Origin of the sequence: Leclercia sp. LSNIH8, from assembly GCF_002920195.1 — a bacterium.
Taxonomy (GTDB): Bacteria; Pseudomonadota; Gammaproteobacteria; order Enterobacterales; family Enterobacteriaceae; genus Enterobacter.
Genome location: NZ_PQJY01000004.1, coordinates 344,152 through 400,400, shown reverse-complemented (window position 1 = coordinate 400,400; position 56,249 = coordinate 344,152). Strand labels below are relative to the sequence as shown.

The window sequence follows — 56,249 nt, the reverse complement described above, 5'->3', positions numbered from 1 at the left end:
CGTCATCATTTTTCGCTCTCCGTCATCAATTTTTTCCACTGCTGATAGGCCGCCCGCATCCCGGTTTCGGCGCTGACGTCGCTGCGCAGGCCGTCGTCGGTGCGATACTCCCCCGCCAGGCCGCGGTTGAGCATGATCCACAGCTCATCCCCCGCGGTGGCCCCGCGCTGCACGCGCTCCCAGGCCTCGGAGTCGTCCGGCGTGCCAAAGCCCATCGGCCCCTGGAAGTGCTCGTGCAGACGCAGGCGCGCCTGGTTCGCGATCTCCGGTCCGCCGTCCATGGTGATCACCGCATGATGAATCTCGGTCTCCATCACTGAGATGGGCTGCAGGACGCGGAAGAAGGCCATTGAACAGGCGATGTTCGGGAACAGGTTGAGGTTGAAGCCGGAGCCGCCCACCGCGCGCACGATGCGCCTGACCTGCTCTTCGTCGTGATCTTTTCGCAGTTCGTCCGCCAGCTCGACAAAGCGCTCCGGGATTGGCGCATCAAGGTTGGCTTCCAGATCCACCAGTTCAGGGATCATCACCATGACGCTGTGGCCGTTGCCGAGATCTTCGACATAGCCGCTGCCGTCCACGAAGTTGAGCATCTCTTCGGTCTGCTTATCGACCGAACTCAGGAAGGAGCGGTGCACCACCGGGAAGTGATAGCCGTCGGTGGTGTTCTCCAGCTGGATCTTCCAGTTGCCCGGGAAACGGAAGCGGTGCGCAGGCCCGGTTTTGATCGGGTAGCCCGCCCCCTGCTTCATAAAGAGATCCATCCACTTCTTCGCCGCGCCGAGGAAGTCCTCCAGCGGTTCGATCTGCTCGTTAAAGGTGGCGAAAACCATGCCCGCATACTGCTCGGTACGCAGCGACACCAGCCCCAGTTCGTTCTTCTCCAGTTGGTCTGCATAGCTTTCCGGGTGCGGCACGCCGCGCAGGCTGCCGTCCAGGGCGTAGCCCCAGCCGTGGTAGGGGCAGACGAAGCTGTTGGTTTTGCCGCTGCGGTGTTCGCAGACGGTAGCCGCGCGATGGCGGCAGCGGTTCAGCAGGGTGTGGATGGTGCCCTTGCGGTCGCGCACCACGATCACCGGCTGGGTGCCGATCTCGGTGGTTTTGAAGCTGCCGGTCTCCGGGATCTCGCTGACGTGCGCCACCCAGACCCAGGTTTTGCTGAAAATACGCTCCAGCTCCAGCTTGAACAGCTCGTCAGAGGTGTAGAGCGAGGTGTGGACGCGGTCATGTTTGACCAGGGCCGCAATCTCTTCCCGGCTCGGGGCCGTTGGCGTCGTGGTATCGATATTTTTGACATTGATGATGTGGTCACACTGCATAATCTTTCTCCTGCTCGTGGTCGGCGTTTTAGTTTTTGTCCGGTACAGGTAGCGCATCCGCCGCATGCCAGTGGCTTACCGGCCTGCTGAACAGGTTGCGGGTGGTAAAATGGTGCATGGTCATCTCCCCGGCTTCGCGACGGAAAATAATCTGGATCTCTGCCGCGTTCAGGTGCGCCCCTCCGGCGGTAAAGGCGGAGGTTTGCAGCATCTGCCAGCGGCCATGCAGTTCGCCTTCGGTATCGTGCCAGAGCGCCTCGGAGCATAAAAAATGGCCATTCAGGGCGAAGTGCGCGGGCGAGCGGACGTAGCCCGCCATCATCGCTTCAATCGCTTCGCGCCCCTGATATCTTCCCAGCCGGGTGGCGTAAGGCTCGCCCAGCCCTTCCCAGCAGGCGTCTGCGCTGAACAGCGCGCCAATGGCCTGTACCGTCTCCATGCTGTCGAGGCGATCGCACAGCCGCATGTAGGTGCTGATACAGACCCGGGCGGCCTGCTGATCCTCAAGCTGCTGTAAACGCAGCGCATCCTGTGGGCTCATGGTGTGCTCCGTTACTGAATGATCAGTTCGCGACCGACGCGGGCTTCGATCTTGCAGTACTTCCACAGCTTGTACTCGCCGTCGCCCACCGGGGTGGTACGGAACAGGTTGCAGGCGGCCACCACGCTGTCGAGGCTGTCGGCATCGGCCAGCACGTAGGTGGTCCAGGGCGAGGTGGTGGACGGCCCGACCATCAGGCGGTCATCGTCCATATTGCCGATCACCCGGATGCCCTGGGTTTCGTCGATGCCTTTCATCATCACGCCGAACGCGCCCCACACCTGTTTGGCTTCTGCCGGGGTGGCATCAAAAAAGTTCTGGTTCACGCCGATGCAAAACAGCACGCGTAAGGTTGTTGTCTGGCTCATCTGTTGCTCCTTTGGTGAAAATTACAAATAACCCGGCAGAGGCTGGCCACCGAAATAGACCGTACCGGCGTTGAGATAAGAGAGATCGCCCATAAAGGCGTGCTGGGTGATCACCAGGGTGTCGCGGACGTAACGTTGCAGCGGACTTTTCATAGTGATGCCGCCCATGCCGTTCAGCGCCAGCGCCTGGCGGGTAACTTCAGCGGCCACGCGGGTGGCGTGGGTGGAGGAGAGCCGCAGGGCGTTGATCTGCGCGCAGGCAGGATCATCCCCGGCAAGGATGCACTGCCACACCTCGTCGATGGCCTCGTAGAACCAGGCCCGGGCGGAGCGCAGTTCCGCTTCGCAGCGGGCTATCTGCATCTGCGCCTGCGGACGGTCGGCCAGGCGCGGCGCGCCGGTCACCGACTGCTGGCGATGGGCAATGGCATAGATTTCATTCAGGGCGGCGCGGGCGACGCCGAGCGCCACCACCGAGAGCACCTGGGTGGCAAGGGAGAGCACCGGATAGCGATAGAGCGCCCCCTCCAGGTTAAGGGCGCCGCCGCGCACAAAGGTCCACTCCTGCGGCACAAAGGCATCGTTGACCACCAGATCGTGGCTGCCGGTTCCGGCCAGGCCGACGGTGTTCCAGACCGGATCGATCTGCACGCTATCGCGGGGCAGCACCGCCATGCGCGGCAGCGCTTCGCCGCTCTCCGGCAGAATACCGACGCCAAATACCGAGGCCCCCATGCTGCCGCTAGCAAAGCCCCAGCGGCCGGAGACGCGGTAACCGCCATCCGCCAGCACCGCTTTCTGCGGCGGGAAGATGCCGCCCGCGAAGACCACGTCCGGGCCGTCACGGTAGAGTTCTTTTAAGGTATCCGGCGGCAGCGCCCCAAGATAGAAGGGGCTCATGCCGAAGCTAGCGACCCAGCCTGCGGAGCCATCGGCGGTGGCAATCTGCTCGATCAGCTCACAGAACTGCGCCGGGGAGCACTCTTCGCCGCCGTAGATTTTGGGGACTAACGCACGATAGACGCCAACCTGCTTAAACCGGGCGATGATGTCGTCTGAGATATGACGCTGTTGCTCAAAATCGGCGCTGCGGGTGGCGACTTCATTCAGCAGTGGAACGAGTTCCTCACGAACATGAACGGCAGACATAGCTTCCTCCCAAAAGAGTGTGCGGCCCGCAGAGAGACGCGTGCTGCCGCAATGAGTGGTACTCACTGAGTTAGTGTTGATACTGTCGGTAAAGCGGGATGGTTAGCGGCGTCGTCGCTCAGAGAGCCATTCAGCCGCCTGCACCAGCAGCCCTTCGTGACCTTTGGCGGCAACGAGTTGCAGCGCCACCGGACGGCCATCAAGCGTGCCCGCAGGCAGGGTCAGCGCCGGGTGGCCGCTGAGGTTGAACGGGCGCACCAGCCGGGTGAGATTGACGACGCTCAGCGGATCCTTCGCCTCTTCCAGCGTGGGCGGCAGTTCCGGCAGGGTTGCCAGCGCCAGCAAGGGGGTTTTCGCCAGCTGGTCATCCACCTGGGCGGTAAATGTGCGGCGGATAGCCTCTGCGGCCTCAAGGGCACGGGCATCGATCCCGGCTCCGGCACGGATGCGGGTGGCGACGTCGGCAGAAACCCTGTCGTCACTCAGTAGCGTTTTAAAAGCCTGCCAGTTTTCATGGCTGATGAGGGTCAACCCGGCGCGATGGGCATCCCCCAGCAGCGGCAATTCAGCCTGACGCGGTTGCAGGTCGGCCTGGGCGAGGAAGTTCAACAGCAGGGAGTCGATGCTGATGAGCGCCGACGGGATAAAGCCGATGGCGGGCATTCTGTGCAGCGGCGCGTCAACCGGCAGCGCCAGACGGGTCAGCACGTCACGCAGAACGCCCGGCTCGCGGGCGAAGATCCCCACACAGTCCAGGGAGCTTTGTGCGGGCATCACCCCTGCCCGGCTCAAGGCACCGTAAGTGGGTTTTAAGCCGAGGATGCCGCAGCAGGCGGCGGGCATACGCACCGACCCACCGGTATCGGTGCCGAGCGCAAAATCCACCTCACCAGCAGCCACCACTGCGGCAGAGCCGCTGGAGGAGCCGCCGGGGATCAGGTCAGGAAACAGCGGGTTAACCGGCGTGCCGCCCCAGGGGTTGATCCCGGTGACGCCAAACGCCAGCTCGTGCAGGGTGGTTTTTCCGGTCAGGATGCACTTCTGCCCGAGAAGGGTTGCGACCACGTGGGCATGCTGTTCCGCCGCCGGGTTTGCGGCCAGCGCCGGGCAGCCTGCACGGGTGGGAAAGCCTGCGATGTCGAGGGTGTCTTTTACCGCGAAGCGGAGATCGCCCTCGCCGAGGGTACATCGGGTGACAAAACCATTGCTCTCAGTAACAGGCTGCATAATTTGCACCTTAACCAGAAAAAACGAATCATATTAGGGTGACGCACTCTTCGCTGCGGTTCGACCCACGTTTGTTCTGGTCAATCATGGAAGATTTAGATGAATATTCAAGTAATATTTCACGTTAATTTTACGAAAAAATAACACTGAAACATTTTTCTAACAATGCATCGGGAGAGGCTTAGGATGATGATAAATAACAATAAACGCGGCGCAGAAATGAAAAAAGAGCCGCTCTGGTCATCAGAACGGCTCTTTTATAATGTTATATTTTACAGTGAGTTATTTTGAATTTTTAAGGCTGTCACAAATCCGCAATTCTCTGCGGGAACTGTTCAGAGCTCGTTGAGGTTGTCGAGTACTTTCGACAGCGAGAGGTTCATTTTTTCCCGCTGGGCTGCGGTCATGCCCTTAAAACCCTTCTCGAAAACCTTGCTGGTAAGACGGTGTGCCTCGGCCACTTTTTCGCGTCCGGCATCGGTGAGCATCACTTCGGTCACCCTGGCATCCTGCACGCTGCTGGCGGTGGTCACCAGGCCATCATCCCGCAGGCGACCAACGATTTTGGTAACGGTGGGCATTTTGGCCATGGCGTATTCGGCGATCTGCGAAATGCTGGCCTTACCGTACTGCTCGGTAATCATCAGCACCCGAAAGCGGGACACATCAAGCTGCACCTTTTTCAGTGTGATTTCCATCACTTGCGTATAACGCGCGTAGACGTTAACTATCCAGTAGAACGGGAACTCTTCGCGGTGAAAAGTGGGGCCGCTGTCTGACGATGTGTTCGTATGACTCATGAAATGACGTTCCAGAAGTAATGCATTGACCGCAATTATACCCGCTATTTATCCCCCGCTATAGCCCGATCGCACCCTGCCCCCTGCTGTTAACAATTCTCTTCGCCGCAAAAGCCGATCGACATCGCATTATGATTCGAAAACGCTACTAGATTAACAATTACGTATCATTTTTTAAACAGAACATTGACGTCCATGCCTGCGGTTTCCTATACGTTAGCGCACGTGTTTGCATCGCGTGCACCGGGTAATCCTCTTGCCCGCTGGTTCTCGGCTTTTTTTTAAAATTTACCTGCTTATCAATTAATTATAAAAACACCCCCGACTAAAACGGGGATTACATTACCTCTAACCGTTATGTGGAGCATTTCATGAACGACAGCCCATCGATGGAGCAAACACGTGCTAGCGTGCTGGCTCCGCCTGCGTCTGCTGACGACACGCTCGATCCGCGTCAACAGCGGGTAATCAAGAAACTATTCCGGCGATTGATCACTTTTTTGTTCATTTTGTTCGTCTTTTCGTATCTGGATCGCATCAACATCGGCTTTGCCGGCCTGACGATGGGCAAAGATCTGGGCCTCACCAGCACCATGTTCGGGCTGGCGACCACGCTGTTTTACGTGATGTATGTCATCTGCGGGATCCCCAGCAACGTGATGCTGAGCATCGTGGGTGCCCGTCGCTGGATCGCAATTCTGATGGTGGTGTGGGGGATCGCCTCCACCGCCACGATGTTCGCTACCGGCCCTAACAGCCTGTACGTGCTGCGAATGCTGGTGGGAATTGCCGAAGCGGGCTTCCTGCCAGGGCTGTTATTGTATTTAACGTTCTGGTTCCCGGCGCACTACCGCGCTCGCGCCAATGCGCTGTTTATGATTGCCATGCCGGTGACCATGGCGCTGGGTTCGCTGGCCTCCGGGTATATTCTCAACCTCGATGGGGTGATGAACCTGAAGGGCTGGCAGTGGCTCTTCCTGCTGGAAGGCTTCCCGTCGGTCATTCTGGGCTTTGTGGTTTGGTTCTGGCTGGACGACAGCCCGGATAAAGCGCGCTGGCTGACCCAGGATGACAAGGCCTGCCTGAAGGAGATGCTGGAAGCGGATCGTCTCAACGCCCAGAGTAACCAGCTGCGGGAGCAGGCCGCGCTGGCGCCACAGCAGCGTAGCCTGGTGCGCGAGCTGTTCACGCCCACCATTATGCTCTACACCCTCGCCTATTTCTGCCTGACCAACACCCTGAGCGCCCTGAGCGTCTGGACGCCGCTGATCCTGCGCAGCATCAGCGAGGAGAGCAGTAACGTAACCATCGGTATCCTGAGCGCCATTCCGCAGGTCTGTACCATTGTGGCAATGGTCTGGTGGAGTAAACGTTCCGACAAGCGCAACGAGCGTAAAGTCCACACCCTGCTGCCGTACCTGTTTGCCGCTGCAGGCTGGATCCTCACCGCCACCAGCACCGATCCGGTGCTGCAGTTCACCGGTATCGTGATGGCCTCGGCCGGTGCCTTTGCCGCCATGGTGATCTTCTGGACCACCCCGGATCGTTCCATCTCCCTGCGCGCCCGTGCGTTGGGTATTGCGGTGATCAACGCCACCGGGATGACCGGCGCCGCGCTGGGGCCGCTGCTGATGGGCTGGATGAAGGATGTCACCGGTAATTTCAACGCCGGGATCTTTATGGTGGCCGGTTTCCTGGTGCTGGGTGCGGTGGTGATTGCATTGATTCCGATGAAACAGGCTGAACCACAGCGATAGTTCTTCCCCTTACCAGCCCGGCGCAGCAGCCCTGTGCCGGGCTTTTTTGTCGATATCCTCGCCCTGCCTCGCATAAGCCCTGCCTGCAAAAGATCATTCTGAGTGATACATTGCCACTTTATTATTGATAAAAACTATTAAAAACATATTATTGATCACTTTTAATTATATAAAAGCCAGAATAATGATATTCATCACGTTTTCTTTCTTTAATTAAGTGCATATTTAGCAGCATAAGAATTTGCTTAAAAAAATATAATTCACTGCAAAAGTGAACGTTATTCGCGCGTATTGTTATTTTTGTAGATTTTATTAAGAGGGTTAGTTTATGAGCGCTGAACTGATTAAGGAATCGGTTCTGAATACAATGGTTGATGCGGGGAGAATGTTCTTAGAGCAATATGAATTTATCTCGCCTGAGCTGGAAGAAAAACATCAGGGCCTGATGGCGTTAGACAAGGCGGATGATACTGAAAAAGATGCGCTGTTCTGGATGAATCAAACAGGAAACATGTTCTATGTCTCGACATCTCCTGAATTGACCATACGAACCAAAAAATTATTTGCTAGCGTGGCGATGTTGTTCGCAGCGATGACCAGCGCAATGGATCAGGCGGGTAAATCACTTTTTGACTATGAGGCGTGGTTGTCACTGGTGGACAAGTCTGGTTTTTTTGTTGAAGTGGAGAAAACCAGCAGCATGCTGCTGATTAAAAAGAGTGACGTCGCCGTTAATATCCAAATCATTCAACAGCTCATCCCAGGCCTGAGTACTGACAGCGCAATGGCGATAGCCAAAGGGGTGTTAAGTACGATCCATGGCGAATTACAGGCAACTGAACGCGATGAAGAGGCTAATGTGGGTCACCTTCTTTTCATCTGTGAAGAGCTCTTCGGGGTACCGAGCATAACGATTCGTCTGTTCTATGCATCCCAAAAATCTCACCGCGCCGTCATTCAGGCACCTTGCCACACGTCGGCTACCTCTACGTTTGAGCAATTACAGAACGCGCATACTTTTCTGTTTGCTTCACCCGATACGATATCTGAATATGCGAATCTCTTTACAGATCAACCTGAGGAGTATAGGAATCTGATTGAGCATCTTAAAGAGTTAATTACAGCCAAAGACTAATCCCGTTCCCCTGCTGAATTAAGCCATCTTCATTTGGTCCATTATTATACGAGAGTACTGAAGCGGCACGGCTATCTTAAAACAGGTGTCCATTGACATTAATCTGGCTAACCCAGATACCCTCTGCGGTTAGCCATTTTGTTCTTCGGCTATGCCTCCGCGGCCACTGGCACCAGACCAAAGGCATAACCCCACAGCAGAGCCAGCGCGCTGGGCACCACGCCGGCAAACTCTCTGAGCGAACTGCGGATGCGGCTGGCGATAAAGTATATCGGGCAGGAAAAACAGGCGATTGAAACCGTGGCGTTGCGTCTCGGCTACAGTTCGCTGGCGGCGTTCAGCGTGTTGTCGGCCAGTCGCCGGGGCATTGCGTGAAGCCAGTCAGACCCCAGAGGAGATCTGACCGGTTCGCTTTACAGGAGAGATTAAAGCCAGCTCTGCTGAACAGGTGCGCCTTCTGTGCGCTCCGTGCGAGGCATTTCAATTGCCAGCGTTGACAGGTGTTTAGCCCACAGGTCAGCCACCCATTTCACGCCGCGGGCGGTAAAGCGTGCCTGAGACCAGGTGCGCTCGTTTTCGCCCACCCCGCTGTGCAGGGTAAAATAGCCCGCATCGATGTGGTGCTGCGGCGGAACCAGGTTACCGCCGACGCGCTGCATGATATTCCGCTCAAGCAGGAACTCCCGGAACTGGGGCTCTTTCGCTTTGAGGATCTTACAGAGCTGACGGAAGCCCAGCGACTCCTTGACCTGAACAAACTGATCAAAGAACGCCGCCTTTGGTGCCCAGAGGGCTAGCTGCTCCTCAGCACGCTGGCGTTTTTCATACTGCTCGGCCCAGGCGCGCGCCGCCGCCGCCGGGTTGGTGAAGTCCGGGATATTGACGTTTCTCTCCTGCTCCTGCCAGCGATCGAGCATAGCGGCAGTAAAGCCCGGGGAGATACGTGAAACCGTCAGCAGGGAGTCCCGTTTGTTCAGCAAAAACTCCTGCCGCATTTCACCTTCGCGCTCATACAGGCTGGCCGTTACCGGCTGCGAAAGACGCTGCGCCGTTTCCAGGCTTTTTACCATGCGCTTCACCTCGGTATGAGCAATACCGGTCAGCTTCGCGATTTCGCGGCTGCTGATGGTGGCAAGCTGGCCACTGGACTGGAAAGTTTCAACAGGAATTACCATAGGTTTCACCCCTCACTCATACATTACTCGGGTAATTTGCTCTAATAGTATACAAATACCTGTTCAAATATCCAGTATAATTTTTAAACGATCTTCTCCCAAAGCAGGCCACGCCTAAGTTGCGGTAATTAGAGCTGTTTTGACTCTGTCGCCAGGCTCTCCAGTTCCCGTGCGTCATGGCTACAGAAAAAAGTGATGTCGTGGGGGTGCGCGCAGGAGAGCTCCCGTAGCCGCTGTTGGTTGTGCCGCCGGGTACCGTTGTCCATCGCCATCATCCACTGGTAAAACCGCAGCCCCGGTGTGCAATGACGTTGCGGCTGGCGCATCTCATCCCGATAGAACCAGGCGTCGCCACCGTGCAGCAACCACCCCGACGGCTGGCTGATGGCGATCCCCGCATGCCCCGGCGTGTGCCCGGCCAGCGGCACCAGCAAAATTTCCGGCGGCAATCCGTTCAGCGCCGTCACCGCGTCGAAGCCAAACCAGCGCTCGCCCTGCACCTGATAGCCCTGCCAGCCAGAGGTGCCGCTCCACTGCCCGGGACGATAGCGCTCCCGCTGCAGCCAGCTATGGCGCCGTTGCGCCGTGTCGATCTCCTGCTGCATCAAATGGATGCGCGCGTGAGGGAAATCGCTCAACCCACCCGCGTGGTCGAAATCCAGGTGTGTAAGCACGATATGGCGGACATCCGCCGCGCTAAAGCCCAGCGCCTCGACGCGAGCGCGCGCCGTAAGCGACTCCCGACGCTGGATATTGTTCAGCGCCCGGAAAAAGCCCGACAGCCTTGAGGGTTCACGTATATCCCCTTGCCCAAAACCGGTATCCACCAGCACCAGTCCGTCGCGGTCGGTTTCAATAAGCAGGCAGTGGCAGACCAGATGCGCATGTAACCCCTTGCTGAAACCGTCGAACAACGCGCCGCCCAGCGGGCACATACAACCACAGTTAAGATGATGAATCTTCATATCGTCTCCTCATCAGGGCGTGTGTTTCTGCTGACTCTGCTCGGACGTGCCGAAATGGGTGGTGTCCCCATGCCCGTGTTCACCGCTGCCCTGCACACGTTTAAGCTGAATGACCTCGCCGCGCTGCCAGGCATTTGCCCCTTCCGCTACCGGATGGGCCACGATGTCGGCACGCTGGGCTTTGATCTGCTGCGTATCGATCCCCAGGCGACGATCGCGATCCGCCAGCAGCCGGGGATCGAGCTGTCCCTCGCCGGTAAAGCCCATCATCAGCGCAGGTATGCCGAGCGGCAGGGTCTTGTCCCTGTCCGTATGCCAGGTATGCCAGGTTTTGCCGTAGGTGTTGACGATTTTATTCATCAACGCTTTGTCAGCGACCGCAGGCAAGCCGGGCGCCACCAGGCTGCCCGATTTCACTTCATACTGGTGGCTGTGCCAGAGCTTTTTCTCCTCCGGCGGCAGGCTGTTAAACAGGCGTTCGCTGATGATGTACTCCACCCCCATCAGCCGGGCATCCTTTGTATTGCCGTCATAAATGACCGCCTGCATGACCTCTTCATTGAGTACCGTCACGTAGTGATGCGCCTCCATCTGCCCGTTTTTATCCCCACTATAAAAATGAAAACCGTCAAGATAGGCGCTGATGGCCTCTACCGGCGGACGGGACTGGATCACCTGGGCGCCCGTCTCCAGGGTGCTCAGGGTGGCGGAGGTACTTTTACCGGGAACAGGTGCCTGAGGCGGGGTGTTATTCGCCCCGCAGCCGACAAGCAGCACAATGGCTGGCAGGATCTGAGGTAATGATTTCATTGGCACTCCCTTTCATTATAACCCGTTATGAAGGTAGTGCAGATGTGGCAAGCCAGCCAGACCGTGCCGGAGGTCTGGCTGGCATGCGATCAGAAGTAATATTTAAAGCGGAGGCGGCCACCGTAGCGGGCGTCGGTATCGCTGTTACCCTCTTTCGGCTGGGCATCTATCCACGACGCATAGGCCCCGAGATAAACGTTGAAGTTTTTCATTTTCATTACGTTAGGGAACAGATACGACGCGTGAAGCGTATGGATGTCGTAATCGCCCGGATGGGTGATCCAGCAGTCACCGTCGCAGTCGTCATTCAGCCCGGCAGCGTTAAATCTGTCGATCTCGTTATGGGCGTAGATATAGCCCAGCTCAATATTCTTCCACAGACCATTCACCCCGGCGGTGAAATCAGTTTCGTCGCTGGCGTCCATGTAGGCGGTGTTGAGGTTGACCACAACGCCGTTATCCGGGTCGGTTTTTTGCCCGTTCCAGTTCATTGTCAGGCCATAGCCGGTGCGATCGGACTGATCGATCCAGTGGCCTTCTGCATCCCGATAACCGTAAGCGTTGTTCACCAGGTTGCTCTCCATGGCCAGCGCCGTGGTGAAGCGCCCCTCTGACCAGGCGATAACCGGGCGCACATAGGCCACGTTTTTATCGTTATCCAGATCCATGCCATGGTACTGCTTATCGACAAAGAGCGAGCTGCCGTTTTCCAGCAGGGTGTTGACCTCAAAATACCAATTACCGAGGTTTTTACTCAGCAGGAAGTTACCGCCGCTGTCGCTGCGCCCGCGCCCCTCTTTCATCATGTAGATGTAGCCATAACCGTCACTGTAGAGATCGTTCGCCGTGTTGCCGGAGTACTCGATAAAGGTGTCCTGGTTAAGAGGAAACATGTCGTAGGCTTCGAAGCGCCCGACTTTGATTTTCCAGTCGTTCTCCTGGCCGAAGAAGAAGACCGCGTCATCCAGATTCATCTTGCCGGTAAGATCCGCCAGCGGCTGCACCGAGAAACCGGCAAACTGGCCGTTGCCCATTCGCCGATAGCCGTCAAACCCCAGCAGGAGACGGCCATTGATATCCCAGCGCTCGTTATTTGACGGCGCCCAGTCCTTATTGGCGCTGGTGCGCATGGATGTAAGGCTGCCGCTGCGGCTGGCGGCGTCCATATTAAACTCCACATCGCCATAGAAGCGCAGATCGCCATAGCCTGACAGGGTTAACTTCGGCGCTGGCGACGTCTGGGGTTCAGCTGAGACCACATTTACCGCCGGAGCCTGTTGCGCCTGCTCTAAGCGCGCAATCTGGGCTTCGGCTTTTGCCAGACTGGCTTCCAGCCGGGCGATTTTCTCTTCCATGCTGTCCGTTTGGGTGGCCGCCAGCGTGGTCGCCGGAATACAGGCGCCGACCAGCAGCGCAATATAATGAATACGCATAGATTCCATCCTGTGAGTTTATTGTTGATTCCACTGTTACATTAGGGTCTTGCAAATTTTCCGTTATTTAGATCAGTCACCACGGTATTCATTACCTGTTCATCGAGGCGGTAGAATTTAATTGCCAGCGCGGTCAACAGATAAAAGAGCGAGGGGATAAGGGTAAATAACCAGACAACCCCCTGCACCGCCTGAGGGGATTGCACCGCTGCGCTGGCTTGATATTCAAACCCGGCCAGAACCCAGCCCAGAATAGCGCCGCCGACAGCCACGCCTAATTTAATGACAAAAATATTGGCCGCGACATTCATGCCGGTAATTCGCCGCTGGGTTTTCCACTCGCCGTAATTATTGGCGTCGGTGATCATGGACCACTGCAGCGCACCGTTTCCGCCCTGCACCGTCTGGGTAAGAAAATGGGCCACCAGCGGAATCAGCCAGTATTGCACCGGCAACCAGAAGCAGACGATGCCCAGCCCGGCGTTGAGCAGGTTTATCCAGAATGAGAGTTTGATTTTGCAGAACCGGGAACCCAGCGGCTGCGCCAGCGCCGAGCCCAGCATTGAGGCGATCATCCCGCCCAGCATAAACAGCGAGATAATAGTGGAGCCCTGACGCAGCACGGTATTGACGTAATAGACCACCGCGCCGCCGCGGATCACCACCGCCACCAGCATCATGAAGTTGTAAATGGACAGAATGCGCCACTGCTCATTGCGAAACAGAATTTTGACGTCACGGACGACATTCAGATTTTCTTCTTTGATGGGCTGGACGCGCTCTTTGGTGGTGGCGAAACAGATGATAAACATCAGGCAGCCAATCACCCCGAAAATGGCCATCGCCATCTGAATGCCGCTCGCGCGATCCTGAGGATAGAGATAATCCGCCAGCGGCAGAATGCAGGCGGTGCCCAGCGCGCCGCCCAAGGGGGTGATGGCAAAACGCCAGGATTGCAAAGAGAGGTTTTCCCGCGGATCGGAAGTAAGTGCCGCGCCCAGCGAGCAGTAAGGAATATTGATGGCGGTATACATCAGGGTCATAAAGATATAGGCCGCCACGGCATAGACCACTTTACCGCTGTCAGAAAAGGACGGGATGGTATAGACCAGTACGCAGCTGACCGCGAACGGGCCGCAGATCGCCAGCAGCCACGGACGAAAGCGTCCCCAGCGTGAGGAGGTAGCATCTGCAATCGCTCCCATTATCGGGTCGGTGATGGCATCCAGCAGCCTGACCAGTAAAAACATTGTCCCCATCACTGCGGGCGGCAGCCCGTAGATATCCGTATAGAAATAGGCGAGGATCGCCACTGAGGAGTCAAAGACGATATGGCTGGCCGCATCGCCGAGGCTGTAGCCTATTTTCTCTTTTACCGTTAATTTTTCCGTTGCCGACATTTCAGGTCTCTCCCTGTATTTTTCAGTCAGTTTGATGTTGCTGCCGACATAATTTCCATATCCCTTCCAAAGCAATCTATTATGTTTTCTCGCTAAGAAGTTATGATTTTCGCTTTATGTGATCCGCGTGTTTAATGGTTATTTACGCGATAAATAGATCGCACCGCTTATATATTTTTCGCGTGAATTCCGCCTCCTGAATACGCAACGGTAAATAGTCTGGTTTTGTGCAAAGTGTTACCTCCGACACGCGAAGTGACAAATATTCGTCTAAGGTTTTCAGGTGATTGATGGCAGCGGTCGCGCTGCCCAAAGAACCCAGGAGAACAACCATGATGAGACCTCAGCAGCAAACAGCATTGCGGCTGGCGATTGGCGGCATCCTGCTTGGGATAACTGCCTTTAGCTATGCGGAAGAACCGTCCGGCGCCCGGAAACAACCACCAGACATTCTGTTTGGCCCGCTGTTTAACGATGTGCAAACCGCCAAACTCTTCCCGGATCAAAAGACCTTCGCCGATGCGGTACCGAAAAACGATCCCCAGACGATCCTTGCCGACTACCATATGCAGCGCAAACAGTCCGGCTTTGATCTGCGCCACTTTGTAGAGGTGAACTTCACCCTGCCGACCGAGAAAGAAAAATATGTGCCACCTGCCGGGCAGAGCCTGCGGGCGCACATTGACGGTCTGTGGCCGGTGCTGACGCGCACTACCTCCAGCGCCGGAAAGTGGGATTCCCTGCTGCCGCTGCCGAAGCCTTACGTTGTGCCGGGCGGACGTTTTCGCGAGATCTACTACTGGGACAGCTACTTCACCATGCTGGGGCTGGCCGAGAGCGGCCACTGGGACAAAGTCTCCAGTATGGTGGACAACTTCGCCTACGAACTGGACAGCTGGGGTCATATCCCCAACGGTAACCGCAGCTACTACCTGAGCCGCTCCCAGCCGCCGTTCTTTGCCCTGATGGTGGAACTGCTGGCGACGCACGATAAAGAGGCGCTGAAAAAATACCGTCCGCAGATGGAAAAAGAGTACGCCTACTGGATGGAAGGGGTAGATGCCCTTCAGCCGGGCCAGGCCAGCCAGCGGGTGGTGAAGCTCGACGATGGCGCCGTGCTCAACCGCTACTGGGACGATCGCGATACGCCGCGCCCGGAATCATGGCTGGATGACATCAACACTGCGAAAAAATACCCCAGCCGTCCGGCAACCGAGATCTACCGGGATCTGCGCTCCGCCGCCGCCTCCGGCTGGGACTTCAGCTCACGCTGGATGGACGATCCGCAGCAGCTGGGAACGATCCGCACCACCAGTATCGTGCCGGTGGATCTGAACGCCCTGATGTTCAAGATGGAGAAACTGCTGGCGAAGGCCAGCCAGGACGGCGGTGACAGCGCCGCAGCCAGCCGTTACGAGGGCCTGGCCTCCGATCGTCAGAAAGCGATGGAGCGCTATCTGTGGAACGACAAAGAGGGCTGGTACGCCGATTACGATCTGAAAACCAAACAGGTACGTAATCAGCTGACCGCCGCGGCGCTGTTCCCTCTCTACGTCAAGGCCGCCTCGCAGGAACGCGCGGACAAAACCGCCTCTGCTGCTGAAGCCCAGTTGCTGAAAGCAGGGGGCATTTCGACCACCACCGTTAACAGCGGCCAACAGTGGGATGCCCCTAACGGCTGGGCGCCGTTGCAGTGGGTCGCCACTGAAGGATTGCAGAACTACGGGCAGGATAAAGTGGCGATGGACGTGACGTGGCGCTTCCTCACCAACGTACAGCACACCTACGATCGCGAGCAGAAGCTGGTGGAGAAATATGATGTCTCCACCACCGGCACTGGCGGCGGCGGCGGTGAATATCCGTTGCAGGACGGCTTCGGCTGGACCAACGGCGTGACGCTGAAAATGTTGGATCTGGTCTGTCCGCAGGCGAACCCATGCGACAAAGTGCCCGCCACGCGACCCGCGGCTAATGAGGGTTCGGTAACCACCACCCCATCGACTACCGGCGCACAACCTGCGGCGAATGGCACATCCACCACCAGCGACCAGCCAGCGGCGACAAGCACCCCGTCGACAACTAACCCGTCAACGACCACAACGCCACCGGCTTCTAATGACACGTCGACAACCACGACGCCTCCGGCCTCCAATGACACGTCGACAACCACGACGCCACCGGCCTCCAATGGCACGTCGACAACCACGACGCCACCGGCCTCAAATAACTCGTCGACCACCACCACGCCACCGGCCTCAAATAACTCGTCGACCACCACCACGCCACCGGCAACCACCGACCAGCCAGCGGCTAACGATGATCCGACAGAAACGCAGAAAAGTGTCGGCCAGCAGTAACCTCCAGGCCGGGTTAGGCGAATCCGCCACCCGGCATACTGTCCAGGTTCTGCCCATAAAAAAACGGCTCTTGTAAAAGAGCCGTTTTATCGGTTTCAGGCGCGTCGTACCATCCTGTAGATAAGTAGTACCAGAATGGCACCCACCACAGCCACCAGAAAACTTTGCAGGTTAAATCCGGATACACTGCCGCCGATGCCAAACATGGTTGCCAGCCAGCCGCCGACAACCGCACCGATGATCCCAAGGATACAAGTCACAATAAAGCCGCCGCCATCACGTCCCGGCATGATGAACTTTGCGATAACGCCAGCAATCAGACCAAATACAATCCAGGCGATGATACCCATAGTGTTGCCCTCTTGCAGAGTTAAGCTTGCGCAGGACACCCGCCCGCGCAGGTAATAGTAAGTATAGGCAATCGCCGGAAATCAGTTTTACTACACCGACTTAATTGCGATTCAGGCGAAAAAAAATTGCCGGTTTGTATTAAGTTCCGCGGCCCGCTGCCGATAACGCATCCACAGACTGTCATCTATCGAGGAGCCCTGGGGCGTGAGTAATTACAGTGAGCAGTTCCTGAAAACTAATCCGCTGGCTGTATTGGGTGTTTTACGCGATCTGCAAAAAAATGACGTTCCCGTCCGTATCAGCTGGGGGAACAACCAGTTCATCAGCAAAATCCTGGATGCTACCCCGGAACGGCTGATCATGGATTTGGGCAGTCAGGAGTTTGAAAACCGCTCGGTGTTACGCGCTGAGAATATCACCGTGGCCGCCGATACCCAGGGGGCCAAAGTCGAGTTCGACCTGCCGAAGGTGGAACAGGGTGACTACCAGACGCTGCCTGCTTTTATCTCGCCGCTGCCGGCCTCCGTATGGTGCATTCAGCGCCGGGAATATTTCCGCATCAATGCCCCGCTGCATCCGGCCTACTTCTGCAAAGCCAGAATGCCTGATAAGAGCGTTATTCGTTTCCGTCTGCACGATCTGTCGCTGGGCGGCATGGGCGCGCTGATGGATACCGCCAAACCCGAAGGCCTGGTGGAGGGGATGCGTTTTTCGCAGATCGAGCTGGATATGGGCGGCTGGGGTCGCTTCTTTTTCGATGCGCAGCTGATAACCGTGAGCGAACGTAAAGTGGTGGACAGCAAAAACGAAACCATCACCACGCCGCGTCTGAGCTTCCGTTTTCTCAACGTCGGGCCGGGTCCTGAGCGTGAACTGCAGAAAATTATCTACTCGCTGGAGCGTGAAGCGCGGGAACGTGCCAACAAAGTGCGTTAATCGCCACCGGGCAGCACGTGGCTGCCCGGCAACAGATTACATGGCGTCCATCGCTTTCTGTACTTTCCAGATATAGCGCGGAGCCTGCGGGGCGGGATGGTTATTGACGACATGATCAAAGAACTCGTCTTTATCCATGTCATTGATTTCGGCAATCGCTTTTTTGCGATCCGACGAGAAGGTGCGCAACAGCGCGCCCGCGCCGTTCACGTATGAAACCACCAGCGCATACTGCATCACCTCCGGATCCTCAATACCGTTCAGGATCCCGTGCTCCAGAATGCTCAGGTAGGCGGTACCCATCGAGATGTTGCGTTCCGGATTCTTCAGTTCGCTGGTGGAGGGTTGCCCGCTCCAGCCCATGTGCCGGTAGACCTCACGCCCGGCGGTGGAGGCTTTCAACTGCATCAGACCCACCGCGTTCGACTTACTCACCAAGTTCGGGTTCCCGCCCGACTCCACCGCAATGATGGCGGTGATGAGCCGCGGGCTGACTCCCCAGGCCTCACCGGCTTTTTCACTGATCGGCATCCACTGCATCGCCCGTTTGACCGGGACTTCCGGGTTCCATTCCGGTTTCTGGTAATCCTGCTTTGAACTACAGCCTGCAAGTAACACAATCAAAAAAGCAAACCATCTCAATTTCACGTCATCTGTCCTTATGGTCATTCATCGCTGTTACTCTATCCTCCGCTTGATGAAGGACGCGCTCAGGCGGCATGATATATACATTCAGCTTTATAAGTCAGCAAGGAAATGCCATGTCTCAGTTTCATCTCATTGCACCATCAGGGTACTGCATTAATCAGGAAGCGGCGCAGCGGGGCGTGGCGCGGTTACTGGACGACGGCCATCAGGTAAAAAATCAGACGATTATACCCCGCCGCCAGCAGCGATTTGCCGGCACCGAGGCAGAGCGCCTGAATGATATCAACGCTCTTGCCCACCTGCCGGGCGCCGACCAGATAGTGCTGCCGGTGCGCGGCGGATACGGCGCCAGCCGCCTGCTGGAACAGATTGACTGGCAGGGACTGGCGAAACGCCAGCAGCAGGATCCGTTGCTGATTTGCGGCCACAGTGATTTCACCGTGATCCAGCTCGGCCTGCTGGCGCTGCACAACGTCATCACCTTTAGCGGCCCGATGCTGGCGGGCAATTTTGGCGCCCCGGAGCTGAACGCCTTTACGGTAGACCATTTCTGGCGGGCGCTCGGCAACAGTACCTACTCCGTTGAGTGGCAGGGCGATGGCCCGTCGTGCGCGTGCGAAGGCCAGCTGTGGGGTGGCAATCTGGCGATGGTCGTGTCACTCATCGGCACCCGCTGGCTGCCCGCCATTGAGAACGGCATCCTGGTGTTGGAGGATATCAATGAGCATCCGTTCCGCGTCGAACGCATGCTCCTCCAGCTGCATCACGCGGGCATTCTCGACCGTCAGCAGGCGATTGTGCTTGGCAGCTTCAGCGGCGCGACCCCTAACGATTACGATGCCGGATACGATCTGGCGACCATGGTCAATTACCTGCGTTCCCGGGTATCGGTGCCGGTTATCAGCGGGCTCGACTTCGGCCATGAGCAACGAACCGTTACCCTGCCGCTCGGTGCGCAGGCGACGCTGGTTCATGCGCCGGGCAGCAGTCGTTTAACCCTGAGCGGGCATCCGGTGCTTCGGGCGTAAAAAAAGCCCCGGTAGTACCGGATTTCCGCCCTGCAAGGGGTGTTAATATGGTAGGGTTTTACTAACAGTCATCGCGTCAGGCAGGGAGTACGCACACATTGGATGCCGCAGCAATAATCAGTCTTTTTATCCTGGGTTCAGTTCTTGTAACCTGTAGTATTTTATTGAGTTCGTTTTCGTCACGTCTCGGCATCCCCATTCTGGTTATTTTCCTCGCCATCGGCATGCTGGCGGGGGTTGATGGCGTCGGGGGTATTCCCTTCGACAACTACCCGTTTGCGTACATGATCAGTAACCTCGCCCTGGCGGTGATCCTGCTGGATGGCGGCATGCGCACCCAGGCCAGTTCGTTTCGCGTGGCGCTGGGCCCGGCCCTGTCGCTGGCGACGGTCGGGGTGCTGATCACCTCCGGACTCACCGGGATGATGGCGGCGTGGCTGTTCCACCTTGACCTGATGGAAGGGTTACTGATTGGCGCGATTGTCGGGTCTACCGATGCCGCGGCGGTCTTCTCCCTGCTGGGCGGCAAAGGGCTGAACGAACGTGTCGGCTCGACGCTGGAGATTGAATCCGGCAGTAACGATCCGATGGCGGTGTTTCTCACCATCACCCTGATTGAGATGATCCAGCAGCATGAAACCGGCCTGAGCTGGGTGTTCGCCTGGCACATCATTCAACAGTTTGGTCTGGGTATCCTCTTTGGCCTTGGCGGCGGCTATCTGCTGCAACAGATGATCAACCGCATCTCGCTCCCTGGCGGGCTCTATCCGCTGCTGGCGCTGAGCGGCGGGATTTTGATTTTCGCCCTCACCACGGCGCTGGACGGCAGCGGCATTCTGGCGGTCTATCTCTGCGGTTTCCTGCTCGGCAACCGTCCAATCCGCAACCGCTTTGGCATTCTGCAAAACTTCGATGGCCTGGCCTGGCTGGCACAGATTGGCATGTTCCTGGTGCTGGGGCTGCTGGTGACGCCGTCGGATCTGCTGCCGATTGCCGTTCCGGCGCTGATGCTGTCACTGTGGATGATCTTCTTTGCCCGTCCGCTGTCGGTCTTCGCCGGGCTGCTGCCTTTCAAAGGTTTTAACCTGCGCGAGCGGGTGTTTATCAGCTGGGTTGGGCTGCGCGGTGCGGTGCCGATCATCCTCGCGGTGTTCCCGATGATGGCCGGGCTGGATAATTCCCGTCTGTTCTTCAACGTGGCGTTCTTCGTGGTGTTGGTGTCGCTGCTGTTCCAGGGTACGTCGCTGTCGTGGGCGGCGAAAAAGGCGAAAGTGGTGATCCCACCGGTGGGCTGGCCGGTCTCCCGCGTGGGGCTGGATCTTCACCCTGAAAATCCCTGGGAGCAGTTTGTCTATCAGCTCAGCGCCGACAAGTGGTGCGTGGGGGCCTCGCTGCGGGATCTGCACATGCCTGCCGAAACGCGTATTGCCGCCCTGTTTCGCGATAACGCCCTCCTGCACCCCACCGGCAGCACCCGGCTGCGCGAGGGGGATATCCTCTGCGTCATTGGCCGCGAGCGCGACCTCCCCGCCCTTGGCAAGCTGTTCAGCCAGTCGCCGCCGGTGGCGCTGGACCAGCGCTTCTTCGGCGACTTTATCCTGGAAGCTGGCGCCAAATTTGCCGACGTGGCGTTGATCTACGGCCTGGACGTCGGGCTGGAGTATCGCGATAACCAGCAGACCCTGGGTGAGATCGTGCAGAAGCAGCTCGGCGCCGCGCCGGTCGTGGGTGACCAGGTAGAGTTTGCCGGAATGATCTGGACGGTGGCAGAGAAAGAGGATAACGCGGTGCTGAGGGTGGGCGTGCGCGTGGCGGAGGATGCCGAAGAGTAGGCCGGTTTGCCGGGGGGCGGCTACGCCTTACCCGGCCTACGGGTTTTGTAGGCCCGGCAAGCGTAGCGCCGCCGGGCGATGTTACACAACGACGATCGGTACTCGTGGCGCTAACGCCGTTAACAACTCATATCCGACGGTGCCCGCGGCGGCGGCAACATCGTCCACTTTCACCTCGTTGCCCCACAGCTCAACCGGCGTACCGATCCCCGCATGCGGGCACGGGGTCAGGTCAATCGCCAGCATATCCATTGACACCGTGCCGACCGTGCCGGTGCGCACGCCGTCCACCCATACCGGGGTACCGGAAGGGGCAACGCGCGGATAGCCGTCGGCATATCCGCCGGCGACGATGCCGATCCGCTGTTCGCCCGACGCACGATAGCGGCTGCCGTAACCCACGGTATCCCCCGCTTTCAGCGTCTGGACACCAATGATCTCACTGCGCAGGGTCATCACCGGCTTCAGGCCGCTGTTGGCGATATCCTGCCACTGACCCGACGGCGAGGCGCCGTAGAGGATGATCCCCGGACGCACCCAGTCAAAATGCGCCTCCGGATGCCAGAGCGTCGCCGCCGAGTTGGAAAGCGAACGCGGACAGGCCAGACCTTCCGCTGCCTGCTCGATGCGCTTCATCGGTTCGACAATGCCCTCCGTCTTTTCCGCATCGGCAAAATGGGCCATCAGGGTCATTTCGCCGACGTTCTTCAGCGCCCGCAGCTGTTGCCAGACGCTGTGCACGCGCTCCGGCTGGAAACCGAGCCGGTTCATCCCGCTGTTCATTTTCAGGTAGATATCGAGCGGAGCATGCAGCTTCGCATTCTGTAGCGCCTTGACCTGCCAGTTGCTGTGCACGCTGGTGGTCAGGCGGTACTTATCAAACAGCGGCAGTTCATCGCTGTGGAAGAAGCCTTCAAGCATCAGAATCGGCCCTTTCCAGCCGCGCTCGCGCAGCAGGATCGCCTCTTCAAGGTTGAGCAGCGCAAAACCATCCGTTGCGCTTAACGCGCTCCAGATGCGGTCCAGACCGTGGCCGTAAGCATTGGCTTTGACCACGGTCCAGACGCGTGAAGCGGGCGCAGCGCGACGGACAATTTGCAGATTATCCTTCAGGGCCTGCAGATCCATCTGAGCCAGAACAGGACGGGACATGACGACTCCTTGTTAGTTATGCGCGCCGTGTAAATGTTGTGGACGTGACGGCGTGAAACCCGGACGGTAGCGCGCGACGCTTAAATCATCAAACGGAATAGCGGGTGTGCGCCCGGAGATCAAATCACTGAGTAGCTGCCCTGAACCGCAGGCCATTGTCCAGCCCAGCGTACCGTGTCCGGTGTTTAGCCACAGGTTTTTAAACGGTGTCCGCCCGACCACTGGGGTGCCGTCCGGCGTCATTGGACGCAGCCCGGTCCAGAAGGTCGCCTGTTCGATAAAGCCGCCGCGCGGGAAGAGATCGCCAACGACCATCTCCAGCGTTTCCCGACGCGGTTTCAGCAGCTCAGTGTTAAAGCCGACGATTTCCGCCATTCCTCCCACGCGGATCCGGTTGTCAAAACGGGTGATCGCGATTTTGTAGGTTTCATCAAGGATAGTTGAAACCGGGGCACCACTCTCCTCTTTTACCGGGATGGTGAGCGAATAACCTTTCAGCGGGTAGACCGGAATGTCCACAATCCCTTTCAGCATGGCAGTGGAGTAAGAGCCAAAGGCCATCACGTAGGCGTCGGCTTTCACCACCTCATCGCCGCAGAGTACGCCGTAGATATTCTCCCCTTCGTACAGAAGCTTATCCACTGAAGTGTTGTAGCGGAATTTCACCCCTGCCTGTTCCGCCATCTGCGCCAGATTCTGCGTGAAGAGCTGGCAGTCGCCGGTCTCGTCATTAGGCAGACGCAGACCGCCGGTCAGCTTATGCGCGACCTCAGCGAGGGCCGGTTCCACCTGCGCCAGCTGGCTCGCTTCCAGCAGTTGATACGGGACGCCCGCGTCCTCGAGTACAGCGATATCACGGGTGGCGTTTTCGTACTGCTGAGCGGTACGGAACAGCTGCAGGGTTCCTCCCTGACGGCCTTCATACTGGATACCGGTGGCGGCACGCAGCGCTTTCAGGCAGTCGCGGCTGTACTCTGCCAGACGCACCATCCGTCCTTTGTTTTCCATGTAGTGCGAAGTGTCGCAGTTGCGCAGCATCTGCCACATCCACTTCAGCTGGAACGGGGTGCCGTCGAGACTGATCGCCAGCGGCGCATGGCGCTGGAACATCCACTTAATCGCCTTCAGCGGTACGCCCGGTGCCGCCCAGGGCGCCGCGTAGCCGGGAGAGATTTGTCCGGCGTTCGCCGCGCTGGTCTCCAGCGCCGGGCCCGGCTCCCGATCGATGACGGTCACATCGTGCCCGGCCTGACTTAAATACCAGGCGCTGGTCACGCCAACGACGCCACTTCCCAGTATGACAACACGCATAGCCACTCCCTTTATAAGCAAAAGAACAATCTTCTGATTACATATTGATAACCCAGCCGAAAATATTATTCAACATAGGCCTTTTTTATGGTGACACATCTCACACCTTCCCCTGCTGACGCGGGTAGCGCGGTTTTGGCATCTCCTGCTGCGCGGCATTTTTAACCAGCATATTATTCTGCAAGGCACCCCTTTTTCGTCACGGGGAAAACGGTAAATCGCAAAGAAAAAAAATAGCGTGCCAGCACGCTTTTGAATGGCGTGTTCTATGCTTGAAAAGAGGTTCTCCAGACAGAGAGAGCTACCAACAACGAGGGCGCGCTAATGGCTACTATTGATTCCATGAATAAGGACACCACTCGTCTGAGCGATGGACCCGACTGGACATTCGAGCTGCTGGACACCTATCTGGCGGAAATTGACCGGGTGGCAAAACTCTACCGTCTGGACGCCTATCCCCATCAAATCGAAGTGATTACCTCCGAGCAGATGATGGACGCCTACTCCAGCGTCGGGATGCCCATTAACTATACCCACTGGTCGTTTGGTAAAAAATTCATTGAGACCGAACGGCTCTACAAGCACGGTCAGCAGGGGCTGGCCTATGAGATCGTCATTAACTCTAACCCCTGTATCGCCTACCTGATGGAAGAGAACACCATCACCATGCAGGCGCTGGTGATGGCGCACGCCTGCTACGGGCACAACTCGTTTTTCAAAAATAACTACCTGTTCCGCAGCTGGACCGATGCCAGCTCGATTGTCGATTATCTGATCTTCGCCCGAAACTACATCACCGAATGCGAAGAGCGCTACGGGGTGGAAGAGGTCGAGAAGCTGCTGGACTCCTGCCATGCGCTGATGAACTACGGCGTGGATCGCTACAAACGTCCGCAGAAGATCTCCTTGCAGGAGGAGAAAGCCCGGCAGAAAAGCCGCGAAGAGTATCTGCAGAGCCAGGTGAATACCCTGTGGCGCACCCTGCCGAAGCGCGAAGAAGAGAAAGCGGTACCTGAAGCGCGCCGTTACCCTTCTGAGCCGCAGGAGAACCTGCTCTACTTTATGGAGAAGAACGCCCCGCTGCTGGAGCCGTGGCAGCGTGAGATCCTGCGCATCGTGCGCAAGGTGAGCCAGTACTTCTACCCGCAAAAACAGACTCAGGTGATGAACGAGGGCTGGGCGACCTTCTGGCACTACACCATCCTCAATCACCTCTATGACGAAGGCAAAGTGACCGAACGCTTTATGCTGGAGTTCCTGCACAGCCACACCAACGTGGTATTCCAGCCGCCCTATAACAGCCCGTGGTACAGCGGCATTAACCCCTATGCGCTGGGCTTTGCCATGTTCCAGGACATCAAGCGTATCTGCCAGAACCCGACGGATGAGGATAAATACTGGTTCCCGGATATCGCCGGTTCCGACTGGCTGGAGACGCTACATTTCGCGATGCGCGACTTCAAGGATGAGAGTTTTATCAGCCAGTTCCTGTCGCCGAAGGTGATGCGTGATTTCCGCCTGTTCACAGTGCTGGATGACGATCACAACAACTATCTGGAAATTTCGGCTATCCACAACGAAGAGGGATACCGTGAGATCCGCTCCCGCCTCTCGGCCCAGTACAACTTAAGCAACCTGGAGCCGAATATTCAGGTCTGGAATGTGGATCTGCGCGGGGATCGCTCGCTGACGCTGCGCTATATCCCGCATAACCGCGCGCCGCTGGATAAAGGGCGCAAAGAGGTGCTGAAGCACGTACACCGTCTGTGGGGCTTTGACATTCTGCTTGAACAGCAAAACGAAGATGGCAGCGTGGAGTTGCTGGAGCGCTGCCCACCTAAAGGCAATATCCTTTAGGTCGGTATAGCCTGTTTGCCGGGTGGTACTTCGCTTACCCGGCCTACATATAAAAAAATCTCTCAAGCGAGAGGTTTTTTATTTTATCGACCGTGGATGGAGAGATCGCCCGGCAGGGTCTTCTGCATCCGGTGCCAGATCTCGCCGCTGTCGCGACCGTAGCGACGCACGGTGTCATACACCTGATCGTGCTGACCTTCGGCGCAGAGTTCACTCAGCTTGTGATAGAAGCCAAGCGCGAGGCTGCGGGCTTCCGGATTGGCGAAGTAGTGACGACCTATGCGGGTATAGAGCCCTTTCATGCCGTTGAGGATCAGGCCGTAGATTGGGTTGCCGGAGGCAAACGCCAGCCCGCGGAAGACGTTGTAATCCAGCAGCGCAAAGGCGTCGGCATGATCTTCAACCGCCGTGGCGCGGGCGAGCACCTCCTGCGCCTTATCCGGGTGCTGGCGAAACGCCGTACGGATAAAGATGGTGGCGATGTTGGTGCGCACGGAGAGCAAATTGTCGATCAGCTGCGGCACGCTCTCGTGATCGAGGCGTGCGAGCGTTTCAAGGATATTCAAACCCGACGTTTCCCAGAAGTTATTCACTTTGGTCGGTTTGCCGTGTTGGATCGTCAGCCAGCCGTCGCGTGCCAGTCGCTGCAACACTTCACGTAAGGTGGTACGTGTGACGCCAATCAGTTCAGAGAGTTCGCGTTCTGCGGGAAGAATCGAGCCTGGGGGGAAACGATTGTTCCAGATGCTTTCGATAATGTACTCTTCCGCGAAACCCGCCGGGCTTTGCGCCTTTATGACCATAGTGAATTTTCCATTAACTGCTTTTTACAAAATTCACTCATCATACCAGAGGCAGACAGAGGCAGATAGCGCAGCGAGGCGAGAAAAAAGGGATCGCCGTTTTATTTTTATCATTTAAAAAAACGCGGCCTGCACTCCTTCCCCGGCGCCATTTGCGTATACTTAGTGCGTAATTATGTGACGGGCAAGGGAATCTGTTGTGGAAATGTCGTATCGTCGCGCCCTGTGGCGCAATTTTTTAGGTCAGTCCCCCGACTGGTACAAACTGGCTCTGGTTATCTTCCTGGTAATCAACCCGCTTATCTTTATGGTGAGTCCTTTTGCCGCAGGCTGGTTGCTGGTGGCAGAGTTCATCTTTACCCTGGCCATGGCGCTGAAGTGTTACCCCCTGCTGCCGGGCGGCCTGCTGGCTTTCGAGGCTGTTGCAATAGGGATGACCAGTGCGGAGCACGTGAGAGAAGAGCTGGCGTCCAACCTGGAGGTACTCCTGCTGCTGATGTTTATGGTGGCCGGGATCTACTTTATGAAGCAGCTGCTGCTGTTCATTTTTACCCGCCTGCTGTTGAGCATCCCCTCAAAAACGCTGCTGTCGCTGGCCTTCTGTCTGGCAGCCGCTTTTTTATCCGCCTTCCTCGATGCCCTGACCGTGGTGGCGGTGGTGATCAGCGTCGCCGTCGGCTTTTACGGGATTTATCACCGGGTGGCCTCTTCCCAGCCAGAAGCGGGCATGCAGGATGACAGCCAGGTGGATGCCCAACAGCGCGACGTGCTGGAGCAGTTCCGCGCGTTTCTGCGCAGCCTGATGATGCACGCGGGCGTGGGTACTGCGCTGGGCGGCGTCATGACCATGGTCGGCGAGCCGCAAAACCTGATTATCGCCAAAGCCGCGGACTGGAACTTCGTCGAATTTTTCCTGCGCGTTGCCCCGGTCAGCGTGCCGGTGCTGGTGTGCGGCCTGCTTACCTGCTGGCTGGTGGAGAAGTTCAGGTGGTTTGGTTACGGCACCCTGCTGCCGAAGCAGGTGCGTGATGTGCTGCAACGCTTCGACGAAGAGAGCCGCAGCCAGCGTACCCGTCAGCAGCGGCTGGCGCTAATTTCCCAGGGCATCATTGGCGTCTGGCTGATTATCGCCCTAGCGTTTCATCTGGCGGAAGTGGGGCTGATTGGTCTGTCGGTCATTATCCTGGCGACCACCTTCTCCGGCGTGACGGATGAACATGCCATCGGCAAAGCCTTTACCGAAGCGCTGCCGTTTACCGCACTGCTGGCGGTCTTTTTCGCGGTAGTGGCGGTGATCGTCGATCAGCACCTGTTTGGGCCGATCATTAACTTCGTGCTGCAGGCCGCGCCGGATGCCCAACTGACGCTGTTTTATCTGTTTAACGGCCTGCTGTCAGCCATCTCCGATAACGTGTTTGTCGGCTCGGTCTATATCAACGAAGCGAAAGCGGCGATGGAGAGTGGTATCATCGACCGGGAGCAGTTTGAACTGCTGGCGGTGGCGATCAACACCGGCACCAACCTCCCTTCCGTGGCCACGCCAAACGGTCAGGCGGCCTTCCTGTTCTTACTGACCTCCGCCCTCGCCCCACTTATCCGCCTCTCTTATGGCCGGATGGTATGGATGGCGCTGCCCTATACCGTTGTGTTAACCGCAGTGGGTTTGCTGTGCGTCAAAATTACCCTCATTCCTTTTACCCAATGGATGCTGCAGGCAGGTATACTGGCGACGCATTAAATGAGTCGGCCGGGCGGTAAAACGCCCGGCTGCACTTATGGATGATAAATGTCCGATTACGTTATATTTGCGCGCTGAGGCTGGTGCGCAAAGTGATTTCGTTTACACTGCGCTTTCTATACCTGCTCCAGGGAAATGATTATGTTGAAATTTTTGAACCAGTGCTCGCGCGGTCGCGGGGCGTGGTTGTTGTTGGCCCTGACCGCCTTCGTGTTAGAAATGGTGGCATTGTGGTTCCAGCACGTGATGATGCTGAAACCGTGCGTACTCTGTATCTATGAACGTTGCGCGCTCTTTGGCGTAATGGGCGCGGGTCTGGTGGGCGCCATCGCCCCAAAAAGCCCGCTGCGCTATGGTGCCATTGCCATCTGGCTTTACAGCGCCGGTAAAGGCCTGCAACTGGCCTGGGAGCACACCATGATCCAGCTGCACCCGTCGCCGTTCCAGACCTGTGACTTTGCCGCCAGCTTCCCGAGCTGGTTGCCGCTGGACAAGTGGATGCCGCAGGTCTTTGTGGCTACCGGTGACTGCGCCGTGCGTCAGTGGGAATTCCTGACCCTGGAGATGCCGCAGTGGCTGGTGGGCATTTTTGCCGCTTACCTGATCGTGGCGCTGCTGGTGCTGATTGCCCAGCCGTTTAAAGCGAAAAAACGCGATCTGTTTGGCCGTTAATGCCCGGCGGCGCTTCGCTTGCACGGGCCTACGGGTAAGCGCAGCGCCACCCGGCAAAAAAGCCGCACATTAAAAAACCCGCCTCGGCGGGTTTTTTATTATCAGCGGTTGGGATGATTCAGAATATGGTCTTCCCAGTCGCGCACCTCGGACTCTTTCACCGCGATATGACGCACGGAGATCCGCTCGCCATGCATTGCCGCTTTTGAGCCGGTCAGCAGCGGGTGCCACTTCGGCAGATCCTTGCCTTCCGCCAGCAGGCGATAGGCGCAGGTCGGCGGCAGCCATTCGAAGGTCGGCAGGTTCTCACGGGTCAGCTTGATGCAGTCCGGCTCCAGCTCGAAACGCCGCTCGTAGTTACGGCACTGGCAGGTTTTGATATTCAGCTGATTACAGGCGACATTGGTGAAATAGATTTCGTCCGAGTCTTCATCCATCAGCTTATGCAGGCAGCACTGCCCGCAGCCATCGCACAGCGATTCCCACTCGGCGTCGGTCATGTTGTCGAGAGTTTTGCTTTGCCAGAAAGGGATTTCGCTCATAAGGATGTCCACACGTCAAAATAAAGCGCACCTTATAACCAGTCTGGCACCTCGATGCAAGTTTTGCCGCCCGAAAAGGGCGGCAAGAGAGGGTTACAGCACGCGGGTTTTCAGTGACAGGCCGTTGACGGATAGGTCCAGCTCATCGCCGCTGTTAAGCGGCCCCACCCCTTCCGGGGTGCCGGTGAGGATCACATCGCCCGGTTTCAGAGTGAAGTAACGGCTCATATAGGCAATCAGTGGCACAATTTTATGGATCATGTCAGAGGTAGAGCCCTGCTGACGCACGTCGCCATTGATTTTCAGGCTCAGGGTCGTGTTCTGCGGATCGTCCTGGAACTCCGCCGCCGGTACGAACCCGGAGATGGGACAAGAATTATCAAAGCCTTTGGCTTTCTCCCACGGCTGGCCCGCTTTTTTCATTTTGCCCTGCACCTCGCGCAGGGTCAGATCCAGCGCCACACCATAACCGGCAATCGCCTTCTGCACATGATCCTCAGAGGCCTGGCGCAGCGTGGCGCCAATCAGCACTGCCAGCTCCACTTCGTGGTGCACCGATCCCAGCCCCTGCGGGATCACCAGCGGCTGGCGGATATCGCAGAGTGCGGTTTCGGGTTTAATAAACAGGACCGGCTCGTCCGGAACCGCACTGCCCATTTCCTGAATATGCTTTGCGTAATTACTGCCCACACAGACGACTTTACTGACCGGATAATCCAGCAAGGCGCCTTGCCAGTTATGATGCTGATACATAATGAGCCCCTAAAGGTTAATGTAACGCTGACAGATTAATCTCAAACTATTTTTTTCCCAGCGACTCAAGATGCTGTTTGAGTAAATTCTCTTGCGGCGGAGGGAGTTGTAAATAATAGCCCTGTTCGGCTAACGCGCTTTTTACTTTTTCCAGATCGGCGTTCTTCAGCTGCTTACGCCCGTCAAGCGGCATGAGCATCACCATCTGCGGTTTACCGAAGCTCTTCATCAGCGCCTCAGGCACACGGGAAAAATCGTCCTTTTTTTCGACATAAAGATAGGTCTGGTCGCGCTGGGTACTTCTGTAGATCACACAAAACATATATTTACTCAGAATTAACGGGGAGGGTGACTTGCCTCAATATAATTGTGACTATAACATGCCTGATACTCTTCGGAATATCACGACGCACACGCCGTGGTAAAAAGCAAATTGAGTAAGGCCAGGATGTCAAACACGCCAATCGAGCTTAAAGGCAGTAGCTTCACCTTATCAGTGGTTCATTTGCATGAAGCAAAACCCGAGGTTATTCGTCAGGCGTTAGAAGACAAAATCGCGCAGGCGCCCGCATTCCTGAAACATGCGCCCGTCGTCATTAACGTCAGCGATCTTGAAGCGCCAATTAACTGGCAGCAGCTGCAGCAGGCGGTCTTAGCCACCGGGCTGCGGATTGTCGGCATCAGCGGCTGTAAAGATCCTGAACTGAAAGCCAAAATCGACGAGGCGGGTCTTCCGCTGCTCACCGAAGGCAAAGATAAAGCCCCGCGCGCAGAGCCCCCTGCCCCGCCTGAACTCCCTGTTACACCCGCCACAAAAACGCGCTTGATCGACCTGCCGGTGCGTTCCGGACAGCGTATTTATGCGCCAAATTGTGACCTTATTGTAACAAACCACGTCAGCGCAGGTGCAGAGCTGATCGCCGATGGCAATATTCATATCTATGGCTCAATGCGAGGCCGTGCGCTGGCAGGTGCCAGTGGCGATCGCGATGCGCAAATTTTTTGTACCCACCTGGAGGCGGAGCTGGTCTCCATCGCAGGTGTTTACTGGCTGAGCGATAACATCCCGGCCGAATTTTCTGGCAAAGCAGCACGTTTGCGTCTGGCAGACAACGCTTTGACCGTTCAACCGTTGAATTGATCCCTTTTTAACAAGGAATTTCTATGGCACGCATTATTGTTGTTACTTCGGGTAAAGGAGGCGTTGGCAAGACCACCTCCAGCGCGGCCATCGCTACTGGTTTGGCCCAGAAGGGAAAGAAAACTGTCGTTATCGACTTTGATATCGGCCTGCGTAACCTTGACCTGATTATGGGTTGTGAACGCCGCGTGGTTTACGACTTTGTGAACGTGATTCAGGGTGATGCCACGCTGAATCAGGCAATGATTAAAGATAAGCGTACCGACAATCTCTATATTCTTCCCGCTTCCCAGACGCGCGACAAAGACGCGCTGACCCGCGAAGGCGTGGAAAAAGTGCTCGATGAGCTGAACAAGATGGACTTCGATTTCGTGATCTGCGATTCACCTGCGGGCATCGAAACCGGTGCGCTGATGGCGCTCTACTTCGCCGATGAAGCGATCATCACCACCAACCCGGAAGTCTCATCCGTGCGCGACTCGGACCGTATTTTAGGTATTCTTGCCTCAAAATCCCGTCGTGCAGAGAATGGCGAAGAACCGATTAAAGAGCACCTGCTGCTGACCCGCTATAATCCGGGTCGTGTCAGCAAAGGTGATATGCTGAGTATGGAAGACGTGCTGGAGATCCTGCGCATCAAACTGGTTGGCGTTATCCCGGAAGATCAATCCGTGCTGCGCGCCTCTAACCAGGGTGAACCGGTTATCCTCGACGCCAACGCAGACGCGGGTAAAGCGTATGCGGACACTGTGGATCGTCTGCTCGGAGAAGAACGTCCTTTCCGCTTCATTGAAGAAGAGAAGAAAGGTTTCCTCAAACGCCTGTTCGGAGGATAAGTTATGGCATTACTGGACTTTTTTCTCTCGCGGAAAAAAAACACCGCCAACATCGCTAAAGAACGACTGCAGATCATCGTGGCGGAACGCCGCCGCAGCGACGCTGAACCGCACTACCTGCCGCAGTTGCGCAAAGACATCCTGGAAGTGATCTGCAAATACGTGCAGATTGATCCGGAAATGGTCACCGTGCAGCTGGAGCAAAAAGACGGGGATATCTCGATTCTGGAGCTCAACGTCACTCTGCCGGAAGCGGAAGAGTCGCGTTCATAAACGTGCGTATTGCCGGGCGGCACTGCGCTTGCCCGGCCTACGGTTTGTCGTTTTGTAGCCCCGGCAAGCGCAGCGCCGCCGGGTGTTACAGATCGCGCTTACTGCGGATACTCTGCCAGTAACGCATTCAGGCGATCGGCCATCAGTTCCCCGCGCCATCCGGCAATCAGTTCCGGCGTGCCGTTTTGCGGTTTCAGCTTCCAGTGCGCGTTCAGCAGCTGGTTGATCTGGCGACGTGAGGCCAGCAGCTCGGCGCTGACTTTACTCTCTGCCGCTACCTCCTGCACCAGGGCCTTGATGGCCTTAAATGCTTTGCGATACCCCGGCATATCCATCAGATTCAGCAGCGGCTCCGGCAGCGCCTCATCCGGCAGTTGTTGAGCTTTTGCCACCAGCGCCAGCAGCGTTTTCCCGTGGAAACGGATCTCCGAACCCGAAAGCCCGATGCTATCCAACTCGCCCAGGCTGCCCGGCATGTACCGCGCTACGGCCCAGAGATGCTCCTCACGCACCACAAAGTTCACCGCCAGGTCACGCTCGCGCGCCTTACGCAGACGCCAGTCGGCCAGCAATTGCAGACAGGCCAGCTGACGAGTGCGCAGCTGCCAGGCGTTGGTGATGTCGCGCCACGCCTCTTTCGGGTCGGCGATCTCCTGACGACGCTGCTGCGTCATCTGGCACTCATTCAGCGCCGCAGGCAGCCAGCCGGAGGCTTCGGCCTCTTTCATCAGCTGACCGGCGATGGGCAGAAGATAGAACACATCCGCCGCCGCGTAGTCGAGCTGACGTTCGGTCAGCGGACGCGCCAGCCAGTCGGTGCGGGATTCACTCTTGTCGATGACAAGGCCGGTGTACTCTTCCACCATGGCGGCAAAGCCCCATGACAGTGGACGCCCCGCAAACGCGGCGAGGATCTGGGTATCAATCAGCGGCTGCGGCATGATGCCGAAGGTGTTGAGGAAAACTTCCAGATCTTCACTGCCGGCATGCAGATATTTGGTGATGGCGGTGTCCAGCAGCAGCTCACGCATCGGCGTCCAGTCGGTGATCCCCAGCGGATCGATAAGCGATACCCGTTTGCCGTCATACATCTGGATCAGACCCAGTTGCGGGTAGTAAGTGCGAGTACGAACAAACTCGGTGTCTAGCGCAATGGCGGAAGCATCGCGGGTGAGATCGCACAGCGAAGCCAGTTCGTCGTTGGTGGTGATCATCTGGTAATTCAAATCATTTTCTCTATGGTTTGCGCCCATAAAAAAACGCTGGCCAGGCCAGCGTTTCTGGGCGACTAACACGAAGCTCAGCCTTTATTGTCTACTTTGGCGCGCGCTTCGTCACGTAATTCTCGTCGTAATATCTTCCCGACGTTCGATTTTGGCAGTTCGTCGCGGAACTCCACCAGCTTCGGCACTTTGTAGCCGGTAAGATGGCGACGGCAGAAGGTGATCAGCGCCTCTTCGCTCAGGGCAGGATCTTTTTTCACCACAAAGATTTTTACCGTTTCGCCGCTGCTGCCTGCCGGTACCCCTACTGCTGCCACTTCCAGCACGCCGTTGTGCTGCATCACTACCTCTTCGATCTCGTTGGGATAGACGTTGAACCCGGAGACCAGGATCATATCTTTCTTACGATCAACGATACGTAAGAAACCTTCATCATCCATCACCGCGATGTCGCCGGTGTGCAGCCAGCCATCCTTGATAATTTCGTCGGTAGCGTCCGGGCGTTGCCAGTAACCCAGCATCACCTGCGGCCCTCTTACGCACAGCTCGCCAGGCTCGCCATGCGGCACTTCGTTATCGTCGTCATCCACCAGTTTGGCTTCGGTGGAGGGCACCGGCAGACCAATGCTGCCGCTGTGATAGTCGATATCATGCGGGTTCACGCTCACCAGCGGGGCGCACTCGGTCAGGCCATAGCCTTCAAGCAGGTACTGCCCGGTGAGCTTGACCCAGCGCTCGGCCACCGCCTGCTGCACCGGCATCCCGCCGCCCGCCGACAGATGCAGGGTGGAGAAATCGAGCTGCTGGAACTCTTTATTATTGAGCAGCGCGTTAAACAGGGTGTTCACCCCGGTCATGGCGGTAAACGGATATTTCGCCAGCTCTTTCACCAGCCCCGGAATGTCACGCGGGTTGGTGATCAGCACGTTCTGCCCGCCGAGTTCGATAAACAGCAGGCAGTTCATGGTCAGGGCAAAAATGTGATACAGCGGCAGCGCGGTAATAACCAGCTCTTTGCCGCGATGCAGCAGCGGCCCGTAGGTGGCATTGACCTGTTCGAGGTTCGCCAGCATGTTGCGGTGGGTGAGCATCGCCCCTTTCGCCACGCCGGTTGTGCCGCCGGTATATTGCAGGAAGGCCAGATCCTGCGAGGCGATCTCAGGCTTAACGTACTGCATCCGGTAGCCGGTGTGCAGCGCCTGGCGAAAAGAGATGGCATCCGGGAGGTGATATTTCGGCACCAGACGTTTGACATATTTGACGACGAAGTTAACCAGCGTCCCTTTGGCGGTGGAGAGCTGGTCGCCCATCCGCGTCAGGATGACGTGTTTGACCTGGGTCTTATCAACCACTTTTTCCAGCGTGTGGGCGAAGTTGGAGACAATCACAATCGCCGCGGCACCGCTGTCATTCAACTGATGTTCCAGCTCACGCGGGGTATAGAGCGGGTTGACGTTAACCACGATCATCCCGGCGCGCAGAATGCCGAACAGCGCCACCGGATACTGCAGCAGGTTGGGCATCATCAGCGCCACGCGATCGCCCTTCTGCAGGCCTAATCCCTGTTGTAGATAGGCGGCAAAGGCCCGGCTGCGCTCTTCCAGTTTACGGAAGGTCATCACCTCGCCCATGTTCACAAACGCAGGCTGATCGGCGTAACGCGTTACGGAGTTTTCAAACAGTTCAACCAGGGATTGATAACGGTCAGGATTTATCTCTGCGGGAACATCCGCAGGATATCGGTTAAGCCAAACCTTCTTCACTACATCACCTCTGAAATGCGTGTTCGTCGTCATCACAACCCCGGTTAATAAACAAGTCGTTAACATAATATTAACTCAGCGTACCAGTTTATTTATTGTCCGGATTTAAGGTTGCGAAGCGCGTCACTATTTATTTTTCTTATTACCGTGGAAAAAACAAAACAGCGGACAGGCCGCTGTTTCTTAATTAAGAATAACAGTGACTTACTCTGTTACTATCGTTCGGACCTGAGCCGGACCGGGGCCATAGCCTGGCCATCCGCCGTAGCCGTAACCATAGCCATAACGCCATGGATGCGGTCCCCAGTACCAGGGATCGGGTGGCGGCATCATCACCTGCTGCTGCACCCGCCAGCGTTTATAGCCGTTGGCCTGCATGGCCATGAATTTATAAGGCGTGTTGCCGACCTTACCCTGCTCTGCGCCGGTGATCGGTCCCACTACGGTGATCAGTTGCCCGCGGAAATCCACCGGATCGAGGAAGCCGTTAACATCGGCGTAGATACGGCCTCGTGAGGCTTCACCCAGCACCGGACGCGCGCCGCTGTCGAGGGGAACGGTGGCAATCTCCAGACGGGTTTTCCCCTGCTGGTTGAGCACCTCCACGACTTTGCCGCCAAAACGCGCTTCCTGACCTACGTAGAGTTCCGGAGCGTTCATCACCCGGACCAGATCCTGCTGCGGCGTGGGGCTGCTGCCCTGGATGGCATCAGGTACGGAGACACATCCCGTTAACGCCAGGGCCAGCGCCCCGACGGTCAGCAGACGAACGACATATTTTTGAACCGCCATGATGCGACTCCTTTTTCTCAGGCTCTTATACTGAGATTCACTCCCGGCCCGGAAGTTTCTTCCACGCTACGGTGTTTCGCAAATAAACCGGCTCGGCTTTTTCCACCGGCACGGTTTGCCCTGCCTCCAGCATCTGACAAGCGATGGGCAGCATATCTTCTGCGGCAGGCAGCAGCACTTTGCCGTCCACCAGCGTCAGACCGCTCTCCTTTGCCATGTCAGGCCAGGCTGGCCAGCCGGTCCCGACGGTTGCCCACTCACCGGAAAGCTGCTTCATGCGCTCACCTGCCGCTTCCGGCGTGAGCACCGCTTCACTCTCTTCCCCGTGCCAGACGCCCTGCTCGTCACGGGTATATTCCGCCCAGTAGACTTCGCCCATGCGGGCATCGATAGCTGCCAGTACGCGGGTCGCACCGGTGCTGCGCCACGCCCCCTGCGCCATGGTCGCCAGGGTCGAGACGCCAATCATTGGCAGTTCAGCGCCCAGCGCCAGCCCCTGGGCAATGCCGATACCGATGCGAACGCCGGTAAAGCTGCCCGGACCACGGCCATAGGCCAGCGCATCGAGGTCAGTGAGAGAGGTATTGCCCTCGGTGAGGATCATCTTCACCAGGGGCAGGATACGTTGGGTGTGTTCCCGGGGGCACTCTTCGAAATGAGCAAAGGGAGTACCGTCATTCCACAGGGCAACGGAGCAAGCCTCTGTGGCGGTATCGATAGCCAGAATTCGCATGTATTGTCGCGCTCTCGCAGTGGTCAGTCACAAAAAGGGGCGCATTTTAGCACACCCGTCAGCAAATTACTGCGCCTGCGACGCAGCAAGGAAACGCACGGCGCGATCGATATCCCGGGTACGTGGTGCCGGCGGCAGGCTGGCGATAAAGGTGGCCCCGTAAGGACGCATTACCAGGCGATTATCGCAGATCACCAGCACCCCGCGATCGTCCACGTCACGGATCAGGCGCCCCACCCCCTGCTTAAGGGTAATGACCGCATCCGGAAGCTGCACCTCATCAAACGGATCGCCTCCCCGCAGGCGGCAATCTTCCATCCGCGCCTTCAGCAACGGATCGTCCGGCGAGGTAAAGGGCAATTTGTCGATGATCACCAGCGACAGAGTATCGCCGCGCACGTCGACCCCTTCCCAGAAGCTGCTCGTGGCCACCAGCAGGGCATTACCGTGGCTGACAAACTGCTGCAGCAGCTGGCCTTTGCTGGTTTCACCCTGCAACAGCACCGGCAGCGTCATGGTGGCGCGGAACTGCTCTGCCAGGTCGCGCATCATCGCGTGGGAGGTGCAGAGCATAAAGCAGCGGCCATTGTTGGCCTCAATCATCGGCTTGAGCATCGCCGCCAGATGGCGGGCGGCACCGGGCTGATTGGGTAGCGGCAGGTTGCGCGGCACGCAGAGCAGCGCCTGGGTGGTGTAATCAAACGGGCTCGGCAGCAGCAGGGATTTGGCCTCTGCGATGCCGAGACGTTCGGTGAAATGGTGCAGATCGTCGTTAACCGACAGCGTGGCGGAGGTAAAGATCCAGCTGCCCGGCTTCTGCGCCATCACATCCTGGAACTTATCGGCCACGGTGAGCGGCGTCAGCGCAAGGGTAAAATGGCGCGAGTTGCATTCGTACCAGTAGCTGTAGCCGGGCTGGTTAAATTCTTTCAGCCGTTTCAGGCGGGCGCGGTAGAGCGTGGCGCGTTCAAAGGCGGCATCCAGCAGCGCCGAGCGGCCGAGGGAGAGCTTCGCCACGTCGTAGCAGAGCTCCAGGGCGTCATCGAGCAGCAGCAACGCGCGCTGAATATGCTGATCCGCCAGCAGTTCGCGCAGGTTGCCACGAAAACCCGGATCGCCAAGCTGCATGCGAAAATCCTGCGTACTCTGTGCCAGGCGGTCGGCGCACTTCTGCAGCTGCTGGGTATCTTTCAGTTCGGTGCGGTAGGCGATGGTAAAATCTTTCGCCAGATCCAGCAGCTGGCGGCTGGAGAGCGACTGGCCGAAATACTGGCTGGCGATATCGGGGAGCTGGTGGGCTTCGTCGAAGATCAGCACCTCGGCTTCGGGGATCAGCTCGCCAAAACCGCTCTCTTTCACTACCATGTCCGCCAGGAAGAGGTGGTGGTTCACCACCACCACGTCGGCTTCCATCGCCGTTTTACGCGCTTTGACCACAAAACAGTCTTTATAGAGCGGGCAGTCGCTGCCCAGACAGTTGTCGTTGGTGCTGGTGACCAGCGGCCAGGCGGGTGAGTCTTCGGCGACGCTGGCACAGGTACTGATATCGCCATCCTGGGTCTGGTTAGCCCAGCTGCGAAGGATGATCACATCGCTGAGGGTCTGTACCGGCAGATCGCCCCCCGCCAGCGCCTGCTGTTCGAGCCGCTCAATGCAGAGATAGTTGGAGCGCCCTTTCAGCAGGGCCAGACGGCCTTTGTATTTCAGGGCTTTTGCCACGGTGGGCAGATCGCGGCTGTAGAGCTGATCCTGCAACGCTTTCGAACCGGTGGAGATGATCACCTTCTTCTTCGTGCGCAGCGCCGGCGCCAGATAGGCGTACGTTTTACCGGTGCCGGTACCCGCCTCTACCACCAGCGGCTGGGCGCTGTCGATCGCCTCGGCTACCGCGTGCGCCATCTGGCGCTGCGGTTCGCGCGGCTTGAAGCCGGGAATTGCCTTTGCTAACTGTCCGTCTGCTGCGAAATCGTCTGCCACTCTGCCCCCTGTAATTTTGCACAGGGATTATGTCAGGCCGATCGTCCTGGCGCCAGTCGAGAGTGACGCAGGCAAAACAATATGGCAGTCTTGCCCGCAGAAAGTCACCATAACGAGGAAACGTGTATGACAATTGTGCGCATTGATGCCGAAGCCCGCTGGTCAGATGTTGTGATCCACAACCAGACCCTCTACTACACCGGCGTACCGGAAAACCTGGATGCCGACGCCTATGAGCAGACCGCCAATACCCTGGCGCAGATTGACGCAGTGCTGGAAAAACAGGGCAGCGACAAATCCCGCATTCTGGATGCGACCATTTTCCTGGCCAGTAAAGAGGATTTTGCGGCGATGAACAAAGCCTGGGATGAGTGGGTGGTGGCGGGTCACGCGCCTGTCCGCTGCACGGTACAGGCGACGCTGATGAAGCCGCAGTATAAGGTTGAGATTAAGATTATCGCTGCGGTGTAAGGGGCGTTACTCCTCTTCATCATCCTCAAAACGCGCCACGATCCGCTCGCCGGTATGGGTGGCGCGAAGCTCTTCTGCCACCTGAGAAATTGCCTGCCCGCTGCTCATCCCCTGGGACATCAGCTCCTGTATGCGCTCGACGGCCTTTTGCTGCTGCTCGTGGCTCAGTGAAGGTAAACCTGCAAACATCGTCAACTCCTGCTAAATTATTGGCGCTAATTATTTCACGCTGCCCGGTTGTTTACCACCCATGAACTCGTTATCCCCCGCTGTTATGAGATTGCCGTGGCGTCCTGACGCCGCAGAATTCTGGTTTGCTCCGCTCAGCCATCTGCCGTGGGCCATGCTGCTGCACTCGGGCCATGCGGATCACCCCTACAGTCGCTTTGATATTCTGGTGGCCGACCCGCGCACCACGCTGGTGACCCACGGGGCGGATACGCTGATCGACGGGGTTCATTCTGACGCCTGCCCGCTGAGTTTGTTGCAGCAGGCCCTTGATGAGATGGGCCTGCCCTGCACGCCTGACCCGGACCTCCCCTTCCAGGGCGGCGCGCTGGGGCTGTTCGGCTATGACCTTGGTCGCCGCTTCGAAAAGCTGCCGGAACGGGCCTTGCGTGATATCACCCTGGCGGATATGGCGGTGGGCCTGTATGACTGGGCGATAATCGTCGATCACCACAAACAGCGGGTGTCGCTGGTCTGTCATGGCGATGCAGAGGCGCGGCTGGTCTGGCTTGAAACACAGCGCCCCCCTGAGAATATACCTGCATTCCGGCTGACCTCCGGCTGGCAGGCCAATATGACCGCGGCGGAGTACCAGGAAAAATTCGATCAAGTGCAGGCCTTCCTGCACAGCGGCGACTGCTATCAGGTGAATCTGGCCCAGCGTTTCCAGGCCCGCTACGAGGGCGACGAATGGCAGGCGTTTACCCGGCTGAACGCCAACAACCGCGCCCCCTTCAGCGCCTTTTTACGTCTTGAAGAGGGGGCGATCCTGAGCCTCTCCCCGGAGCGTTTTATCCACCTTGCGGAAGGCACCATCCAGACCCGTCCCATTAAAGGCACCCTGCCGCGGCTGGCGGATGCCGAGGCGGATCGCCAGCAGGCTGAGAAGCTCGCCGCCTCGCCGAAAGACCGGGCGGAAAACCTGATGATCGTCGATCTGATGCGCAATGACATTGGCCGGGTGGCGGAGCCGGGAAGCGTGCGGGTGCCGGAACTGTTCGTGGTGGAGCCTTTCCCCGCCGTGCATCATCTGGTGAGCACCATCACCGCCCGCCTGCCGCAAACGCAGACCGCGTGCGATCTGCTGCGCGCCGCCTTCCCCGGCGGATCGATCACCGGCGCGCCGAAAGTGCGGGCGATGGAGATCATCGACGAACTGGAGCCGCATCGCCGCAACGCCTGGTGCGGCAGCATCGGCTATATCAGCCTCTGCGGCGGCATGGATACCAGCATCACCATTCGCACCCTGACGGCGGTGGAGGGGCAGATCTACTGTTCCGCAGGCGGTGGCATTGTGGCTGACAGCCAGGCCGGGGCGGAATATCAGGAAACCTTTGATAAAGTGAATCGTATTCTGCAACAACTGGAGTGCTAACTGGTGAATACCCACGACCTGACCCTCGACCATTTTTTATCGCGTTTTCAGCTGTTGCGCCCGCAGGTGAACAGTACGTCGCTGAACCAGCGTCAGGCGGCGGTGTTGATCCCGGTGGTGCGCCGGGAGCAGCCGGGCCTGCTGTTGACCCGACGTTCGGCGAAGCTGCGTAAACATGCCGGTCAGGTGGCCTTTCCCGGCGGCGCGGTGGACAGCACCGACGCCTCGTTAATTGCCGCCGCCCTGCGTGAAGCCGAGGAAGAGGTGGCGATCCCGCCGCACAAGGTCGAGGTGATTGGCGTCCTGCCGCCGGTGGACAGCGTCACCGGTTTTCAGGTCACGCCGGTGGTGGGGATTATTCCGCCGGATCTGCACTATCACGCCAGCGAGGACGAAGTGGAGTCGGTATTCGAAATGCCGCTGGCGGAAGCCCTGCGTCTGGGCCGTTATCATCCGCTCGATATTCATCGCCGTGGCCACGATCATCGGGTATGGCTCTCCTGGTATGAGCATTATTTTGTCTGGGGCATGACGGCGGGAATAATTCGTGAGCTGGCGCTGCAGATCGGCCTGAAACCTTGACTATACTTTACATTCGCCTCTTTTTTGCGCCTTTGCGATCCGCCTCCCGCTATTAGTTTATCAGGCGTTAATCATTAGTTTAATTCATGTGAATAGTTGAGCTGACGACAGGGTTCCCTCTTACACTATGCGAAGTTATTACATCGTTACTGGAAACCCGGTAACCCTGTCAGGAGTGTTAAAGTGATTAGTATATTCGACATGTTCAAAGTGGGGATTGGTCCCTCTTCTTCCCACACTGTCGGGCCGATGAAGGCCGGTAAACAGTTCGTCGATGACCTGGTCGAAAAAGGATTACTGGATAGCGTTACCCGCGTGGCTGTAGACGTTTACGGTTCACTGTCGCTTACGGGTAAAGGCCACCACACCGATATCGCCATTATTATGGGTCTGGCCGGAAATATGCCGGACACCGTAGATATTGACGCCATTCCGGCGTTTATTCGCGACGTGGAAACGCGCGGTCGTCTGCTGCTGGCGAATGGCCGGCATGAAGTGGATTTCCCCCAGGACGACGGCATGCGCTTTCGCAGCGACAACCTCTCCCTGCATGAAAACGGGATGCAGATCCACGCCTTCAACGGCGAGAAAGTGGTCTACAGCAAGACCTACTACTCCATCGGCGGCGGTTTTATCGTCGATGAAGAGCATTTCGGCCAGGACGTCACGGGCGACGTAAAGGTGCCTTACCCGTTCAAATCGGCGACAGAGATGCTGAATTACTGCAAGGAGACTGGCCTGTCCCTCTCCGGCATGGTGATGCAGAACGAGCTGGCGCTGCACAGCAAGAAAGAGATTGAAGACTATTTCGCCAACGTCTGGCAGACCATGCGCGCCTGTATCGATCGCGGTATGAATACCGAAGGGGTACTGCCTGGCCCACTGCGCGTGCCGCGTCGTGCCTCTGCCCTGCGCCGGATGCTGGTCACGACGGATAAGTACTCCAACGATCCGATGAACGTGGTGGACTGGGTCAACATGTTTGCCCTCGCGGTGAACGAAGAGAACGCCGCCGGTGGCCGCGTGGTGACCGCGCCAACCAACGGTGCCTGCGGGATCGTTCCGGCAGTGCTGGCCTACTACGATCACTTTATCGAATCGGTAAGCCCGGATATCTATATTCGCTACTTCCTCGCCGCAGGCGCGGTGGGTGCGCTGTATAAGATGAACGCTTCCATCTCCGGCGCCGAAGTTGGCTGCCAGGGTGAAGTGGGCGTGGCCTGCTCCATGGCGGCAGCCGGTCTGGCTGAGCTGCTGGGCGCCAGCCCGGAGCAGGTATGCGTGGCGGCGGAGATCGGCATGGAGCATAACCTTGGTCTGACCTGCGATCCGGTGGCCGGTCAGGTGCAGGTGCCGTGTATTGAGCGTAACGCGATTGCCTCTGTGAAAGCGATCAACGCCTCCCGTATGGCGATGCGCCGTACCAGCGAACCACGCGTTTCGCTGGATAAGGTGATCGAAACCATGTACGAAACCGGTAAAGATATGAACGCCAAATACCGCGAAACGTCCCGCGGCGGTCTGGCCATCAAGGTACAGTGCGACTAAGACGCTGAAAGCGCTTCTGCGACTTTCGTCTTTCATGCTTTAAACGCCCATCTGATAGGGATGGGCGAATTTCATCCACTTTCCTCGTTACCTGAAATAATGCCGACTACACTAGCCAGGTTGCCATGGGCATCTGCGCCAGTGGCTCTTCGGGTGACCGTGGCATGCAAACAACGCACAGGATAATTAAAAATTATCGCCGCAAACGGGTAATCGTCTGCCTCGTGCTATCCCTTTCCACTCTCGTTTGCACGCTAATTATCGGCTTTATTTCACAGCGCAATTTAAATCAGCAGACCACCGTGGCCTTTGTCTCCCATGCTGTCGATACGCTGGAAAAGATCCTGCAACCGCTGGAGACGGGACGCGATGTGGTACAACCGCTTATCGGCCTGCCCTGCGTGGAGGTCAACTTTTTACTGCGCAAGCACGCCGCCTCCCTGCAAACCGTGCGCTCAATCGGCCTGATTAAAGACGGCATTCTCTATTGCTCAAGTATGTTTGGTAACCGCGATATTCCCATCAGCCAGTTTCAGCCCCAGCTACCCGCCGCGCAGCCCTTACTGCTCCTGACCACAGACCAGCCGCTGATGAAAGGCAGCCCGGTGCTGATCCAGTGGTATCCGGCGCCCGGCCAGAGTGAGGATGGCATCATGGAGATTGTGAATATCGATCTTATCGCCCGGATGCTGCTGGAGCCCCAGTTGCCGATCATCAGCGACGTAAACCTCAGCGTCGGCGGTAAGTACCTGAACCATGAGCGCCAGCTTTCGGACAGGCTGGTAACAGACGCTGGCGACAACGTTTACCAGCAGGCTTCCCTCAACTTTCCTTTCATCATTACCGTTAACGGCCCGGGGCTGACCGCGCTGGCGCTGAAAAGTCTGCCGTCGCAGCTGCCGCTGGCGGTGATATTCAGCATGCTGGTGGGGTATATCGCCTGGCTTGCCACCGCCAGTCGCATGAGCTTTACCCGGGAGATCAACTTTGGCCTGGCCTCCGGCGAGTTTGAGCTCTTTTGCCAGCCGCTGATCGATGCCAAAAAACAGGATTGCGTCGGCGTGGAAATTCTACTGCGCTGGAATAATCCTCGGCAGGGGTGGATCGCCCCGGATATTTTTATTTCGCTGGCGGAGGAGCATAACCTGATTGTCCCCCTCACCCGCTACGTGCTTATCGAAACCGTCCGCCATCTGGCGATGTTTCCTACCGCGCCGGGCTTTCATATTGGGATCAACGTCGCGGCCAGCCATTTCCGTGACGGCACTCTGCTTCACGATCTGAATCGCGTCTGGTTCAGTGCCGAGCCCGCGCAGCAATTGGTCATTGAATTAACCGAGCGCGATACCCTGCTGGAGATGGATTACAACATGGTAGAGGCGTTACATCAGAAAGGGGTGAAGCTGGCGATTGACGATTTTGGTACCGGGAGCAGTTCGCTTTCGTGGCTGGAGAAACTCAATCCGGAAGTGCTGAAAATTGATAAATCCTTTACCGCCGCCATCGGCACGGATGCCGTCAACTCAACGGTGACAGATATTATTATTGCCCTTGCCCAGCGTCTGAATATTGAACTGGTGGCTGAAGGGGTGGAAACCAGCGACCAGGCGAGCCATCTGCGCCTGCACGGTGTGGATATCCTTCAGGGATTTTTGTATGCGCGGCCAATGCCACTGCGGGATTTCCCGCAGTGGCTGGCGGAGAGTTCACCTCCGCCAGCCTCTCATAACGGCGATATGATGCCGTCGACTCCGTAATTACTCTTCTTCGTCGTGGGCGGACTGTTCTTTAACAATGCGCACCAGATCAACGCGGTAATCGTTGGCGGTCACGATGGTTATCTTCAGCGGCGGCAGCTCAAGCACATCACCGGCTCGCGGAATTTGACCGTTCACGGCAATCACCAGACCGGCCACCGTCGCGATATCTTCATCGTGGTTGGTCAGGTGTTCCAGCCCCAGCGTATGTTGCAGGGCGTGCAGATCCGTGGTGCCTTTGACCAGCCAGCCATCATTATCGTTAACGATTTCCGGCGTTTCGTCGGCATCCGGGAACTCACCGGCAATCGCTTCCAGAACATCCAGCGGCGTTACCAGGCCCTGCACCACGCCAAACTCGTTGGTCACGATGACAAAGCTACCCCGGGCACGGCGCAGCACGCCAAGCAGGTTGATCGGGTCGAGCGTTTCCGGCACCACGATAGCAGGCGACGCGGCGGCGATAGCCTCAACGTCCACGCCCTCTTCCAGTGCCACCAGCATCTCTTTGGCACGGACCACGCCGATGATCTCATCCAGCTCGCCGCGACACACCGGGAACAGGCTGTGCGGGGAGGAGAGCAGCTGCTGGCGGATTTCCGTCACGCTCAGTCTGGCATCGACCCAGCTGATTTCACCGCGTGGGGTCATGATGCCACGCAGGGAACGCGAGGCCAGCGACAGCACGCCGTTGATCATATAGCGCTCTTCTTCGACAAAGGCGCCTTCCGGAACCGGCACCGGGACATGGTTATCGCTGTCCTGCTGTGCTTTGGCTTCGCGGCGGCCGCCCATCAGACGCAGAATCGCATCAGCGGTACGGGCTCGCAGCGGCTGGTTCGACTGCTGACGAATAAAGTTGCGACGGGCAATCTGGTTAAACAGCTCTATAATGATGGAGAAACCAATGGCGGCGTACAGATAGCCTTTCGGAATATGGAAGCCGAAACCTTCTGCCACCAGGCTCAGACCGATCATCAGCAGGAAGCTCAGACAGAGCACCACCACGGTCGGATGCTGGTTAACGAATCGCGTCAACGGCTTCGAGGCGAGCAACATCACCGCCATCGCAATGACCACGGCGGCCATCATCACCGGCAGGTGGTTAACCATACCGACAGCGGTAATGACCGCGTCGAGGGAAAAGACCGCGTCCAGTACCACGATTTGCAGTACCACTACCCAGAAGCTGGCATAGCCTTTACCGTGTCCGTCGTCGTGCTGGCGGTTTTCCAGCCGTTCATGGAGCTCGGTTGTGGCTTTGAAGAGCAGGAATATCCCCCCCAGCAGCATGATCAGGTCGCGCCCTGAGAAGGTGAAGTTGAAGGCGGTGAACAGCGGTTGCGTAAGCGTAACCATCCATGAGATCACCGATAGCAGCGCAAGACGCATAATCAGCGCCAGCGACAGACCGATTAAACGTGCTTTATCACGTTGTTTAGGTGGAAGTTTATCCGCAAGGATCGCGATAAACACGAGGTTATCGATACCGAGAACGATCTCAAGTACCACCAGCGTGAGTAATCCTACCCAGATTTGCGGGTCCATTAAGAATTCCATGACAAGCTCCTGCTAAAGGAATGGCAAAACGGCGCCGCGAAAAGCTCGGGCGAAGCGGTAAAGAACGTAAACAGTGAGTGGCGCGAATCGCCGATAAGGCTGGCCAGAGCTGGCCGGGTGTGTGACTGGCGTCGGTGACGGTCCATACAGTGGGCTGCTGCCCCATACTCCTGACAATTAAACGGATGGTAAACATATCAGAGACCTGAGCTTTTTGGCAAAGATTTACTTTCCTTTGCAAACAGATGTTTCCGTGCTTTTTTTGATCACAGAAATATCTCATTGGCTTAGGCTAAATTACGGATCTTCATCACATAAATTATTTTTTCGATGTCTAAAATAAATCGCGTAAGTCTTAGTTAATTGAACTCTAACCCTTATCTGAATCGATTCGTTCTTTCGAAGATGATCTCTAATGCTCCTCTCACCCGGGGGCATTAACGATAATAAAAGGAGGTAGCAAGTGACTATTGCTATTGTTATAGGCACACATGGTTGGGCTGCAGAGCAGTTACTTAAAACCGCAGAAATGCTTTTAGGCGAACAGGAAAACGTCGGTTGGATCGATTTCGTTCCCGGTGAAAATGCTGAGACGCTGATAGAAAAATATACCGCTCAACTGGCAAATCTGGATACCAGCAGCGGCGTGCTGTTTCTTGTTGATACCTGGGGCGGCAGTCCGTTTAACGCAGCAAGCCGCATTGTGGTTGATAAAGAGCAGCATGAAGTTGTTGCCGGGGTTAACATCCCCATGCTGGTCGAGACGCTGATGGCCCGTGATGACAACCCGAGCTTTGACGAGCTGGTTGCCCTGGCTGTCGAAACCGGTCGTGAAGGCGTGAAAGCGCTGAAAGCGAAACCTAGAGAAAACGTCGCTCCGGCGGCCGCCCCTGCCCCGGCTGCGGCCCCGAAAGCCGCCGCCCCGCTTAAGCCGATGGGCCCGAACGATTACATGCAGATTGGCCTGGCGCGTATCGACGACCGTCTGATTCACGGCCAGGTGGCTACCCGCTGGACCAAAGAGACCAACGTCCAGCGCATCATTGTGGTCAGCGATGAAGTTGCCGCTGATACAGTTCGTAAAACTCTCCTTACCCAGGTGGCTCCGCCGGGCGTCACCGCGCACGTGGTGGATGTCGCCAAGATGATCCGCGTTTATAACAACCCGAAATATGCGGGTGAGCGCGTGATGCTGCTGTTTACTAACCCAACAGACGTCGAACGTATTGTTGAGGAAGGGGTAAAAATCACCTCCGTGAATATCGGTGGTATGGCTTACCGTCAGGGCAAAACGCAGGTGAACAATGCGGTGTCGGTGGACGAAAAAGATATCGAAGCGTTCAGGAAACTCAACGATCGCGGGATCGAGCTTGAAGTTCGTAAAGTCTCTACCGACCCGAAACTGAAAATGATGGATCTGATCAGCAAAGTGGCGAAATAAGCCGGCGCTGGTTGACAAATTTCACACTTAAGTCTGTTAAAGCTATAGGAGAAGTACAATGGAGATTACCACTCTTCAGATTGTGCTGGTGTTCATCGTCGCGTGTATAGCGGGTATGGAATCCGTACTAGATGAATTTCAGTTTCACCGTCCGCTGGTCGCCTGTACGTTAATCGGCGCCGTTCTCGGCGATATGAAAACCGGTATCATCATCGGTGGTACCCTGGAAATGATCGCCCTGGGCTGGATGAACATCGGTGCGGCCGTTGCGCCGGATGCGGCTCTCGCCTCCATCATCTCTACCGTGCTGGTCATTGCCGGCCATCAAAATATCGGCGCCGGTATCGCGCTGGCTATCCCACTGGCTGCAGCAGGCCAGGTACTGACCATCATCGTGCGTACTATCACCGTTGCATTCCAGCATGCGGCAGATAAGGCGGCGGAGAATGGCAACCTGACGGCGCTGTCGTGGATCCACGTCTCGTCCCTGTTCCTGCAGGCCATGCGTATCGCTATCCCGGCGGTTATCGTGGCAATCTCCGTCGGTACCAGCGAAGTCCAGGGCATGCTGAACGCCATTCCTGAAGTGGTCACCAGCGGTCTGAACATTGCAGGCGGCATGATCGTGGTCGTCGGTTATGCGATGGTCATCAACATGATGCGCGCAGGCTACCTGATGCCGTTCTTCTATCTCGGATTCGTTACCGCGGCATTCACCAACTTCAACCTGGTGGCACTGGGTGTAATTGGTGCGGTAATGGCTATCCTCTACATCCAGCTCAGCCCGAAATATAACCGCGTAGCCGGTAGTGCACAGGTTGCTGGTAATAACGATCTCGATAACGAACTGGACTAGCAGGTGAGCGAAATGGTTGATATGACTAAAACTACCCCTCAGAAAAAACTGACTTCGGGTGATATTCGTGGCGTGTTTATCCGTTCAAACCTGTTCCAGGGTTCATGGAACTTCGAACGTATGCAGGCGCTGGGCTTCTGCTTCTCGATGGTACCGGCGATCAAACGCCTGTACCCGGAAAACAACGAAGCGCGTCGTCAGGCGATTAAACGTCACCTGGAATTCTTCAACACCCATCCATACGTTGCGGCGCCGGTTCTGGGCGTAACGCTGGCGATGGAAGAGCAGCGTGCTAACGGCGCAGAGATTGACGATGGTGCCATCAACGGTATCAAAGTGGGTCTGATGGGGCCGCTGGCGGGCGTAGGTGACCCGATCTTCTGGGGTACCGTGCGTCCGGTCTTCGCCGCGCTCGGTGCGGGTATCGCCATGAGCGGTAGCCTGCTGGGTCCTCTACTCTTCTTTATCCTGTTTAACGTGGTACGTCTGGCAACCCGTTACTACGGTGTGGCCTATGGCTACCGTAAGGGCGTGGATATCGTTCAGGATATGGGCGGCGGCTTCCTGCAGAAACTGACTGAGGGGGCGTCAATCCTCGGCCTGTTTGTCATGGGGGCGCTGGTTAACAAGTGGACGCACGTTAACATCCCGCTGGTGGTGTCAACCATCACCGGTCAGGATGGTCAGACCCGTGTGACCACCGTGCAAACCATTCTTGACCAGCTGATGCCGGGCCTGGTGCCGCTGCTGCTGACCTTCGCCTGTATGTGGCTGCTGCGTAAAAAGGTCAATGCGCTGTGGATCATCGTCGGCTTCTTCGTTATCGGTATCGTCGGTTACGCTATCGGTCTGCTGGGTCTGTAATTTTTTAGTGAATACACCGGGGGCATGAACGCCCCCGTTTTTTTATCCGGAGGATGAATGACGGTCACGGACATCGTACTGGTTGTCTTTATTGTTGCCCTTCTGGCGTATGCCCTCTACGACGAATTGATCATGCCCCGCCGCAACGGCGCGACGTTGCTCTCAATCCCCCTTCTGCGCCGCGGTCGCGTTGATGCCATCATCTTTACCGGTCTGCTGCTGATCCTTATCTATAACAACGTGATGAGCCAGGGGGCATTACTGACCACATGGTTATTATCTGCCCTGGCATTAATGGGGTTTTACCTGTTCTGGATCCGGGCGCCGAAAATAATCTTCAAATCTACTGGATTCTTTTTCGCCAATGTCTGGATAGAATATAACCGCATTAAAGAGATGAATTTATCAGAAGACGGCGTGCTGGTGATGCAATTAGAGCAGCGGCGTTTGCTTATCCGGGTAAGAAATATTGACGATCTGGAGAAAATATACAAATTACTGGTTAAAACTCAATAAGATACAAAAATAGCACTGGCTATATTTCGCTATACTTTTCACAGTGTTATATAGCCAAAGCTATATTATGTCACGACAGTTACGGGTTATTATTAACGTTATTTTCACATCAACCTCTAAATGAAAATCGTTATCAAAAACTAATCTGAATAATACTTCCCTGTAGTTGTTTTATATTCTCAAAATATGTTAAGGTTGCGCCCGTCGTTGGGGAGTAGCCGATTTCCGGTTTACCGGAAATGTACGTGTCAACATACTCGTTGCAAAACGTGGCACGTACGGATTTTTCTGCACAGCAGAAGGATCAGGCGAGACCATAGACGCATCGACTGCTGTTTACTGGGGGCAGTGATGTGTCATATGGATATCCCCGGTCTGGACGCGCTGATGAACCTCTCTGCAACACTTCTCCTGGCCTTTGGCATGTCGATGGATGCATTCGCCGCTTCCATGGGCAAAGGCGCCACGCTGCATAAACCTAAGTTCTCTGAAGCCCTGCGTACCGGTCTTATCTTTGGTGCTATCGAAACTCTGACCCCGCTGATTGGCTGGGGGCTGGGGATGCTCGCCAGCCAGTTCGTGCTGGAGTGGAACCACTGGATCGCCTTTATTCTTCTGACCTTCCTCGGCGGACGTATGGTTATCGAAGGTATTCGGAATGATGTCGGGGACGATGAGCCGATTCAGCGTCACGGCTTCTGGCTGCTGGTGACAACGGCTATTGCTACCAGTCTGGATGCGATGGCCGTCGGCGTCGGCCTGGCTTTCCTGCAGGTCAACATCATTGCCACCGCGCTGGCGATCGGCTGCGCGACCTTTATTATGTCTACCCTGGGCATGATGATTGGCCGTTTTATCGGCCCGCTGTTAGGAAAACGCGCCGAGATCCTCGGCGGTATCGTCTTGATCGGCATTGGCGCACAGGTTATGTGGAGCCACTTCGCCGGTTAACTGACTCGCTGCCAGCAGTGGATACTAAAATCTGTCTGGCAGCTGAAATGCGCCTGTTTTGCCAGCGCCTCCCACACCTCCGGCTTTGCCCGCCACGCAAACGGCGTCATCTGGAGCAGCGCTACCGCCTCTTTTCCAGTCAGTGACATGTTATAGGCCAGCGACAGCGCCTCTTTCAGGGCAAAGCCCTCCAGCTGCTCTGAATGCGGTGCATGCAGCAGAACTTCACTGTAAATCAGCCCTTTCAGCTCCATCAGGTGACGCGGTCCTGGCGTCACGGTGATCACCCAGCCGCCCTCTTTTACCACGCGCGCCAGCTCCTCGCCTTTGCAGGGGGCGTAGATGCGAACGACCGCATCCATACTGTTCTCTTCAAAAGGCAGACGATGGCTGGAGGCCACACAGAACGTCACCTCTGAATAGCGTTTAGCCGCTGCGCGGATGGCAGATTTTGAGACATCCAGACCAAAGGTGGCCGCGCCCTTTTCCTGCGCGGTTTGGGCAAAGGCAGCTGTGTAATAGCCTTCGCCACAGCCAATATCAAGAAGTGAAGTCGCACCCTCCGGCAGTAAGGCCGCCAGCTTACCGGCTACCGCGTCACGCAGGGGCTGATAGTGCCCGGCATCGAGGAAGGCCCTGCGCGCCTGCATCATCTCTGCACTGTCGCCCGGATCGCGCGACCGCTTGTGCTGGACCGGCAGCAGATTGACATAGCCCTCTTTCGCCATATCGAACCGATGCCCCTGTGGGCAGGCGTAACTTTTATCCGCATGGGCGAGCGGCGAGTGGCAAAGAGGACAGCAGAATGTCATGGGAACTCCGGGCAATCATAAAGGGCGAAAGTGTACCGCTAATCGCCCCGCTATAAAACGCCTTGCTTAACGCATGACGATAAGATGGCTGGAATCGGCCGGGAGTCCATCCGGCTTGATGTTTTCGATGCGCAGCACGTCACCCATAATCTGGCTGAATACCGGTGCCGAAACCGCCCCGCCGTAATAGGCACCGTTTTGCGGATCGTTAATCACCACCGCCAGGGCAAATACAGGACGGCTGGCCGGTGCGACACCGGCGGTATAGGCCACATATTTGTCGACATAATTACCGCCATCGTCGATTTTCTTCGCGGTGCCGGTTTTCACCGCCACCCGGTAGTCGCGCACCGCGGCTTTGATGCCGCCCCCACCCGGCAGGGCCACGCTTTCCATCATATGTTCCACCTCCTTCACAATCGACGCGGGCATCACCTGGGCACCCATAACCGGCGGATCGATGCGGGTGATAGAGAGTGGACGCTCCAGGCCATAGCTGCCGATAGTGGCGTAGACGTGGGCGAGCTGTAACGGCGTGACCATCAGGCCGTAGCCGAAGGCAAAGGTGGCGCGATCGAGCTGGCTCCAGAATTTACGCTCCGGCAGCAGGCCGCTGCTCTCTCCCGTCAATCCAAGTCCGGTGGAACGACCAAAACCAAACCCGTGGTAGGTATCCAGCAGCCGCTGGATCGGCATTGCCAGCGACAGGCGCGACACACCCGTGTCGCTCGATTTTTGCAGAATACCGGTCAGCGTCAGCTCCGGGTAGTAACCGACGTCGCGAATGCGGTGTCCGGCCAGGGTGTAGGGATGGGTGTCGATCACGCTGTCTGGCTGCACCAGCCCCTGCTGCAGGGCGGTCATCAGCACCAGCGGCTTGACGGTAGAGCCGGGTTCAAAGGTGTCGCTGATGGCGCGATTACGAAAATCGTTCAGCGTGGCACCCTCGCGGTTGTTGGGATTGAAATCCGGGTAGTTGGCCATCGCCAGGATCTCGCCCGTCTGGATGTTGATCAGCACCGCTGCTCCCGACTCTGCTTTATTCCAGGCGACAGCATTGTCCAGCGCATCTTCCGTGATGGTCTGCAGCCGCTCATCAATGCTCAACTGGATGTTATGCGCCGGAACGGGCGGCACTTCGGTAATATTTTCGATCACGCGTCCGAAGCGATCCTCACGCACACGGCGCAGGCCGGGTTTGCCGGTGAGCTGCGCGTTAAAACTTTTCTCGATCCCTTCGATGCCCTGGCCGTCGATATTGGTAAAGCCGATCAGGTTAGCCGCCACGTGTCCGGCCGGGTAAAAACGGCGCGACTCATCACGCAGGCTGATACCAGGCAGCCGGAGTTTAGCGATCCACTGGGCCTGAGCGGGATCTACCTGGCGGGCCAGATAGATAAAACGGCCATGTGGATTGCTGTTGATGCGCGCCGCAAGCGTGGGGAGCGACAGATGTAGCGCACTGGCTAATGCCTGCCAGCGCGCGTCAAAACCCACTCCCCCTTTTGCCAGCACCGTTTTCGGATCCGCCCACACCGCCCGCACCGGCACACTCACGGCCAGCGGTCTCCCCTCCCTGTCCATGATCATCCCTCTGGGGGCATTGATGGCGACCTCACGCAGGGAGCGCATATCTTCCTGCTTAACCAGCGGATCGGGTTTAACAATCTGCAACCAGGCGACACGACCAAGAAGAAAGAGAAGGCTGCCTAAAATTACCAGACAGAGGAGAGCAAAACGTAACGGGGTGAAGTTTGCTGCGGAATTGACGGGTTTCTTTTTCACCAGGGCTCCAGGGCTGAGTAACAACGCCCTGATTTAACGGCAAATTTGAGCCGTGAGGGTGAAAACAATGCTAATACTCTCGCAGCTTTGAAACAAACTGCTAACAGCGACGCATGTGGTAATACTTTGAAAAATATCCATTAAAAAGCCCCGCACAGGCGAGGCTTTATATCTCTGCAACTGAAACGTTATGACGCTTCAGATCAGGCAGGGGTTCGATCAGATAGCGGTTACGTTAACAGCAGCCGGACCTTTCTGGCCGTCCTGAATTTCGAACTCAACGTTCTGGCCTTCAGCCAGAGTTTTGAAGCCGTTACCCTGGATTGCAGAGAAATGTACGAATACATCTTTGCTGCCGTCAGCAGGAGTAATGAAACCAAAACCTTTAGACTCGTTGAACCACTTAACTTGACCTTTGATCTTTGCCATTTGCAAAATTCCTTAGAATGTTTTCTTAGCCCGCGGGCATTAACTGAGATAAAACTGAGACATTACTGCATGAGGCACTAATATAAGGTTCGGCAGAGAAGCGGTATTCAACGACAACGTGTTTACTCAGGACTTCTTTACTGAAAATGCCACACATAAACAGAACTGTACCTCGTTTGACCCAAACCGTGTTATCACATACAACTTAAATAATGGCAAGCCATTTTTAAACGTGTCTCGATCAGCCGCACAAATTCCGAGACTGACTTGCCACAATCTGCACAGTAATGCACGTTCAGTGTATACCAGACCAAAATGTTGCCTGCCCAGTCGCTGTCAGGATAAGCGCTGTTATCAAAGACTTTTTTACATTAGCTTAATAACTTCATATCGTCCAGCAAGCGCGCCAGAATTTCTGTGGTCGCTATTTCATTTAGAACTTTTCGTGAAAAGTTATGCTGAATTGATCGTAACGACAAGGGACTGTTGCAGGAAAAAAACATTGTATATCGCTTCGCTTGTTTAAGTTATATACACCTAAACCGGTAATTCGCTATGCACCAAAATAATGATATTTTTATGAACCTGCCTCAAAAAAAGGCAATCAAAACGTTTCGATTAAAATAAAATATGACGCCTGTAGGTTTAATAAAGAATATTCGCTAATTGAACCAGTAACAGTTTACAAGGATAAATATTGACCAATACGCAGAGGATGAAAGTTATCGCTGCGCGGCGATAACTCTGCCAGCGCCTGCGCGAGCTCTCTGACGGGCTCATCCAGTGATTCATCTGCCAGTTCAAAGACACCCCAGTGGATCGGGATCGCCAGCGGCATGCCCAGCTGTTGCCAGAGGTTCACCGCCGCCTGCGGATCCATATGATGAATCGACATGAACCAACGTGGTGCATAGGCTCCGACAGGTATGGCGGCGGCATCCAGTTTTCCCAATCGCTCCGGAATGGTTAACAGCTCCGGGGTAAAACCGGTATCGCCGCTAAACCAGAAGCGCTGCCTCTCGCTCTCAAAGACCCAGCCACACCATAACGAGCGATCGCGATCCCAGAGGCTACGCATGCTCCAGTGTTGCGCCGGTACGGCGGTAAATACCAGCCCTTCGAAAACATAGCTTTGCCACCAGTCCAGTTCGATAACCTGTTTCGCTCCACGGCGGCGACACCACTCCCCTAGTCCTAAAGGCACAAAAAAGGTCAACTGCGGAAAGCGTCGCAGAAGCTGGCGCACCGTGGCGGAGTCCAGGTGATCAAAATGGTTATGGGAAATGACAACGGCATCAAGTGGCGGAAGCGCCGCGACACTCATCACCGGGGGCGTTTTTCTTATCGGCCCGGCAAACGATACCGGCGAGGCACGCCGGGAAAAGACCGGATCGGTGAGGATGTACTTTCCGTTCAGACGTAGCAGCAGGCTGGCGTGGCCCAGCCACCAGACGCCATCTTCTTCAAGGGTGTTGAGCGTAACGGGTTGCCACCACTGGCGGATAAAGGCGTCATAGCCTTCTGAAGGCGGTTTGGGCAACCCGGCGGCTTTACGCGCCTTGCGCCAGCGTTCTACATCGCCGGGTTGACGGACAGGGGCATCCAGATTGCGGAAACCTTGCGGGGTATGATGCGCAAGGGAGGGGTTATACCAGGGATTACGCCAGGCCATACTCACCTCCCCTGACCGATTAGCGTTCAGCTACCAGACGAATAAAGTCATCGTCCTGGCTCTTAGCCGTCTCTTCTGGCGCTTTTGGTACCTCTTTCTCTTCCGGTTCATTAGCTTCGCACAGCCGACGCAGCAGGACATTCTGTCGTTTCTGCAGGTCGACTAACTTCTCAAGCAGTTCGATCTGCTCGTTGGTACGGGAGCTCGCGCGATTGACAAAAAACCACAGCAGCAGGCCCGCAACCAGCAGTACGACCGAAATCGCCAGAGATGCCACGCTGAACATCCCGGAATTGACTAACTCACCCATTTCACTCCCCCATAAAAGCGCCTATTTTACCACTCGCGTTAAGGAAGGAAATCACTTGCGATAAAAATGACAACTACCAGGGGATAAACTTATTAATAGAACAAATACCGCTAAAGAACTGTACATCCTGGTCGCACATCACATTGATGGTCTGCGTCCAAAGCAAAACACAGGCCACTAACACTAAGACCAGAATAACCCAGCGTATTTTCTTCACTCCACTCTCCGTACCGTAACTGCCTGATGCCAGGTTATCATGCGCAACTTAAACCATGCCTAACTGTAACGCGAAGGC

54 protein-coding genes, 4 pseudogenes and 1 riboswitch (1 of these 59 running past the window's edge) are annotated in these 56,249 nt (G+C 56.7%); of the genes and pseudogenes, 23 read left to right on the top strand and 35 right to left on the bottom strand.

Going from position 1 to position 56,249, the window contains the following annotated elements; all coding sequences use genetic code 11:
- The 7 genes from C3406_RS13980 to C3406_RS13950 form a co-directional block, all read right to left on the bottom strand.
- On the bottom strand, positions 1-6 hold the 5' portion of the coding sequence (locus tag C3406_RS13980) for an aromatic-ring-hydroxylating dioxygenase subunit beta (protein ID WP_103822509.1). 474 nt of this gene lie to the left of the window's left edge; 6 of the gene's 480 nt are visible here — the first part of the coding sequence; it begins with the start codon at positions 4-6; its stop codon lies beyond the left edge, outside the window.
- Positions 6-1,319, bottom strand: coding sequence for an aromatic ring-hydroxylating oxygenase subunit alpha (locus C3406_RS13975; protein ID WP_103822318.1), 1,314 nt, complete (start codon positions 1,317-1,319; stop codon positions 6-8). Before C3406_RS13975 ends, C3406_RS13980 begins: the two co-directional genes overlap by 1 nt.
- Before the next feature lie 28 nt (positions 1,320-1,347).
- The gene (locus C3406_RS13970) at positions 1,348-1,860 is read right to left on the bottom strand and encodes a nuclear transport factor 2 family protein (protein WP_103822319.1); all 513 of its coding nucleotides are present in this window, start codon (positions 1,858-1,860) and stop codon (positions 1,348-1,350) included.
- Between the two features lie 11 nt (positions 1,861-1,871).
- Entirely contained in the window at positions 1,872-2,228 is a 357-nt protein-coding gene (locus C3406_RS13965; protein WP_103822320.1) for an IacB protein, read from the bottom strand.
- A 21-nt stretch (positions 2,229-2,249) separates the two neighbouring features.
- The gene (locus C3406_RS13960; protein ID WP_103822321.1) at positions 2,250-3,377 is read right to left on the bottom strand and encodes an acyl-CoA dehydrogenase family protein; all 1,128 of its coding nucleotides are present in this window, start codon (positions 3,375-3,377) and stop codon (positions 2,250-2,252) included.
- A 102-nt stretch (positions 3,378-3,479) separates the two neighbouring features.
- Entirely contained in the window at positions 3,480-4,604 is a 1,125-nt protein-coding gene (locus C3406_RS13955; RefSeq protein WP_103822322.1) for an amidase, read from the bottom strand.
- Between the two features lie 335 nt (positions 4,605-4,939).
- Entirely contained in the window at positions 4,940-5,404 is a 465-nt protein-coding gene (locus tag C3406_RS13950; protein ID WP_103822323.1) for a MarR family winged helix-turn-helix transcriptional regulator, read from the bottom strand.
- A gap of 371 nt (positions 5,405-5,775) precedes the next feature.
- Here C3406_RS13950 and hpaX point away from each other — a divergent pair, with 371 nt between their 5' ends.
- The 3 genes and pseudogenes from hpaX to C3406_RS26290 all read left to right on the top strand — a co-directional run.
- A complete protein-coding gene (gene hpaX / locus C3406_RS13945) occupies positions 5,776-7,161 on the top strand; it encodes a 4-hydroxyphenylacetate permease (protein WP_103822324.1) in 1,386 nt (461 codons plus the stop codon).
- Positions 7,162-7,489: 328 nt separating this feature from the next.
- Positions 7,490-8,296 carry a Zygote formation protein zyg1 gene (locus tag C3406_RS13940; RefSeq protein ID WP_103822325.1) on the top strand — a complete coding sequence of 269 codons (807 nt, stop codon included), beginning with the start codon at positions 7,490-7,492 and terminating at the stop codon, positions 8,294-8,296.
- A 204-nt stretch (positions 8,297-8,500) separates the two neighbouring features.
- Positions 8,501-8,699: pseudogene (locus C3406_RS26290) on the top strand (AraC family transcriptional regulator); the annotation flags it as partial.
- 22 nt (positions 8,700-8,721) lie between these two features.
- Here C3406_RS26290 and C3406_RS13935 read toward each other — a convergent pair.
- The 5 genes from C3406_RS13935 to C3406_RS13915 form a co-directional block, all read right to left on the bottom strand.
- On the bottom strand, positions 8,722-9,471 hold the full coding sequence (locus tag C3406_RS13935) for a phage antirepressor KilAC domain-containing protein (protein ID WP_103822326.1): 750 nt from the start codon (positions 9,469-9,471) through the stop codon (positions 8,722-8,724).
- A 128-nt stretch (positions 9,472-9,599) separates the two neighbouring features.
- Positions 9,600-10,436 (bottom strand): MBL fold metallo-hydrolase, encoded by an 837-nt coding sequence (locus C3406_RS13930; protein WP_103822327.1) that lies wholly within the window; start codon positions 10,434-10,436, stop codon positions 9,600-9,602.
- Between the two features lie 12 nt (positions 10,437-10,448).
- A complete protein-coding gene (locus C3406_RS13925; RefSeq protein ID WP_103822328.1) occupies positions 10,449-11,246 on the bottom strand; it encodes an OBAP family protein in 798 nt (265 codons plus the stop codon).
- 89 nt (positions 11,247-11,335) lie between these two features.
- The gene (locus C3406_RS13920; RefSeq protein ID WP_103822329.1) at positions 11,336-12,679 is read right to left on the bottom strand and encodes a carbohydrate porin; all 1,344 of its coding nucleotides are present in this window, start codon (positions 12,677-12,679) and stop codon (positions 11,336-11,338) included.
- A 41-nt stretch (positions 12,680-12,720) separates the two neighbouring features.
- Positions 12,721-14,079 (bottom strand): glycoside-pentoside-hexuronide (GPH):cation symporter, encoded by a 1,359-nt coding sequence (locus C3406_RS13915; RefSeq protein ID WP_103822330.1) that lies wholly within the window; start codon positions 14,077-14,079, stop codon positions 12,721-12,723.
- Between the two features lie 332 nt (positions 14,080-14,411).
- On the opposite strand from C3406_RS13915, the pseudogene C3406_RS13905 reads away from it, so the two are divergent.
- A pseudogene (locus C3406_RS13905) lies at positions 14,412-16,076 on the top strand (alpha,alpha-trehalase); the annotation flags it as partial.
- Between the two features lie 455 nt (positions 16,077-16,531).
- Here the strand turns inward: C3406_RS13905 and C3406_RS13900 are convergent.
- Entirely contained in the window at positions 16,532-16,786 is a 255-nt protein-coding gene (locus tag C3406_RS13900; protein WP_103179996.1) for a GlsB/YeaQ/YmgE family stress response membrane protein, read from the bottom strand.
- A 205-nt stretch (positions 16,787-16,991) separates the two neighbouring features.
- Between C3406_RS13900 and ycgR the strand changes: the two genes are divergently transcribed.
- Positions 16,992-17,723, top strand: a complete 732-nt coding sequence (gene ycgR / locus C3406_RS13895; protein ID WP_103822332.1) for a flagellar brake protein YcgR — start codon at positions 16,992-16,994, stop codon at positions 17,721-17,723.
- A 36-nt stretch (positions 17,724-17,759) separates the two neighbouring features.
- Here ycgR and emtA read toward each other — a convergent pair whose 3' ends face one another.
- Complete coding sequence (gene emtA, locus C3406_RS13890) at positions 17,760-18,371, bottom strand: membrane-bound lytic murein transglycosylase EmtA (protein ID WP_103179998.1); 612 nt, start codon at positions 18,369-18,371, stop codon at positions 17,760-17,762.
- Between the two features lie 113 nt (positions 18,372-18,484).
- On the opposite strand from emtA, the gene ldcA reads away from it, so the two are divergent.
- Positions 18,485-19,399, top strand: a complete 915-nt coding sequence (gene ldcA / locus C3406_RS13885) for a muramoyltetrapeptide carboxypeptidase (RefSeq protein WP_103822333.1) — start codon at positions 18,485-18,487, stop codon at positions 19,397-19,399.
- 98 nt (positions 19,400-19,497) lie between these two features.
- Positions 19,498-21,165 (top strand): annotated as a pseudogene (locus tag C3406_RS13880) (potassium/proton antiporter); the annotation flags it as partial.
- Between the two features lie 147 nt (positions 21,166-21,312).
- Here C3406_RS13880 and dadX read toward each other — a convergent pair.
- Both dadX and C3406_RS13870 read right to left on the bottom strand, forming a co-directional pair.
- Positions 21,313-22,383 (bottom strand): catabolic alanine racemase DadX, encoded by a 1,071-nt coding sequence (gene dadX / locus C3406_RS13875; protein WP_103180001.1) that lies wholly within the window; start codon positions 22,381-22,383, stop codon positions 21,313-21,315.
- A 12-nt stretch (positions 22,384-22,395) separates the two neighbouring features.
- On the bottom strand, positions 22,396-23,694 hold the full coding sequence (locus C3406_RS13870) for a D-amino acid dehydrogenase (RefSeq protein ID WP_103822335.1): 1,299 nt from the start codon (positions 23,692-23,694) through the stop codon (positions 22,396-22,398).
- 324 nt (positions 23,695-24,018) lie between these two features.
- On the opposite strand from C3406_RS13870, the gene C3406_RS13865 reads away from it, so the two are divergent.
- The gene (locus C3406_RS13865; protein WP_103180003.1) at positions 24,019-25,551 is read left to right on the top strand and encodes a SpoVR family protein; all 1,533 of its coding nucleotides are present in this window, start codon (positions 24,019-24,021) and stop codon (positions 25,549-25,551) included.
- An 83-nt stretch (positions 25,552-25,634) separates the two neighbouring features.
- On the opposite strand, the gene fadR is transcribed toward C3406_RS13865, so the two are convergent.
- Positions 25,635-26,354: a fatty acid metabolism transcriptional regulator FadR gene (fadR, locus tag C3406_RS13860; RefSeq protein WP_103822336.1), complete on the bottom strand. Its 720-nt coding sequence runs from the start codon at positions 26,352-26,354 to the stop codon at positions 25,635-25,637.
- A gap of 199 nt (positions 26,355-26,553) precedes the next feature.
- On the opposite strand from fadR, the gene nhaB reads away from it, so the two are divergent.
- Both nhaB and dsbB read left to right on the top strand, forming a co-directional pair.
- On the top strand, positions 26,554-28,092 hold the full coding sequence (nhaB, locus tag C3406_RS13855; RefSeq protein WP_103822337.1) for a sodium/proton antiporter NhaB: 1,539 nt from the start codon (positions 26,554-26,556) through the stop codon (positions 28,090-28,092).
- Between the two features lie 141 nt (positions 28,093-28,233).
- Complete coding sequence (dsbB, locus tag C3406_RS13850; RefSeq protein WP_103822338.1) at positions 28,234-28,764, top strand: disulfide bond formation protein DsbB; 531 nt, start codon at positions 28,234-28,236, stop codon at positions 28,762-28,764.
- Between the two features lie 101 nt (positions 28,765-28,865).
- On the opposite strand, the gene C3406_RS13845 is transcribed toward dsbB, so the two are convergent.
- From C3406_RS13845 to C3406_RS13835, 3 genes are all read right to left on the bottom strand, one after another.
- Positions 28,866-29,306, bottom strand: coding sequence for a YcgN family cysteine cluster protein (locus C3406_RS13845; protein WP_103822339.1), 441 nt, complete (start codon positions 29,304-29,306; stop codon positions 28,866-28,868).
- A 93-nt stretch (positions 29,307-29,399) separates the two neighbouring features.
- Positions 29,400-30,059 carry a fumarylacetoacetate hydrolase family protein gene (locus C3406_RS13840; RefSeq protein ID WP_103822340.1) on the bottom strand — a complete coding sequence of 220 codons (660 nt, stop codon included), beginning with the start codon at positions 30,057-30,059 and terminating at the stop codon, positions 29,400-29,402.
- Between the two features lie 46 nt (positions 30,060-30,105).
- The gene (locus C3406_RS13835) at positions 30,106-30,381 is read right to left on the bottom strand and encodes a YcgL domain-containing protein (RefSeq protein ID WP_103822341.1); all 276 of its coding nucleotides are present in this window, start codon (positions 30,379-30,381) and stop codon (positions 30,106-30,108) included.
- Between the two features lie 126 nt (positions 30,382-30,507).
- Here C3406_RS13835 and minC point away from each other — a divergent pair, with 126 nt between their 5' ends.
- The 3 genes from minC to minE are packed head-to-tail and all read left to right on the top strand — an operon-like array spanning position 30,508 to position 32,309.
- Positions 30,508-31,200 (top strand): septum site-determining protein MinC, encoded by a 693-nt coding sequence (minC, locus tag C3406_RS13830; RefSeq protein ID WP_103822342.1) that lies wholly within the window; start codon positions 30,508-30,510, stop codon positions 31,198-31,200.
- Between the two features lie 23 nt (positions 31,201-31,223).
- Positions 31,224-32,036 carry a septum site-determining protein MinD gene (gene minD, locus C3406_RS13825; RefSeq protein ID WP_103822343.1) on the top strand — a complete coding sequence of 271 codons (813 nt, stop codon included), beginning with the start codon at positions 31,224-31,226 and terminating at the stop codon, positions 32,034-32,036.
- Positions 32,037-32,039: 3 nt separating this feature from the next.
- Positions 32,040-32,309, top strand: coding sequence for a cell division topological specificity factor MinE (minE, locus tag C3406_RS13820; RefSeq protein WP_103180012.1), 270 nt, complete (start codon positions 32,040-32,042; stop codon positions 32,307-32,309).
- Between the two features lie 98 nt (positions 32,310-32,407).
- On the opposite strand, the gene rnd is transcribed toward minE, so the two are convergent.
- The 5 genes from rnd to C3406_RS13795 all read right to left on the bottom strand — a co-directional run bounded on the left by rnd (position 32,408) and on the right by C3406_RS13795 (position 38,797).
- Positions 32,408-33,535 carry a ribonuclease D gene (gene rnd, locus C3406_RS13815; RefSeq protein ID WP_103822510.1) on the bottom strand — a complete coding sequence of 376 codons (1,128 nt, stop codon included), beginning with the start codon at positions 33,533-33,535 and terminating at the stop codon, positions 32,408-32,410.
- 74 nt (positions 33,536-33,609) lie between these two features.
- On the bottom strand, positions 33,610-35,295 hold the full coding sequence (gene fadD, locus C3406_RS13810) for a long-chain-fatty-acid--CoA ligase FadD (RefSeq protein ID WP_103822344.1): 1,686 nt from the start codon (positions 35,293-35,295) through the stop codon (positions 33,610-33,612).
- 204 nt (positions 35,296-35,499) lie between these two features.
- On the bottom strand, positions 35,500-36,087 hold the full coding sequence (locus C3406_RS13805) for a Slp family lipoprotein (RefSeq protein ID WP_103822345.1): 588 nt from the start codon (positions 36,085-36,087) through the stop codon (positions 35,500-35,502).
- A 37-nt stretch (positions 36,088-36,124) separates the two neighbouring features.
- Positions 36,125-36,820, bottom strand: a complete 696-nt coding sequence (gene tsaB / locus C3406_RS13800; protein ID WP_103822346.1) for a tRNA (adenosine(37)-N6)-threonylcarbamoyltransferase complex dimerization subunit type 1 TsaB — start codon at positions 36,818-36,820, stop codon at positions 36,125-36,127.
- A gap of 66 nt (positions 36,821-36,886) precedes the next feature.
- Positions 36,887-38,797 (bottom strand): DNA repair helicase YoaA, encoded by a 1,911-nt coding sequence (locus C3406_RS13795; RefSeq protein WP_103822347.1) that lies wholly within the window; start codon positions 38,795-38,797, stop codon positions 36,887-36,889.
- A gap of 126 nt (positions 38,798-38,923) precedes the next feature.
- Between C3406_RS13795 and C3406_RS13790 the strand changes: the two genes are divergently transcribed.
- A complete protein-coding gene (locus C3406_RS13790; RefSeq protein WP_103180017.1) occupies positions 38,924-39,268 on the top strand; it encodes a RidA family protein in 345 nt (114 codons plus the stop codon).
- Between the two features lie 6 nt (positions 39,269-39,274).
- On the opposite strand, the gene C3406_RS13785 is transcribed toward C3406_RS13790, so the two are convergent.
- Complete coding sequence (locus C3406_RS13785) at positions 39,275-39,457, bottom strand: YoaH family protein (RefSeq protein ID WP_039030781.1); 183 nt, start codon at positions 39,455-39,457, stop codon at positions 39,275-39,277.
- A 61-nt stretch (positions 39,458-39,518) separates the two neighbouring features.
- Between C3406_RS13785 and pabB the strand changes: the two genes are divergently transcribed.
- From pabB to C3406_RS13765, 4 genes are all read left to right on the top strand, one after another.
- The gene (pabB, locus tag C3406_RS13780) at positions 39,519-40,871 is read left to right on the top strand and encodes an aminodeoxychorismate synthase component 1 (RefSeq protein WP_103822348.1); all 1,353 of its coding nucleotides are present in this window, start codon (positions 39,519-39,521) and stop codon (positions 40,869-40,871) included.
- 3 nt (positions 40,872-40,874) lie between these two features.
- Positions 40,875-41,453, top strand: a complete 579-nt coding sequence (locus C3406_RS13775) for a CoA pyrophosphatase (protein WP_103822349.1) — start codon at positions 40,875-40,877, stop codon at positions 41,451-41,453.
- Between the two features lie 183 nt (positions 41,454-41,636).
- A complete protein-coding gene (sdaA, locus tag C3406_RS13770) occupies positions 41,637-43,001 on the top strand; it encodes an L-serine ammonia-lyase (protein ID WP_103822350.1) in 1,365 nt (454 codons plus the stop codon).
- A gap of 164 nt (positions 43,002-43,165) precedes the next feature.
- Positions 43,166-44,758: an EAL domain-containing protein gene (locus C3406_RS13765; protein ID WP_103822511.1), complete on the top strand. Its 1,593-nt coding sequence runs from the start codon at positions 43,166-43,168 to the stop codon at positions 44,756-44,758.
- On the opposite strand, the gene yoaE is transcribed toward C3406_RS13765, so the two are convergent.
- Complete coding sequence (gene yoaE, locus C3406_RS13760; RefSeq protein WP_103822351.1) at positions 44,759-46,318, bottom strand: CNNM family cation transport protein YoaE; 1,560 nt, start codon at positions 46,316-46,318, stop codon at positions 44,759-44,761.
- The gene (locus C3406_RS26865; RefSeq protein WP_476629939.1) at positions 46,306-46,464 is read right to left on the bottom strand and encodes a protein YoaL; all 159 of its coding nucleotides are present in this window, start codon (positions 46,462-46,464) and stop codon (positions 46,306-46,308) included. Before C3406_RS26865 ends, yoaE begins: the two co-directional genes overlap by 13 nt.
- Positions 46,465-46,781: 317 nt before the next feature.
- On the opposite strand from C3406_RS26865, the gene manX reads away from it, so the two are divergent.
- The 5 genes from manX to mntP all read left to right on the top strand — a co-directional run bounded on the left by manX (position 46,782) and on the right by mntP (position 50,946).
- Complete coding sequence (gene manX / locus C3406_RS13750) at positions 46,782-47,759, top strand: PTS mannose transporter subunit IIAB (RefSeq protein ID WP_103822352.1); 978 nt, start codon at positions 46,782-46,784, stop codon at positions 47,757-47,759.
- A 58-nt stretch (positions 47,760-47,817) separates the two neighbouring features.
- Positions 47,818-48,615: a PTS mannose/fructose/sorbose transporter subunit IIC gene (locus C3406_RS13745; protein ID WP_103180025.1), complete on the top strand. Its 798-nt coding sequence runs from the start codon at positions 47,818-47,820 to the stop codon at positions 48,613-48,615.
- 12 nt (positions 48,616-48,627) lie between these two features.
- Positions 48,628-49,479: a PTS mannose transporter subunit IID gene (locus C3406_RS13740; RefSeq protein ID WP_168192027.1), complete on the top strand. Its 852-nt coding sequence runs from the start codon at positions 48,628-48,630 to the stop codon at positions 49,477-49,479.
- Between the two features lie 57 nt (positions 49,480-49,536).
- The gene (locus tag C3406_RS13735) at positions 49,537-49,995 is read left to right on the top strand and encodes a DUF986 family protein (RefSeq protein ID WP_103180027.1); all 459 of its coding nucleotides are present in this window, start codon (positions 49,537-49,539) and stop codon (positions 49,993-49,995) included.
- Between the two features lie 197 nt (positions 49,996-50,192).
- Positions 50,193-50,301: riboswitch (yybP-ykoY riboswitch) on the top strand.
- A gap of 81 nt (positions 50,302-50,382) precedes the next feature.
- Positions 50,383-50,946 (top strand): manganese efflux pump MntP, encoded by a 564-nt coding sequence (gene mntP, locus C3406_RS13730; RefSeq protein ID WP_146052336.1) that lies wholly within the window; start codon positions 50,383-50,385, stop codon positions 50,944-50,946.
- Here the strand turns inward: mntP and rlmA are convergent.
- The 7 genes and pseudogenes from rlmA to mgrB form a co-directional block, all read right to left on the bottom strand.
- A complete protein-coding gene (rlmA, locus tag C3406_RS13725; protein ID WP_103822354.1) occupies positions 50,943-51,758 on the bottom strand; it encodes a 23S rRNA (guanine(745)-N(1))-methyltransferase in 816 nt (271 codons plus the stop codon). The two genes, mntP and rlmA, sit on opposite strands and share 4 nt — an antisense overlap.
- A gap of 66 nt (positions 51,759-51,824) precedes the next feature.
- Entirely contained in the window at positions 51,825-53,543 is a 1,719-nt protein-coding gene (gene ftsI / locus C3406_RS13720; RefSeq protein ID WP_103822355.1) for a peptidoglycan glycosyltransferase FtsI, read from the bottom strand.
- Positions 53,544-53,762: 219 nt separating this feature from the next.
- On the bottom strand, positions 53,763-53,972 hold the full coding sequence (gene cspE, locus C3406_RS13715; RefSeq protein WP_001062678.1) for a transcription antiterminator/RNA stability regulator CspE: 210 nt from the start codon (positions 53,970-53,972) through the stop codon (positions 53,763-53,765).
- Between the two features lie 12 nt (positions 53,973-53,984).
- A pseudogene (locus C3406_RS13710) lies at positions 53,985-54,129 on the bottom strand (DUF2627 domain-containing protein).
- A 525-nt stretch (positions 54,130-54,654) separates the two neighbouring features.
- Positions 54,655-55,644 carry an MBL fold metallo-hydrolase gene (locus C3406_RS13705; RefSeq protein ID WP_103822357.1) on the bottom strand — a complete coding sequence of 330 codons (990 nt, stop codon included), beginning with the start codon at positions 55,642-55,644 and terminating at the stop codon, positions 54,655-54,657.
- Positions 55,645-55,663: 19 nt separating this feature from the next.
- A complete protein-coding gene (locus C3406_RS13700) occupies positions 55,664-55,954 on the bottom strand; it encodes a YebO family protein (protein ID WP_103822358.1) in 291 nt (96 codons plus the stop codon).
- Between the two features lie 73 nt (positions 55,955-56,027).
- Complete coding sequence (gene mgrB, locus C3406_RS13695; protein WP_103180034.1) at positions 56,028-56,171, bottom strand: PhoP/PhoQ regulatory lipoprotein MgrB; 144 nt, start codon at positions 56,169-56,171, stop codon at positions 56,028-56,030.
- Positions 56,172-56,249 lie beyond the last annotated feature (78 nt).

What these genes read in the sequence shown, in the direction of transcription:
- C3406_RS13975 (WP_103822318.1), bottom strand. Translation starts at nt 1,319, where the DNA reads ATGCAGTGTGACCACATCATCAATGTCAAAAATATCGATACCACGACG.
- C3406_RS13970 (WP_103822319.1), bottom strand. Translation starts at nt 1,860, where the DNA reads ATGAGCCCACAGGATGCGCTGCGTTTACAGCAGCTTGAGGATCAGCAG.
- C3406_RS13965 (WP_103822320.1), bottom strand. Translation starts at nt 2,228, where the DNA reads ATGAGCCAGACAACAACCTTACGCGTGCTGTTTTGCATCGGCGTGAAC.
- C3406_RS13960 (WP_103822321.1), bottom strand. Translation starts at nt 3,377, where the DNA reads ATGTCTGCCGTTCATGTTCGTGAGGAACTCGTTCCACTGCTGAATGAA.
- C3406_RS13955 (WP_103822322.1), bottom strand. Translation starts at nt 4,604, where the DNA reads ATGCAGCCTGTTACTGAGAGCAATGGTTTTGTCACCCGATGTACCCTC.
- C3406_RS13950 (WP_103822323.1), bottom strand. Translation starts at nt 5,404, where the DNA reads ATGAGTCATACGAACACATCGTCAGACAGCGGCCCCACTTTTCACCGC.
- hpaX (WP_103822324.1), top strand. Translation starts at nt 5,776, where the DNA reads ATGAACGACAGCCCATCGATGGAGCAAACACGTGCTAGCGTGCTGGCT.
- C3406_RS13940 (WP_103822325.1), top strand. Translation starts at nt 7,490, where the DNA reads ATGAGCGCTGAACTGATTAAGGAATCGGTTCTGAATACAATGGTTGAT.
- C3406_RS13935 (WP_103822326.1), bottom strand. Translation starts at nt 9,471, where the DNA reads ATGGTAATTCCTGTTGAAACTTTCCAGTCCAGTGGCCAGCTTGCCACC.
- C3406_RS13930 (WP_103822327.1), bottom strand. Translation starts at nt 10,436, where the DNA reads ATGAAGATTCATCATCTTAACTGTGGTTGTATGTGCCCGCTGGGCGGC.
- C3406_RS13925 (WP_103822328.1), bottom strand. Translation starts at nt 11,246, where the DNA reads ATGAAATCATTACCTCAGATCCTGCCAGCCATTGTGCTGCTTGTCGGC.
- C3406_RS13920 (WP_103822329.1), bottom strand. Translation starts at nt 12,679, where the DNA reads ATGCGTATTCATTATATTGCGCTGCTGGTCGGCGCCTGTATTCCGGCG.
- C3406_RS13915 (WP_103822330.1), bottom strand. Translation starts at nt 14,079, where the DNA reads ATGTCGGCAACGGAAAAATTAACGGTAAAAGAGAAAATAGGCTACAGC.
- C3406_RS13900 (WP_103179996.1), bottom strand. Translation starts at nt 16,786, where the DNA reads ATGGGTATCATCGCCTGGATTGTATTTGGTCTGATTGCTGGCGTTATC.
- ldcA (WP_103822333.1), top strand. Translation starts at nt 18,485, where the DNA reads ATGTCTCAGTTTCATCTCATTGCACCATCAGGGTACTGCATTAATCAG.
- dadX (WP_103180001.1), bottom strand. Translation starts at nt 22,383, where the DNA reads ATGTCCCGTCCTGTTCTGGCTCAGATGGATCTGCAGGCCCTGAAGGAT.
- C3406_RS13870 (WP_103822335.1), bottom strand. Translation starts at nt 23,694, where the DNA reads ATGCGTGTTGTCATACTGGGAAGTGGCGTCGTTGGCGTGACCAGCGCC.
- C3406_RS13865 (WP_103180003.1), top strand. Translation starts at nt 24,019, where the DNA reads ATGGCTACTATTGATTCCATGAATAAGGACACCACTCGTCTGAGCGAT.
- fadR (WP_103822336.1), bottom strand. Translation starts at nt 26,354, where the DNA reads ATGGTCATAAAGGCGCAAAGCCCGGCGGGTTTCGCGGAAGAGTACATT.
- dsbB (WP_103822338.1), top strand. Translation starts at nt 28,234, where the DNA reads ATGTTGAAATTTTTGAACCAGTGCTCGCGCGGTCGCGGGGCGTGGTTG.
- C3406_RS13845 (WP_103822339.1), bottom strand. Translation starts at nt 29,306, where the DNA reads ATGAGCGAAATCCCTTTCTGGCAAAGCAAAACTCTCGACAACATGACC.
- C3406_RS13840 (WP_103822340.1), bottom strand. Translation starts at nt 30,059, where the DNA reads ATGTATCAGCATCATAACTGGCAAGGCGCCTTGCTGGATTATCCGGTC.
- C3406_RS13835 (WP_103822341.1), bottom strand. Translation starts at nt 30,381, where the DNA reads ATGTTTTGTGTGATCTACAGAAGTACCCAGCGCGACCAGACCTATCTT.
- minC (WP_103822342.1), top strand. Translation starts at nt 30,508, where the DNA reads ATGTCAAACACGCCAATCGAGCTTAAAGGCAGTAGCTTCACCTTATCA.
- minD (WP_103822343.1), top strand. Translation starts at nt 31,224, where the DNA reads ATGGCACGCATTATTGTTGTTACTTCGGGTAAAGGAGGCGTTGGCAAG.
- minE (WP_103180012.1), top strand. Translation starts at nt 32,040, where the DNA reads ATGGCATTACTGGACTTTTTTCTCTCGCGGAAAAAAAACACCGCCAAC.
- C3406_RS13805 (WP_103822345.1), bottom strand. Translation starts at nt 36,087, where the DNA reads ATGGCGGTTCAAAAATATGTCGTTCGTCTGCTGACCGTCGGGGCGCTG.
- tsaB (WP_103822346.1), bottom strand. Translation starts at nt 36,820, where the DNA reads ATGCGAATTCTGGCTATCGATACCGCCACAGAGGCTTGCTCCGTTGCC.
- C3406_RS13790 (WP_103180017.1), top strand. Translation starts at nt 38,924, where the DNA reads ATGACAATTGTGCGCATTGATGCCGAAGCCCGCTGGTCAGATGTTGTG.
- C3406_RS13785 (WP_039030781.1), bottom strand. Translation starts at nt 39,457, where the DNA reads ATGTTTGCAGGTTTACCTTCACTGAGCCACGAGCAGCAGCAAAAGGCC.
- pabB (WP_103822348.1), top strand. Translation starts at nt 39,519, where the DNA reads ATGAACTCGTTATCCCCCGCTGTTATGAGATTGCCGTGGCGTCCTGAC.
- C3406_RS13765 (WP_103822511.1), top strand. Translation starts at nt 43,166, where the DNA reads ATGCAAACAACGCACAGGATAATTAAAAATTATCGCCGCAAACGGGTA.
- yoaE (WP_103822351.1), bottom strand. Translation starts at nt 46,318, where the DNA reads ATGGAATTCTTAATGGACCCGCAAATCTGGGTAGGATTACTCACGCTG.
- C3406_RS26865 (WP_476629939.1), bottom strand. Translation starts at nt 46,464, where the DNA reads ATGGACCGTCACCGACGCCAGTCACACACCCGGCCAGCTCTGGCCAGC.
- C3406_RS13745 (WP_103180025.1), top strand. Translation starts at nt 47,818, where the DNA reads ATGGAGATTACCACTCTTCAGATTGTGCTGGTGTTCATCGTCGCGTGT.
- C3406_RS13740 (WP_168192027.1), top strand. Translation starts at nt 48,628, where the DNA reads ATGGTTGATATGACTAAAACTACCCCTCAGAAAAAACTGACTTCGGGT.
- C3406_RS13735 (WP_103180027.1), top strand. Translation starts at nt 49,537, where the DNA reads ATGACGGTCACGGACATCGTACTGGTTGTCTTTATTGTTGCCCTTCTG.
- mntP (WP_146052336.1), top strand. Translation starts at nt 50,383, where the DNA reads ATGAACCTCTCTGCAACACTTCTCCTGGCCTTTGGCATGTCGATGGAT.
- rlmA (WP_103822354.1), bottom strand. Translation starts at nt 51,758, where the DNA reads ATGACATTCTGCTGTCCTCTTTGCCACTCGCCGCTCGCCCATGCGGAT.
- cspE (WP_001062678.1), bottom strand. Translation starts at nt 53,972, where the DNA reads ATGGCAAAGATCAAAGGTCAAGTTAAGTGGTTCAACGAGTCTAAAGGT.
- C3406_RS13705 (WP_103822357.1), bottom strand. Translation starts at nt 55,644, where the DNA reads ATGGCCTGGCGTAATCCCTGGTATAACCCCTCCCTTGCGCATCATACC.
- C3406_RS13700 (WP_103822358.1), bottom strand. Translation starts at nt 55,954, where the DNA reads ATGGGTGAGTTAGTCAATTCCGGGATGTTCAGCGTGGCATCTCTGGCG.